The 57,671-nt window shown below is 57.1% G+C and carries 50 protein-coding genes, 1 pseudogene and 1 riboswitch (1 of these 52 running past the window's edge); of the genes and pseudogenes, 16 read left to right on the top strand and 35 right to left on the bottom strand.

The window, feature by feature from the left end:
- Positions 1-147, bottom strand: partial view of a GTP 3',8-cyclase MoaA gene (moaA, locus tag C8D90_RS00245; RefSeq protein ID WP_115456425.1) — the 5' end (the start) only. Its footprint begins 840 nt before the window's first position; only the first 147 of its 987 coding nucleotides appear in the window; its start codon is at positions 145-147; its stop codon lies beyond the left edge, outside the window.
- Positions 138-280: riboswitch (molybdenum cofactor riboswitch) on the bottom strand. Its footprint overlaps the gene before it by 10 nt.
- 288 nt (positions 281-568) lie before the next feature.
- Between moaA and C8D90_RS00240 the strand changes: the two genes are divergently transcribed.
- Both C8D90_RS00240 and C8D90_RS00235 read left to right on the top strand, forming a co-directional pair.
- Positions 569-1,504 carry a gluconeogenesis factor YvcK family protein gene (locus C8D90_RS00240; protein WP_115456424.1) on the top strand — a complete coding sequence of 312 codons (936 nt, stop codon included), beginning with the start codon at positions 569-571 and terminating at the stop codon, positions 1,502-1,504.
- A gap of 253 nt (positions 1,505-1,757) precedes the next feature.
- Positions 1,758-2,414 carry an acyl-homoserine-lactone synthase gene (locus tag C8D90_RS00235; protein ID WP_115456423.1) on the top strand — a complete coding sequence of 219 codons (657 nt, stop codon included), beginning with the start codon at positions 1,758-1,760 and terminating at the stop codon, positions 2,412-2,414.
- A gap of 4 nt (positions 2,415-2,418) precedes the next feature.
- Here the strand turns inward: C8D90_RS00235 and C8D90_RS00230 are convergent, their stop codons facing one another.
- Together C8D90_RS00230 and C8D90_RS00225 are read right to left on the bottom strand one after the other, a co-directional pair.
- Positions 2,419-3,141, bottom strand: coding sequence for a helix-turn-helix transcriptional regulator (locus C8D90_RS00230; protein WP_115456422.1), 723 nt, complete (start codon positions 3,139-3,141; stop codon positions 2,419-2,421).
- Between the two features lie 570 nt (positions 3,142-3,711).
- Entirely contained in the window at positions 3,712-4,905 is a 1,194-nt protein-coding gene (locus C8D90_RS00225) for a nicotinamide mononucleotide deamidase-related protein YfaY (protein ID WP_115456421.1), read from the bottom strand.
- 213 nt (positions 4,906-5,118) lie between these two features.
- On the opposite strand from C8D90_RS00225, the gene tyrP reads away from it, so the two are divergent.
- Positions 5,119-6,330 (top strand): tyrosine transporter TyrP, encoded by a 1,212-nt coding sequence (gene tyrP / locus C8D90_RS00220; protein WP_115456420.1) that lies wholly within the window; start codon positions 5,119-5,121, stop codon positions 6,328-6,330.
- Positions 6,331-6,372: 42 nt separating this feature from the next.
- On the opposite strand, the gene C8D90_RS00215 is transcribed toward tyrP, so the two are convergent.
- On the bottom strand, positions 6,373-6,915 hold the full coding sequence (locus C8D90_RS00215; RefSeq protein WP_115456419.1) for a YfaZ family outer membrane protein: 543 nt from the start codon (positions 6,913-6,915) through the stop codon (positions 6,373-6,375).
- Positions 6,916-7,297: 382 nt separating this feature from the next.
- On the opposite strand from C8D90_RS00215, the gene C8D90_RS00210 reads away from it, so the two are divergent.
- Positions 7,298-8,734, top strand: coding sequence for a catalase (locus tag C8D90_RS00210; RefSeq protein WP_115456418.1), 1,437 nt, complete (start codon positions 7,298-7,300; stop codon positions 8,732-8,734).
- Here the strand turns inward: C8D90_RS00210 and C8D90_RS22350 are convergent.
- On the bottom strand, positions 8,722-8,853 hold the full coding sequence (locus C8D90_RS22350; RefSeq protein ID WP_260503136.1) for a hypothetical protein: 132 nt from the start codon (positions 8,851-8,853) through the stop codon (positions 8,722-8,724). The genes C8D90_RS00210 and C8D90_RS22350 overlap by 13 nt on opposite strands.
- A gap of 37 nt (positions 8,854-8,890) precedes the next feature.
- On the opposite strand from C8D90_RS22350, the gene C8D90_RS00205 reads away from it, so the two are divergent.
- Complete coding sequence (locus C8D90_RS00205; protein ID WP_115456417.1) at positions 8,891-9,820, top strand: DUF7916 family protein; 930 nt, start codon at positions 8,891-8,893, stop codon at positions 9,818-9,820.
- Positions 9,821-10,142: 322 nt separating this feature from the next.
- Here the strand turns inward: C8D90_RS00205 and menE are convergent, their stop codons facing one another.
- The 15 genes from menE to hybO all read right to left on the bottom strand — a co-directional run bounded on the left by menE (position 10,143) and on the right by hybO (position 25,774).
- Positions 10,143-11,513 (bottom strand): o-succinylbenzoate--CoA ligase, encoded by a 1,371-nt coding sequence (gene menE, locus C8D90_RS00200; protein ID WP_115456416.1) that lies wholly within the window; start codon positions 11,511-11,513, stop codon positions 10,143-10,145.
- On the bottom strand, positions 11,501-12,472 hold the full coding sequence (menC, locus tag C8D90_RS00195; protein ID WP_115456414.1) for an o-succinylbenzoate synthase: 972 nt from the start codon (positions 12,470-12,472) through the stop codon (positions 11,501-11,503). The genes menE and menC overlap by 13 nt, the downstream gene beginning before the upstream one ends.
- Entirely contained in the window at positions 12,472-13,329 is an 858-nt protein-coding gene (gene menB, locus C8D90_RS00190) for a 1,4-dihydroxy-2-naphthoyl-CoA synthase (RefSeq protein WP_115456413.1), read from the bottom strand. The genes menC and menB overlap by 1 nt, the downstream gene beginning before the upstream one ends.
- 23 nt (positions 13,330-13,352) lie before the next feature.
- Positions 13,353-14,150, bottom strand: coding sequence for a 2-succinyl-6-hydroxy-2,4-cyclohexadiene-1-carboxylate synthase (menH, locus tag C8D90_RS00185; protein ID WP_115456411.1), 798 nt, complete (start codon positions 14,148-14,150; stop codon positions 13,353-13,355).
- Entirely contained in the window at positions 14,150-15,829 is a 1,680-nt protein-coding gene (gene menD / locus C8D90_RS00180; protein ID WP_115456409.1) for a 2-succinyl-5-enolpyruvyl-6-hydroxy-3-cyclohexene-1-carboxylic-acid synthase, read from the bottom strand. Before menD ends, menH begins: the two co-directional genes overlap by 1 nt.
- 296 nt (positions 15,830-16,125) lie before the next feature.
- Entirely contained in the window at positions 16,126-17,448 is a 1,323-nt protein-coding gene (gene menF, locus C8D90_RS00175; protein ID WP_230472925.1) for an isochorismate synthase MenF, read from the bottom strand.
- A 192-nt stretch (positions 17,449-17,640) separates the two neighbouring features.
- On the bottom strand, positions 17,641-18,126 hold the full coding sequence (locus tag C8D90_RS00170; RefSeq protein ID WP_115456406.1) for a DUF1097 domain-containing protein: 486 nt from the start codon (positions 18,124-18,126) through the stop codon (positions 17,641-17,643).
- Positions 18,127-18,347: 221 nt separating this feature from the next.
- Positions 18,348-18,626 (bottom strand): hypothetical protein, encoded by a 279-nt coding sequence (locus C8D90_RS00165; RefSeq protein WP_115456404.1) that lies wholly within the window; start codon positions 18,624-18,626, stop codon positions 18,348-18,350.
- 290 nt (positions 18,627-18,916) lie between these two features.
- Positions 18,917-19,672 carry a hypothetical protein gene (locus tag C8D90_RS00160; protein WP_115456402.1) on the bottom strand — a complete coding sequence of 252 codons (756 nt, stop codon included), beginning with the start codon at positions 19,670-19,672 and terminating at the stop codon, positions 18,917-18,919.
- 138 nt (positions 19,673-19,810) lie between these two features.
- Complete coding sequence (gene hybE / locus C8D90_RS00155) at positions 19,811-20,302, bottom strand: hydrogenase-2 assembly chaperone (protein WP_115456401.1); 492 nt, start codon at positions 20,300-20,302, stop codon at positions 19,811-19,813.
- Complete coding sequence (locus C8D90_RS00150) at positions 20,295-20,786, bottom strand: HyaD/HybD family hydrogenase maturation endopeptidase (RefSeq protein ID WP_115456400.1); 492 nt, start codon at positions 20,784-20,786, stop codon at positions 20,295-20,297. The genes hybE and C8D90_RS00150 overlap by 8 nt, the downstream gene beginning before the upstream one ends.
- A complete protein-coding gene (hybC, locus tag C8D90_RS00145; protein WP_115456398.1) occupies positions 20,786-22,489 on the bottom strand; it encodes a hydrogenase 2 large subunit in 1,704 nt (567 codons plus the stop codon). Before hybC ends, C8D90_RS00150 begins: the two co-directional genes overlap by 1 nt.
- The gene (gene hybB / locus C8D90_RS00140; RefSeq protein ID WP_115456397.1) at positions 22,486-23,676 is read right to left on the bottom strand and encodes a Ni/Fe-hydrogenase cytochrome b subunit; all 1,191 of its coding nucleotides are present in this window, start codon (positions 23,674-23,676) and stop codon (positions 22,486-22,488) included. The genes hybC and hybB overlap by 4 nt, the downstream gene beginning before the upstream one ends.
- The gene (gene hybA / locus C8D90_RS00135) at positions 23,669-24,646 is read right to left on the bottom strand and encodes a hydrogenase 2 operon protein HybA (RefSeq protein ID WP_115456395.1); all 978 of its coding nucleotides are present in this window, start codon (positions 24,644-24,646) and stop codon (positions 23,669-23,671) included. The genes hybB and hybA overlap by 8 nt, the downstream gene beginning before the upstream one ends.
- A 3-nt stretch (positions 24,647-24,649) precedes the next feature.
- On the bottom strand, positions 24,650-25,774 hold the full coding sequence (hybO, locus tag C8D90_RS00130) for a hydrogenase 2 small subunit (protein WP_115456393.1): 1,125 nt from the start codon (positions 25,772-25,774) through the stop codon (positions 24,650-24,652).
- A 444-nt stretch (positions 25,775-26,218) separates the two neighbouring features.
- Here hybO and C8D90_RS00125 point away from each other — a divergent pair, with 444 nt between their 5' ends.
- Positions 26,219-26,746: a cytochrome b gene (locus C8D90_RS00125; RefSeq protein WP_115456391.1), complete on the top strand. Its 528-nt coding sequence runs from the start codon at positions 26,219-26,221 to the stop codon at positions 26,744-26,746.
- Between the two features lie 71 nt (positions 26,747-26,817).
- Here C8D90_RS00125 and C8D90_RS00120 read toward each other — a convergent pair whose 3' ends face one another.
- Together C8D90_RS00120 and C8D90_RS00115 are read right to left on the bottom strand one after the other, a co-directional pair.
- The gene (locus C8D90_RS00120; protein ID WP_115456390.1) at positions 26,818-29,181 is read right to left on the bottom strand and encodes a glycoside hydrolase family 31 protein; all 2,364 of its coding nucleotides are present in this window, start codon (positions 29,179-29,181) and stop codon (positions 26,818-26,820) included.
- A gap of 69 nt (positions 29,182-29,250) precedes the next feature.
- Entirely contained in the window at positions 29,251-30,558 is a 1,308-nt protein-coding gene (locus C8D90_RS00115; RefSeq protein WP_115456388.1) for an MFS transporter, read from the bottom strand.
- A 344-nt stretch (positions 30,559-30,902) separates the two neighbouring features.
- On the opposite strand from C8D90_RS00115, the gene C8D90_RS00110 reads away from it, so the two are divergent.
- The 3 genes from C8D90_RS00110 (at position 30,903) to C8D90_RS00105 (ending at position 33,202) form a co-directional block, all read left to right on the top strand.
- Positions 30,903-31,973, top strand: coding sequence for a LacI family DNA-binding transcriptional regulator (locus C8D90_RS00110; RefSeq protein ID WP_115456386.1), 1,071 nt, complete (start codon positions 30,903-30,905; stop codon positions 31,971-31,973).
- Between the two features lie 97 nt (positions 31,974-32,070).
- Positions 32,071-32,226, top strand: a complete 156-nt coding sequence (locus tag C8D90_RS22065) for a hypothetical protein (RefSeq protein WP_162844332.1) — start codon at positions 32,071-32,073, stop codon at positions 32,224-32,226.
- 103 nt (positions 32,227-32,329) lie between these two features.
- Positions 32,330-33,202: an oxygenase MpaB family protein gene (locus C8D90_RS00105; protein WP_115456384.1), complete on the top strand. Its 873-nt coding sequence runs from the start codon at positions 32,330-32,332 to the stop codon at positions 33,200-33,202.
- Between the two features lie 589 nt (positions 33,203-33,791).
- On the opposite strand, the gene C8D90_RS00100 is transcribed toward C8D90_RS00105, so the two are convergent.
- The 10 genes from C8D90_RS00100 to caiT form a co-directional block, all read right to left on the bottom strand.
- Complete coding sequence (locus C8D90_RS00100; protein WP_115456383.1) at positions 33,792-34,340, bottom strand: tyrosine-type DNA invertase; 549 nt, start codon at positions 34,338-34,340, stop codon at positions 33,792-33,794.
- 559 nt (positions 34,341-34,899) lie between these two features.
- Positions 34,900-36,282: a DUF3999 family protein gene (locus C8D90_RS00095; protein ID WP_162844331.1), complete on the bottom strand. Its 1,383-nt coding sequence runs from the start codon at positions 36,280-36,282 to the stop codon at positions 34,900-34,902.
- A complete protein-coding gene (locus C8D90_RS00090; protein WP_115456379.1) occupies positions 36,263-39,043 on the bottom strand; it encodes a DUF2339 domain-containing protein in 2,781 nt (926 codons plus the stop codon). The genes C8D90_RS00095 and C8D90_RS00090 overlap by 20 nt, the downstream gene beginning before the upstream one ends.
- A 137-nt stretch (positions 39,044-39,180) precedes the next feature.
- Complete coding sequence (locus C8D90_RS00085) at positions 39,181-40,290, bottom strand: AAA family ATPase (RefSeq protein ID WP_115456377.1); 1,110 nt, start codon at positions 40,288-40,290, stop codon at positions 39,181-39,183.
- A complete protein-coding gene (locus C8D90_RS00080; RefSeq protein WP_115456375.1) occupies positions 40,287-40,997 on the bottom strand; it encodes an RNA ligase family protein in 711 nt (236 codons plus the stop codon). The genes C8D90_RS00085 and C8D90_RS00080 overlap by 4 nt, the downstream gene beginning before the upstream one ends.
- Before the next feature lie 350 nt (positions 40,998-41,347).
- The gene (locus C8D90_RS00075) at positions 41,348-42,199 is read right to left on the bottom strand and encodes a MaoC/PaaZ C-terminal domain-containing protein (RefSeq protein WP_115456373.1); all 852 of its coding nucleotides are present in this window, start codon (positions 42,197-42,199) and stop codon (positions 41,348-41,350) included.
- Positions 42,200-42,278: 79 nt separating this feature from the next.
- Positions 42,279-43,844 (bottom strand): crotonobetaine/carnitine-CoA ligase, encoded by a 1,566-nt coding sequence (caiC, locus tag C8D90_RS00070; RefSeq protein ID WP_115456371.1) that lies wholly within the window; start codon positions 43,842-43,844, stop codon positions 42,279-42,281.
- 16 nt (positions 43,845-43,860) lie between these two features.
- Entirely contained in the window at positions 43,861-45,078 is a 1,218-nt protein-coding gene (gene caiB, locus C8D90_RS00065) for an L-carnitine CoA-transferase (protein WP_115456370.1), read from the bottom strand.
- 52 nt (positions 45,079-45,130) lie between these two features.
- Entirely contained in the window at positions 45,131-46,270 is a 1,140-nt protein-coding gene (gene caiA / locus C8D90_RS00060; RefSeq protein WP_115456368.1) for a crotonobetainyl-CoA dehydrogenase, read from the bottom strand.
- Positions 46,271-46,297: 27 nt separating this feature from the next.
- Positions 46,298-47,824: an L-carnitine/gamma-butyrobetaine antiporter gene (gene caiT, locus C8D90_RS00055; RefSeq protein ID WP_115456366.1), complete on the bottom strand. Its 1,527-nt coding sequence runs from the start codon at positions 47,822-47,824 to the stop codon at positions 46,298-46,300.
- 719 nt (positions 47,825-48,543) lie between these two features.
- Here caiT and C8D90_RS00050 point away from each other — a divergent pair.
- The 5 genes from C8D90_RS00050 to C8D90_RS00030 all read left to right on the top strand — a co-directional run bounded on the left by C8D90_RS00050 (position 48,544) and on the right by C8D90_RS00030 (position 53,293).
- Positions 48,544-49,317 (top strand): electron transfer flavoprotein, encoded by a 774-nt coding sequence (locus C8D90_RS00050; protein ID WP_115456365.1) that lies wholly within the window; start codon positions 48,544-48,546, stop codon positions 49,315-49,317.
- A 13-nt stretch (positions 49,318-49,330) separates the two neighbouring features.
- On the top strand, positions 49,331-50,257 hold the full coding sequence (locus C8D90_RS00045; RefSeq protein WP_115456363.1) for an FAD-binding protein: 927 nt from the start codon (positions 49,331-49,333) through the stop codon (positions 50,255-50,257).
- A 76-nt stretch (positions 50,258-50,333) separates the two neighbouring features.
- Positions 50,334-51,620 carry an FAD-dependent oxidoreductase FixC gene (gene fixC / locus C8D90_RS00040; protein WP_115456361.1) on the top strand — a complete coding sequence of 429 codons (1,287 nt, stop codon included), beginning with the start codon at positions 50,334-50,336 and terminating at the stop codon, positions 51,618-51,620.
- Complete coding sequence (locus tag C8D90_RS00035; protein WP_115456359.1) at positions 51,617-51,904, top strand: 4Fe-4S dicluster domain-containing protein; 288 nt, start codon at positions 51,617-51,619, stop codon at positions 51,902-51,904. The genes fixC and C8D90_RS00035 overlap by 4 nt, the downstream gene beginning before the upstream one ends.
- Before the next feature lie 72 nt (positions 51,905-51,976).
- Positions 51,977-53,293, top strand: a complete 1,317-nt coding sequence (locus C8D90_RS00030) for an MFS transporter (protein WP_115456357.1) — start codon at positions 51,977-51,979, stop codon at positions 53,291-53,293.
- Here C8D90_RS00030 and C8D90_RS00025 read toward each other — a convergent pair.
- Both C8D90_RS00025 and aes read right to left on the bottom strand, forming a co-directional pair.
- Positions 53,290-54,255 (bottom strand): L-carnitine dehydrogenase, encoded by a 966-nt coding sequence (locus C8D90_RS00025; RefSeq protein ID WP_115456356.1) that lies wholly within the window; start codon positions 54,253-54,255, stop codon positions 53,290-53,292. The two genes, C8D90_RS00030 and C8D90_RS00025, sit on opposite strands and share 4 nt — an antisense overlap.
- A 32-nt stretch (positions 54,256-54,287) precedes the next feature.
- Complete coding sequence (aes, locus tag C8D90_RS00020; protein WP_115456354.1) at positions 54,288-55,250, bottom strand: acetyl esterase; 963 nt, start codon at positions 55,248-55,250, stop codon at positions 54,288-54,290.
- Positions 55,251-55,695: 445 nt separating this feature from the next.
- On the opposite strand from aes, the gene caiF reads away from it, so the two are divergent.
- Both caiF and C8D90_RS00010 read left to right on the top strand, forming a co-directional pair.
- The gene (gene caiF / locus C8D90_RS00015; protein ID WP_115456352.1) at positions 55,696-56,094 is read left to right on the top strand and encodes a carnitine metabolism transcriptional regulator CaiF; all 399 of its coding nucleotides are present in this window, start codon (positions 55,696-55,698) and stop codon (positions 56,092-56,094) included.
- A gap of 185 nt (positions 56,095-56,279) precedes the next feature.
- Complete coding sequence (locus tag C8D90_RS00010) at positions 56,280-57,242, top strand: sensor domain-containing diguanylate cyclase (RefSeq protein ID WP_115456351.1); 963 nt, start codon at positions 56,280-56,282, stop codon at positions 57,240-57,242.
- Between the two features lie 174 nt (positions 57,243-57,416).
- Here C8D90_RS00010 and C8D90_RS00005 read toward each other — a convergent pair.
- Positions 57,417-57,671: pseudogene (locus C8D90_RS00005) on the bottom strand (ShlB/FhaC/HecB family hemolysin secretion/activation protein); the annotation flags it as partial.

The following is a 57,671-nucleotide window of genomic DNA, read 5'->3' as shown; positions in this document are numbered from 1 at the left end:
ATCCAGGGAAAGGAAACTCTTATTGCCCAGCGCGCCCGGCTTGTAGCCGTCAGGCAGGCAATAGGTGCAACGAAAGTTGCATACGTCTGTGATCGAGAGGCGCAGGTAATAAAACTTGCGCGCAAATGCGTCTATAAGCTGGGGCACCGTAAACACCTTTCCAATATCGGGAGATGCGGGCATTTCTGCCATACACCCTGGTGGCTTTTGCCACGGCTCTGGCGCCATATTTCACCGTATCGGGAAACTTAGGCAGCAGAGCTAGGAGTTTGGGTTTTGCTCAGTCTGGCTGATAAAACCGGTTCTATTTTCACCGCTTCCGTTCGGCAACAACCCAAAAGGAATAAGGAAACGTACAGAGTGTAGCGTCATTTCCTGTACTGCGGCAAATTCAAAGCGCTATATATTATTCTATATAACCCTTTTATCTCAATAAGTTACGCGAACAAGATTAGCAGAATGGAACGCGTGGTACTTGATTTATATCACGCAATATTACGCTGATTTCGCTTTTTTCCGCCTAATCCGGTAATTTATCGGGCGAATGGATTATTTATGAAGGTTTTCTATGCGCAACCGCACGTTAGCCGATCTGGACTGTGTTGTCGCCCTTGGCGGCGGACACGGTCTGGGGCGTGTAATGTCATCCCTTGCCTCGTTAGGCTCCCGCCTCACCGGCATCGTCACCACCACCGACAACGGCGGCTCCACCGGACGGATCCGCCGCTCGGAAGGCGGCATTGCCTGGGGAGATATGCGCAACTGTCTGAATCAGTTGATTACCGAACCCAGCATCGCTTCCGCCATGTTTGAATACCGTTTCAACGGCAACGGCGAACTGGCGGGCCACAACCTGGGCAATCTGATGCTCAAGGCGCTGGACCACCTGAGCGTCAGGCCGCTGGAGGCGATCAACCTGATCCGCGGCCTGCTGAAGGTAAATGCGTTTCTTATCCCGATGTCAGAGCAGCCGGTCGATTTAAGCGCCGTGGACTGTGACGGCAACCTGGTCTACGGGGAAGTCAACGTTGACCAACTGACCCAAATGCCGCAGCAACTGGCGCTGGACCCGCCGGTGCGCGCCACGCGGGAAGCGCTGGAAGCGATAGAAAGAGCAGACCTGATCCTGATCGGCCCCGGCAGTTTCCTCACCAGCCTGATGCCGCTGCTGTTGCTTGACGATCTCACCCAGGCCCTGCGCCGCAGCCGGGCGTATAAGGTTTACATCGGCAATCTGGGCAAAGAACTCAGCCCGGCCGCCGCCGGGCTGCCGCTGCCCGCGAAACTGGAGATGATGGAGAATATCATCGGCGAACGTTGTATTGATGCCGTGATCGTCAGTCCGCAGGTCAATGTAGAGGATGTGGCAGACCGGATTATCATTCGTGAGCCGCTGGAAGCCAGCGACATCCCCTATCGCCACGATCGGGAATTGCTGCGTCAGGCCATCGCCCATGCATTGCAGGCGTTAGGAAACCACGCACCCGAACTCAGAACTGCATAAATACCGGGTAGATTGTTCCCGTTTTTCCAATCCGGCGGCGACAGTCGCCAGATAACTATTGTACAGCATGAGACTATCCCGAAGCTTCCTGGCCCTTAGTGCGGTAACTTACCGAAAGATAAGGTGACTTAAACTGTACAAAGTGCAGTAAAGAAGCCAAAATATACGGATAATTAAACGCACCTGCGGCACGCCAAAACCGGAGCCGTATAAGGGTGCGGAGCTAATATCGTTTATCTGTGTCGGAGTAGGTATGCTAAGGATATTTGACCTGAACTATCGCACCTTGTCGAAAAGTAGTTCAGAGGAATTTTTTACCTTACGGAAGGAAACCTTCAAAGATCGTCTGAATTGGGCGGTTAATTGTACAGACGGCATGGAATTCGACGAATACGATAATTCGCACGCAAACTATTTGTTCGGGGTTAAAGACGATACGATGATTTGTAGCGTCAGATTTATCGAAATGAAATACCCGAATATGATTGTTAATACTTTTCATCCTTATTTTAAAAAAATTGATCTTCCCCAAGGAAATTTCATCGAATCAAGCCGTTTTTTTGTTGACAAAACCAGAGCAAAAAGCTTGCTGGGCGCACGTTTTCCGATCAGCTATATCCTGTTTTTATCGATGATAAATTACGCGCGGGAACATAATTACGAAGGGATATTCACACTGGTCAGCCACCCGATGCTGATGATTCTCAAACGCTCCGGTTGGCGTATATCCGTTATCGAAACCGGGCTTTCAGAAAAGTCGGAAAAGATCTATATCCTTCTGCTCCCTATCGATCAGGAAAGTCAAAATGCGCTGATCGACAAAATCCTTTCCGGCCACAGTTTTGGCGCTGACGCCATGAAAACGTGGCCACTGGAGCTTAATGTGGGGTCCATCCTGCAGCCAAAGTGATTCGTTACATCACCGGTTTTATCAGCTGAAGTTCTACGCCAAGCCGTATCGCATGCTTGGCATTCAGCACACCGAGCTTCTTAACGACATTGCCGATATGGAATTTTATTGTCGTCGTTTTTACGCCCAGCATGACGGCAATTTCCTGGTATGTTTTCCCCATACTTGCCCAATACAGGATCTCATTTTCCCTTTTCGAGAAGATGAGTTTATCCACCAGATGCTTCGCATCTGATGTTTGCATAACCTCTTCCTGGTAGGCGACGTATTTCTCGTGGATGCTAACCAACAGCATCAATATTTTCTCTTTATTGGCTTCAATGATATCTTCAATCTCAGTGATTCTTTCCTGATCGATCATAAAAGACAGCATCGCCAGCTGACTGTTGTAGTCATGAAGAACGAAGGTATACCCGTTAATGATATTATACTTCTTGGAATAGCTGAAAATCTTCGAGAGATTAATACTTGAGTTGATGGTGATATTTTCATCCCAGGAAAAGGGCGAAAGTCGTTTCAGTGCAGTAATCACCACAGGATCGATATGTTGGTAGTTATTCTCTCTATAAATACTCACCCACTCATCCGGGTAATTAGAGATAATGGTCATTTGCGATGGATTCTTCTTATTCAGGACCATATAAGAATACGTAAACTCACCAAATCGCTTTAACTTCGATTCGATAAAGTTTTTTATCGCGCCGTTCGCAACATTATTATCACTCATAGATAAAACCCACTCTAAAGCAAACTATGTTTATCACAAAAGTACCCAGCTACAATACCATCTTTTCCTGAAGCCGTGTGGTTTTAAAAATAAAGAGAAAACATCACCAGCTTCAGGTAACGATAGTCAGTTCAGTCTAGCAAATACTGGCATGAATAGTGAAACACTTTAATCACCAGTATGAGGGGCAAATTTAACGTGAAAATTACACATTGATACATAAGTAGATACATTTTCCGCCGTTTGGCGCATATCAGTCCCCAATCAGCAGCATCTTACAAATCACCGGCAACGCTATTTTCCTGCCGGGATTGCCTGGCCCAATAATGCAATACGACATCATTATTATGAAACACTACAAATTATCAGGATAATACATCACTCATAAAGTAAAATAATTTTGAGGAATCATATTCGGGAAATAAATCCTTTATTTTTAACCGGATACAAGAAAGCATTCAGAATGTTAGCGTTATTGGTATCAACGCCGTGATCCCGGCGTTAATTGATATTAAGGAACAAACAGAGAAAGAAACATACATATAATTGATGTTTCCCTCTCTGGTTAACTTACAGAGTCACTTCCGCCTGCAACCATTCATAACTGCCATAGGGCGACCAACCATTGCCCCAGCGTCGTAGCATATCCAGCGCCAGCATCGCCGTCACTTCCTGACGCACCTTCTCGCTATGATGTGCGGCCCGGTAATGCATGGTTTGGCCGAATGTTCCTTCCGGGGTGTGCAGCGCCACGCTGATGAAACTGTCCTGCAACTCGCCGACCGCCAGCGCTAACGGCGCCTGGGCATGCGTCGCCAACGTGCGCGCACGCGCCGCCACGTCCTTCAGCGTACTGCGCCCTTTGTGCACCGGCAATTCCCCCGCCGCCAGAGGCGCCTGAACGGCCCGCAGTTGCCAATTGAGCAAGCCAGCGGTGAATTGTTCGCTCAGCGCCAGCGTCATCTCCCTCTGCATTAGGATTTTTCTGATTTTTGCCGGCAACCCAGCCGTTCCCTCGAAAATACAGTTTTCACCGGCAACCGCTTTGATGTGATCCCAAACCGGCAGCATCGCCGGACGCAAGGTTTCCGGCCCGGTCAGCTTCAGTTCAATGATCGGCATAGAGGAACGATAGCCCAGCGCAACGCCTTCCGGCAGCGGCAGGCTGTCCAATTGCTGCGCCAGCCCGCTTTCCGTTCTCCCGAAGGTTGTCAGCCGCAGGCACAACGGCGGTTCCGGCAGCGTGAAGCGCTGACGCAAACGCGGCAAAATTTGCTGCTCCACCATCACCTTAAATTCAGAAGGGACGCCGGGCGTAAAAAAGATCCAGCAACGGTTCAGCTTAATGGCGAAACCGCAGGCGGTGCCGACCGGATTATCCACCAGCTCCGCGCTGGCGGGGATCTGCGCCTGCTTGCGGTTACTTTCGGACATCTCACGTCCGCGCTGGGCGAAATAGGCCTGCATACGCGCAATCCACTCCGGATGCTCGACCAGCGGCTCGCCTAACGCGTCCGCCGCGGCCTGAGCGCTGAGATCGTCGCTGGTCGGCCCCAGGCCGCCGTTGACGATGAGCACGTCGGCATATTCACTGCGCTGCTGCAGCGTCGTCACCAGGTCTTCCAGCGCATCTCCTACCGTCGCACGGCTACGCATCGGAATTCCTTGCCGGAACAGAAAATCCGCCAGCCAGGCGGCGTTGGTGTCCACGATTTGGCCATGCAACACCTCATCGCCGGTACATAACATTTCAAGACGCAACATACGTCTTTCTCCTGAATCAGTATTTACAGAACATCGGTTCACTTTAGAAAGTCGGCATTCGCAACACAATCATTTATTACGCAATGCCGAACCCGCGCCAAGTCGTAAATTTATATTTACATCTGGTGTAACGCTGATTTGACGAATTTATCGATTTCTCATACGCTGCCGCACAACAGAGTATATTGCGATTGACGTCATTCAGAGGACAACGTGAAGAACAGGACACTGGGAAGTATTTTCATCGTCGCCGGCACCACCATCGGCGCGGGTATGTTGGCGATGCCGCTGGCCGCCGCCGGCGTAGGCTTCGGAATAACGCTGGGCATGTTAATCGCGATGTGGCTTCTGATGTGCTACACCGCGCTGTTACTGGTTGAAGTTTATCAGCACCACAGCGCCAATACCGGCCTGGGCACGCTGGCAAAACATTACCTGGGAAAACCGGGACAATGGCTGACCAGCCTGAGCATGCTGTTCCTGATGTATGCGCTGACCGCCGCTTATGTCAGCGGCGCGGGAGAATTATTGGCGGCCAGCCTCAGCCAGTGGCTGGACATCGTGGTCACACCGGCGACGGGCGTTCTGCTGTTCACCGTGATCGCCGGCGGCATCGTGTGCGTCGGCACCCATTCCGTCGATCTGTTTAACCGGGCGCTGTTCAGCGCCAAGATCGTTCTGCTGGTGGTGATGCTGGTGCTGATGATGCCGCACGTACATCAGGCTAACCTGATCAGCATGCCGCTGGAGAAAGGCCTGGCGTTGTCGGCCATTCCGGTGCTGTTCACCTCGTTCGGCTTTCATGGCAGCATTCCCAGCATCGTCAATTACATGGGCGGAGACCCGCGCAAGCTGCGCCGGATATTTATCATCGGCAGCGCCATACCGCTGATTGCCTATATTTTCTGGCAGTTAGCTACCCTCGGCGCAATCAATACCTCCACCTTCGTCGGGATACTGGCGGCAGAGTCCGGCCTGAACGGGCTGTTGCAGGCAGTACGCGAAGTGGTTGCCACGCCGCACGTTGAACTGGCGGTGCACCTGTTTGCCGATCTGGCGCTGGCGACTTCGTTCCTGGGCGTATCGCTGGGCTTATTCGATTATCTGGCCGACATGTTCAAACGCCGGGACAACGCTTCCGGACGCCTGCAAACCGGGCTGCTGACCTTTCTGCCGCCGCTGACGTTCGCTCTCTTTTACCCGCAGGGCTTTGTCATCGCGCTCGGGTACGCCGCCGTGGCGCTGGCCGTTCTGGCCTTGCTCATTCCCGCCCTGCTGGTAAGAAAGACCCGGGCCCTGCACAGCGCGCAAAACTGGCGGGTGCGCGGCGGCATGCCGGCGCTGACGCTGGTCATGCTGTGCGGCGTGGCGGTCATCGTCGTACAGTTCGCCATGACCTTCGGCTTACTGCCCAAAGCCGCATAATACCTGCCCCGTACGCCAGCGTACGGGGCCATTTCCCCGGTATCAGAAACCAACGCCGACGCCGAAGTACGGGCCGTCGGCCAGCACGTTATCACGGCTGCCGTCTTTACCTTCCATTTCCATATAGCGATAGCCCACGTCCACGCTCACCGGGCGCATAATAGTCCAGCGCAGCCCGCCGCTTGCTTCCCGGTAGCTGTTTACGCCACTGGAAAGTGAATCCGGCGCATAGTATCCGCTGCCGTAGAGCGAAAAACCATGCGACAGCGGCAACTGTAAACCGCCGCCCACGGCGGCGGCATAACCTTCATCGCCCTGATCCGGGTTCAGATACAGCGCCTTTCCGCCAACGGAAGCCATAAACGGCCCCAAAGGCACGTTAAGCCCCAATCCTAACCCGGCGACATCGCCGTCATTATCGCTGTGCGCCCAGCTCAGGGTGGAATACAACCCGCTGCTGCCGGTGCCGAATCCGGCTTCCACGTTGGTGTAGTGTTCGCCCGCCTGCCCGCTGATTTCTACCGCGCCCGCCTGTGCCGTCAAAAACAACGCGGCGCACGCACAACCGCACAACAATTTGTTCATTCATATTTCCTTTAGTTTAGATACGATTATCTTCAATTTTGGACAACAGAATTTTAGACCAGGAATGACGGCATAAAAGGCATAGTTTGCTAAAAATTTCACTGAAAATTCACTGAATTGTAAGTAATGATAAACCACTATATTGATAATAAGTTTTAACGATGGAGTTAATAACCCTGCTCTATTTGCGTGAAATCATAAACAGGTTTACTACTATTGATTAGATTAGTTCCTCAGCTATCGTTTCATAATGGTAACCAAAGGGACGTACGACGTAAGACAGGAGTAGTTCGTTGACTCATCATCCCTCATTTTGCGGGCTGCGGCGTTGCCGGCCGCACCCCGAAAAACGCAGGGATTCATCACTGTGAAGGAGCAAGCAATGAGCAAGAAAGGGTTAACTACGGGTGCCGGTGCACCGGTCGTTGATAATAACAACGTCATCACCGCCGGCCCGCGCGGACCTATGTTGCTGCAGGACGTTTGGTTTCTGGAAAAATTGGCGCACTTTGACCGCGAGGTCATCCCCGAGCGCCGTATGCACGCCAAAGGTTCCGGCGCTTACGGTACATTTACGGTCACCCACGACATTACCAAATACACCCGGGCTAAAATCTTCTCCGAAATCGGCAAGCAAACTCCGCTGTTCGTTCGTTTCTCCACCGTAGCGGGTGAGCGCGGCGCCGCCGACGCCGAACGTGACATCCGTGGCTTCGCCATCAAGTTTTATACCGAGGAAGGAAACTGGGACATGGTCGGCAACGACACCCCGGTTTTCTACCTGCGCGACCCGCTGAAATTCCCCGACCTGAACCACGTGGTAAAACGCTGCCCGCACACCAACCTGCGCAGCCCGACCTATAAGTGGGACTTTTTTTCGCAGTTGCCGGAATCCTTCCACCAGTTGACGATCGACTTCAGCGACCGCGGCCTGCCTAAGTCTTACCGCCACATGCATGGTTTCGGCAGCCACACCTTCAGCTTTATCAACGCCAACAACGAGCGCTACTGGGTGAAATTCCACTTCCGCTGCCAGCAGGGCATCCAAAACCTGATGGACGACGAAGCGGAACAGCTGATCGGTAAAGATCGCGAAAGTTCACAGCGCGACCTGTACGAAGCCATTGAGCGCAAAGATTACCCGCGCTGGCTGCTTCAGGTTCAGATCATGCCGGAAAAAGAGGCATCAACCGTGCCGTACAACCCGTTCGATCTGACCAAGGTCTGGCCTCACAAAGACTACCCGCTGATCGATGTCGGCTATTTTGAGCTGAACCGTAATCCGGACAACTACTTCTCCGAAGTTGAGCAGGTTGCGATGAACCCGGGCAACGTCGTCCCCGGCATCAGCTTCTCGCCGGACAAGATGTTGCAGGGGCGTTTGTTCTCCTACGGGGACGCGCACCGTTACCGTCTGGGCGTCAACCATCATCAGATCCCGGTTAACGCGCCGAAATGCCCGTTCCACAACTACCACCGCGACGGCGCCATGCGCGTTGACGGCAACAGCGGCAACGGCGCGACCTACGAGCCGAATAGCTTCGGGGTATTCCAGGAGCAGCCGGACTTCAGCGAACCGCCGTTAAGCATTGAGGGCGCGGCCGATCACTGGAATCACCGTGAAGACGACGATTACTACACGCAGCCGCGCGCGCTGTACAACCTGCTGAGCGACGCAGAGCATCAGCGCATGTACCAGCGTATCGCCGGTGAACTGAGCCAGGTTCCGGAAGAAATCCGCCAGCGCGCGCTGGGGCATTTCGAGAAGATCCACCCGGAATACGCGGCAGGGATCGTCAAAGCCCTTCAGGCAATGTAATCCTCCGCAACATCCGTTAATGAAGGGGCCGCAATGCGGCCTCTTTTTTCTTCTTTTGCGTAAAATGCTGAACATTCCCGGCCAAGCCATTCACTATTAATTCCTGTTTTATCTTGCATACTAATGACTCCGCTATTTCCCGGATAAGGACTCATCATGCATAAACGCTACCTCGACTGTAATGCTTCCGAACTCGCCGCCATCGGCAAAGCCGACCTGCTCGACGCCATCCGCGCCAGCGAAGGCAGGCTTATCGTCAGTGAAACCATCGGCACCGTACAACCTATGCTGATGACGATTACCAACGCAGAACTGGCTGCCAGCCAGGGCGCGGACCTGATACTGCTGAACGTATTTGATGCGAACAACCCGGTGGTCAACGGCCTCCCTGCCGGCACGCCGCCGGATCAGGCGATCGCTGAGTTAAAAAGACTGACCGGACGGGTTATCGGTGTGAATCTGGAACCGGTGGAGCCTGGCTACCGGGGCGATCATGAAGAAGAAGTATGGCGCATGGTGCCGGGCCGCCTGGCGACGCCGGAGAATGCCGCTCGCCTGGCGGAAATGGGCGCGGGCTTCATCCTGCTGACCGGCAACCCGGGCAACGGCATCAGCAACCGGGAAATCACCCACAGCCTGCGCGCCATTCATCAGGCAGTGGGCGACCGCCTGGTCCTGATTGCCGGTAAAATGCACGCGGCGGGCATCCTGAGCGAAGCGGCGGAAAACATCATCACCCGCGACGACATCAACGAATTCGCCGCCAATGGCGCAGACATCATTTTATTACCGGCGCCGGGAACCGTACCGGGCATCAGCACGGAATACGTCCGGGAACTGGTAACGCACGCCCACTCACTGGGCGTAATGACGCTGACCGCCATAGGAACATCGCAGGAAGGCGCCGACACGGAAACCATCCGCCAAATCGCCCTGATGAGCAAAATGACCGGCACCGACCTCCACCACCTGGGAGACGCAGGATACATCGGCGTCGCACTACCGGAAAATATCTTTACCTACGGACTGGCGATTCGGGGAAGAAGACACACCTATGCAAGAATGGCGAGATCGGTAAGAAGATAAAACTAAGGCCCAGAGCAACGAAAGAAGCCATCCCCAAAGCCTATGGCCTCATCTCCCGCCGACGAGCACGCCAGGCCAGCACGAGCCGCAGGGATGCGGCGAGAGGACGGTAACGAGGCAGGGACTGCCGATTACCGTCCGGTGCGTCGGGCCTGGCGCGCGCAGGAGGGCACCGGCGAAGCCGGCGGGGGATGCCGGCCCGCACCCGGGGCGCGGGAGTGCAGAGGGTGGCCGCCCAGCCACCCTTTGCCCGGCCGCCCGCAGCAGAACCCCATGCAGCTCAAAAGCCACCGGCGGCCGGAACCTACTCCCCTCTCAGAGATCAATCTTCACACTCCCCCTTAACCCACTCCCTCACCAACCGTCTGGAAACCTTAATCCCCCCGCCCTTCAACACCTCCGGCAACACAAACCACCTCACCGGCATCTGAAACCGCGCCACGCGCCCACTCAGCCACCCGGCCAGTTCCCCAACCTCAACATCCCCTTCCACAACCGCCACCGGCCGCTGCCCGAATTCCTCATCCGCCACCGGTACCACAAAAACCTGCGTCACCTGCGGATGCTGCATCAGCACGCGCTCAATATCTTCCGGCTGAATCCCTTCTCCTCCGCTGAAGAACAGATTATCCATCCGGCCAACGATACGAAGTTCTCCGGCCTCCATCACGCCGCGGTCCCGGGTCGCAAACCACCCGTCAGAGTCAGAAATCGGAATCAAATGCCCGTCACGCCAGTAACCCGACGCCATATTCTCGCCGCGCAGAAAAATTTCACCGTTAACCAGCTTCATCTCCCTGCCCGGCAGCGGCAACCCCACCCCCGGCAGCGCATCGGCGCGCTTCGCACACACGGTTGATGCCATCTCCGTCAGCCCGTAGCCGCACCAGCAGCGGATGCCCCGCGCTTCGGCCTGCTCAACCAGATCAACCGGAATCATCGCGCCGCCCAGCAATACCGCTTTCAGCGACAGCGCATCGCCACTGTGCCCCAGCAAACGCCAAAGCTGCGTCGGCACCAGCGAAGCATGGGTGCATCCCCGTAATGCCTCATCCAGCGGATGCATATCCCGCAGCGCCAAAACGCCGCCCGCCAGCAACCAACGCCAGATAATACCCTGGCCGGAAACGTGAAACAGCGGCAGGGAAAGCAGCCAGGTATCTTCTGCGGTGAAGGTCATCATCGCCAGCACGCCGCGCGCGCTGCTCAGGTGAGCATGGAAGCTGTGGGCCGCGGCCTTCGGCATGCCGCTGGAGCCGGAAGTCAGCGTCAGCGTCGCCAGTCGCTCGGCGCGCCATTCCGGTAATTCCGCCGCCCCGTCAGCCTGCGCAGAAAGCAACGTCAGAGGCACCGGCCAGGCATACCCCACTTCGGTGCAATAACCGTGTGTTACATTCAGGTCCGGCAACAATTCAGTGAGCAGGGAAGCGGGCAACTGCGGATTCAGCGGCAATACCCTGGCGCCGCATTGCAGCACCGCCAGATAGGTCAACAGCACATCGGTGCTGTTTTTACCACGCACGGCCACGGTATCGCTGGGCCGTACTCCCTGAAAAGCGAACCCCGCCGCCCGGCGGGTAATTTCATCACTCAGCGCGCGCCAGCTCACGGCACGCGCGCCGTCCAGCAAGGCCGTGCGCTCAGGGGCCTGTTCCGCCCATGCGCGCCACGGCCAGTTCATCAACTGCGCCATATCACGTCCAGAGAATCAACGTCCGCAACGGGCAGCGTGCTGTCCGGCCAACGGCGCAGCAACTGAGACTGCATCAAAGACAACGTATCCAACCCCGGCACCGTCTGCGGCGTAAGCCAGGCGGCGATGCGGGCTAATTGGGTCAGCGCCAGGCTGGACTCAATGGAGGAACTGATCACCGCGTCCAATCCGGCCCGGTGAGCCTGTTCGATCAGGTCACGACAGCGTTGCAGGCTGCCGGTCAGCGTCGGCTTAATAACGATCGCCGCCACACCCTCCTCCGCTTCAACGCGGAAATCCGTCTCCCGCACGCTTTCGTCCCAGGCGATGGCAATGCCGGTAGCCCTGGCGAAATCCCGTGATTCGTCGCGGGTTTTGCATGGCTCCTCCAGAAACGCAATGCGATCGCGCCAAGCCGCGTTTACGTATTTGGCGAAGCCGTCCGCTTTAACCCGCGTCCAGCTGCGGTTGGCGTCAAGGCGCAGCTTCAGATCCGGCATGGCCTCCAGCAACAAATTCACCACCATGCCGTCACGCACCGCTTCATACAGGCCGACCTTCATCTTGGCGACTTTTTCACCGGGCAGCGCCTGCAAAACCGCAAACAGTTCGTCCGGATCGCCGGTACACAGCGGCGCCTTGCGGTAATCCGCCGTTTCCGGCAGCGTCCCCGCCAGTTCCGCCAACGCACAGCTCACGCCGAACGCCACCGACGGCAGCGCATTGTCCTGCAGCGTCTCACCGGCGGCCCAGCGCCGGGCGTCGTCCAGCAATGCCTGCTGCGCCTCGTCCAGCGTTTCAGGGCTGAACTCCGGCAACGGGGCGATTTCGCCCCATCCTTCACGCCCGTCGTCATTCAGCCGGAGCAGCAACCCATCGCGGGTTTTCAGCCGCTGGTTGCGCAGAATGACGCCCGCCTCCATCGGCAGGCTGTAACGATAGATACTTACCTGACGCATTACGGGTTACGCTTGAATTTAGAGAAGTCCGGCTGACGTTTTTCATTAAAGGCGTTGCGGCCTTCCTGACCTTCGTCAGTCATGTAGAACAGCATGGTGGCGTTGCCGGCCAGTTCCTGCAAGCCAGCCTGTCCGTCACAGTCGGCGTTCAGCGCCGCCTTCAGGCAACGCAGCGCCATCGGGCTGTTGCGCAGCATTTCGCGACACCAGCGTACGGTTTCTTTTTCCAGATCCGCCAACGGCACCACGGTATTCACCAGGCCCATGTCCAGCGCCTGCTGCGCATCGTACTGACGGCACAGGAACCAGATTTCACGCGCTTTCTTCTGGCCGACGATACGAGCCATATAAGACGCGCCCCAGCCGCCGTCAAAAGAACCGACTTTCGGCCCCGTCTGGCCGAAAATGGCGTTGTCCGCGGCGATGGTCAGATCGCACATCATATGCAGTACGTGGCCGCCGCCGATGGAGTACCCGGCTACCGCCGCCACAACCGGCTTCGGACAAGTACGGATCTGACGCTGAAAATCCAGCACATTCAGGTGATGCACACCGCTGTCGTCCTGATAGCCGCCGTAATCGCCGCGCACCTTCTGGTCGCCGCCGGAGCAGAACGCCTTGTCGCCGGCGCCGGTCAGCACGATCACGCCGATACCGTCGTCATAGCGTGCATCCGCCAGCGCCTGAATCATCTCTTTCACCGTCAGGGGACGAAATGCATTACGCACCTGCGGACGGTTAATGGTGATCCGGGCAATGCCGTCGGTCGATTTATGATAAAGGATATCCTCAAAATCGCCGCTGCAGTCATGCCATTCAACCGGGGCATACAGCTCTTGTTCACTCGGATAAAGCATAGTCAGATTCCTGTGGTGTTTAATCAGAGAGGAACGCGCCCGTCGAACGCGCTCAGAGTAGATAAAAAAGTGTGTAATTGTGCCGCAAACGCCGCCGGATTGGTACGATGGGCGTTATGGCCGGCGCCGGGGATCTCACGCAGCGGGAAGCGATAATCGCCGGCCAACTGGCGGAATTTCGCGTCCTGTTCACCGCAGAAATAGACAAACGGCAGCGCGCTGTCCTGCAACGCCGGCACCAGAAAAGGCTGATTCCCCAGCGACGTCACCATCAGCATTCTCGCCAGCGCCACGCCGTCATTCTCCGCACGCAGCGCCATCAGCGACTGCCGTTCATGATCGCTCAAATCGGCAAACAGCGACTGCTGATACCAGTCCTGCAACACCGTCGTCAGCGGTCCGCGGCTGAAACGTTTAGCCCAGGCCGCATCCTGCTCAAGCCGTGCGTGGCGATCGGCCTCTTCGCTCAGCCCCGGATTGCCGCCTTCAATCACCAGCCCCGCCAGCCCTGCCGGCTGCGGGGAGGAACAGGCGTGAAACATCGCAATACGCCCGCCCAGCGAATAGCCGATCAGGCAATAGCATTCAATTTCGTAATGCGCCAGCGTCGCCCGCAGCAACGCATCAACGTGGGAAAAACTCTCCGCGTTAATCGCCGCGGAGCGCCCGTGCCCCGGCAAATCCGCCAGCAGGTGCGCGCAACCGGGAAAGCGCCCGGCCAGGCCACGCCACTCTTCGCGGCTGCCAAGAAAACCGTGCAGCCACACCAGACAAGGCGCAGGCAGGCCATCCTGCGCAGGAATAAACTCCGCATGCAGCATCACAGGGTATTTACCTTTTTCAGCAACGTTTGCAGCGTTTCGGCGCCCTCGGCGGGCGGCACCTGCAGCTCGATCAGGGTCGTGCCGGTACGCCCCCAGGCCTGTGCCACGCTCTGTTCCAGCTCGTCCCAGCTTTGCGGGCAGGCATAACCGAGGCTGAACATCGCCGCCGCATGGCGGAACTCCACGTTTTGCGGCATCAGGTAGAAACGTTCACGCTCCGCCGCCGGTGTGGGCAGCATAGAGAAAATCGCCCCGCCGTTGTTGTTCACCACGATCAGCACCGTCGGCGCTGAAACGTGGCGCAGCAGCGCCAGGGCATTCAAATCATAGAGTGCGGAGAGATCGCCGACGATCGCCAGCGTCGGTTTCGCCGTGGCGCGCTGAACGCCCGCCAGGGTGGAAATCAATCCATCGATACCGCTGGCCCCGCGATTACTATAGACCGGATACCCGGCCGGCAGTTGCGCGAAAGCGTCGATCAAGCGCACGATCAGGCTGTTGCCGACGAACAGTTGGCCGTTATCCGGCAGCAATACCGGAAGACGCTGCGCCGCCTGCGCTTCGCCAAAACGTGACGCGAGATAGGTCTGCGTACACTGACGCGTACGCGCCGCCAGCTCCGTCAGCTCTGGCGCCCAACCGGCGCGCGGCTGGGCGGGATGCGTCTCCAGCCAGTCCGCAACGCGGGCAACCAGCCGGCGCCCGGCGTGATGCGCCGGATCGCGCCGCCCGTCAAGCGGATCGATCAGCCAGTATTCCTGCGGCGCACAGGCGGCCTGCCACTGTAACAGGCGTTTCCCCGTCAGGCTGTTGCCGAATTGCACCACAATCTGCGCCTGAGCCAGCGTGTCGCGCGCGTCGTCGCGCGCCAGCCAGAGATCAGCGCAGGACAGCGGCTGACCGGTCTGGGAGAGTACGTCGCCGAGCAGCGGCCAGCCAAGTTCCTGCGCCCAGCGCGCCACCCGTACGCCCTCTTCCGCCGTCATACGCCCGGCAACTACCACGCCGCGCTTCTGACGCCAGAGAAACCAATCGGGTTGCTTCATCACCGGCACGGTATTGCGCGGCGTTTCGCGCAGCCACGGCGCGCCTGACTGCCACCAGTCGCCCAGCGCCTGCGACCAGGGGTCGTCCCCGCCCTCATCGTCGCCGTACAACGGTTCGGCAAACGGGCAGTTAACGTGCAGCGCACCGTAATCAAGCCCGGCCATCGCGCTGTCGATGGCGGAAACCAGCCAACGGGCGGGAATGTCGGGGGTCGGGCGCGGCAGGTCCAGCGTCTGACGCGCGTGGGAAGCGAAAATGCCCTGTTGGCGGATTGCCTGATTCGCCCCGCAATCGATAAGCTCCGGCGGACGATCGGCCGTCAGCAACACCAGACGTTCTCCGGTCAGCCCGGCCTCGATCATCGCGGGATACAGGTTGGCGACCGCGGTGCCGGACGTCACGATCACGGCCACCGGCTCGCCTGACGCTTTCGCCAGCCCCAGCGCCAGATGCCCCAGCCCACGCTCGTCGAAATGGGTATGACAAATAAACTGCGCGTTAGCGGCCGCCGCCAGCGTCAGCGGCGTAGAACGGGAACCCGGTGCAATGCAAACATGGCGTACCCCGTGCCGGGTCAATGCTTCCAGCAAAACAGCCGCCCAGCGGCGATTAAAAACACTCGTTGCCATGACACGCTCAATGAATGAAGGTTATTTATCACTTGGTTAAACGGGCGCAATGGCCCGACTTTGAGCTTAGACCATTTACGGAAATGCATTCCGCTCATGAGAAATAAGCCGGCGTCCTGCGTGGGATAATTCCCCCGCAAAATCATAACGTCACCTAATGGATTGTTTTTGAAAAGAAATTATCTTACGCAGACGGGTAATATGTTACACCACCCACCGGATGACTACAATGCAGGGGGTGCGGCCATTCACCCTGGCGTTATCCGCAATCATATTTGGCCGTGCGGACGGAAAAACTACCCGGCGTCGTTATCCAGCAGCGTCCGCAGCCCGGCGGCTTTGCTCTCAATCTCCAGCCACTCTTCCTGCGGATCGGACCCCGCCACGATGCCCGCGCCGGCATACAGATGAATCTGACGCTCCTGAATCAGCGCCGATCGCAGGGCAACGCAAAACTCGGCCCGGTGCAGCGACAGATACCCCGCCGTTCCCGCATACCAACCACGTTCAAACGGTTCTTCATCACGGATAAAGCGCCGCGCCGGTTCGCGCGGCAAACCAGCCACCGCCGCCGTGGGTTGCAGGCGCAACAGGCAGTCGGCGTCATCTTCCTGCAACAGCGTCGCGTGAATAGGCCGGCGCAGATGCTGAACCTTGCGCAAGCGAACGATTTCCGCCGGCATAACGTCCAGCGTCTCCGCGCCGCCCTGCAAACGCTGGCAAATATCGTCCACCACCAGCAGGTTTTCATGCTGGTTTTTGCCGTCGTTCATCAACCAGCGGGCATTCTCCTGCGCCTGTGCGTCGTTCTCGCCGCTCCCCACGGTGCCGGCAAGCGCTTCGGTTTCCAGCGTCAGATGATGGCGGCGATACAGCCGCTCCGGCGATGACCCCAGGAAAGCCTGCTCCGGCGCCAGCGCCAGCATGAAATGGTAGCAACGGTGGTTGACCTGGCGGCTGGCGGCCAGAAACTGCGCCGCATTCAGCGGAGCATCCAGCGTCAGGGTCGTACGGCGCGCCAGCACCACCTTTTCAAAGGCTTTACGGGCGATAGCGTCCAGCGCCTGCCGCAGCAGATCGCACCACGCCTCTTTTTCCGGCTGATGATGCACGTCAGTGACGTTGGCGCGTAACACCGGCAGCGGCTGCGCTGCGCACAGAGATTCCAGCGCGGCCAGCGCCAGCGGAAGATCGTCGCGCAGCGAGGTATCGCTGCAAAGATAAACCACCAGTTCTGCGTTCCCGGCATGGCGAATCAGCGCAATGCGCGGCACGAACAGCAGGCTGTCGAGCGTGCCGAACGCTTCCAGCGTCATCTGATCAAACGCATTCAGCCCCCAGATACGCAGCTCAGGCTCATTGTGCTCACGGATAAAATCCCGCGCCTGGCGGCTGTCGCGAAATGTGCGCACGCTGCCGCACACCGCGGCCTCTTCCGAACCGTCACGCTGACGCCAGTAAAACTGCGGGTACAGCGGCTGTGCGGCCAGCCAGTCGAGCAATAACGCACCGTCCCGCAATGAACAGGGAACGGACACCCGCACCAGCCCCGGCTTGTCCGCCGCAGCCTGGTGTAGTAGCGGGATCGCACGCGCTATCAGGACGGGAATTTGCACCACAACAGCCACCTCTGAAAACACCCGTTCTGTCTGACGCCTTCGCGCTACACGCAGCGGCAACCGACAAAGGAACGGGTTCATGAATAATGAAGTGGGAAATTATACGGTGTAATAGGCAGAAGGAAAGTCACCGCCGGTGTAATTGCGAAGGAAGAACTACCGGCGGATTAAAAAAGAAGCGGTTGCCTGTAATTACCGACTATCGGTCTGCGTCTGAGCGGCGGGCGTTCCTTTACGCGCGGCCAGCCACAGGCCGCCGTTTTTCATCGCGTAGCCGAATACCAGCCCCGTCAGCAGCGATGCCAGCACCAGTACCCACTGTCCGTCGCCGGCAAACGTGGCGCAGGCGCCGATAAAGGTGCCGGGAACGAAGGAAAGCCAGCGCTGCCGGGCCTGAATGCACATCAGGAAAGCCACCACGCCGGTCAGAAAATAACCGGCAAAGGTCCAGTGCGGCTGCAACGCGCCGCCATGGATGATGACCTCGGCCCAAAATACCCCACTGCACAAGGTGCACAGCGATATCACGAAGCCACGGATGCCGCCTTCCGGACAGGCGAAATAAGCGGTGCATCCCATAAAACCAGCCCAGCTCAACAGGCCGAGCGTTATTGCCACCCATCCCCAGATTCCGGAGAGGATGCCGGTTGTCAGCGCAATAGCGACTAATACGTTCATAACGCAGGTTTCTCCGCATTCAAAACGCGCAGTTTAACGACATCCACAACAATAATAGTGATAAAAATCACATAACAGCGCAATAATGATGCAAAAATCACATTTAGCTGGGATTTTTTTCACAAAAAAAGCCTGCCACGGTAATCCGCTGACAGAATCCGGAAACAGAAAAGAAAATGCCGCAGGAGAGTGGCCACCCTGCGGCACGGGCAAAATCAGACTTAACGGCGGTGTGCGCCGCGTTGCCTGAAAGCAAAATAAAGGAATCCCACCACCGCGACGACCGGCACGCCGTACAGCAGGCTGGTTGCGCCGAAATAGATTCTTTCGACGGTATAGGTGTGAGATGAGATAACGGTGATGATAATGCTGAGGAAAATAAAACCGGCAACGCTCATTGCGGCACCGAGCAGACCGGCCATCCAGAATGCCCTTACGGACCGCTGTTCACCGGTATGTGCATGAAAAGAAAACCCTTCATCCTGTCTGGTAGAAGCCATCGCAGAAAATCCTTTTTCTTCGCCTGAAAAAAACCATTACGGTAATACCGTAAACGCCAAAGGCATTATACGCCAATCGCGATTAATCCTAAACAGGGTGAAATTCTTTTTTTTCCGTTTCTGACACGAATAATAGAAATTTAACGCATGACATATTCATGGTAATTATTGCCACATAGGAATGTATCTATCATCAATCAAAACAGGCCAGATTTATCCGGGTTATAATAACTAAAAAACCCGCCGTCGGCATATTACCAAACGGCGGGTTATAAGAAAGGCGGAATGAATTACGGTTTACGGCACGGCGGCGGCGCGTAGCGCCCGCTGTTGCTGGCCGGGAACGCCTGAGGCTGGCAGTCCGGTAACTCTTCCGGTGCGATGGTAAACACCGCCGCGCCAATCACGCCGACGTTATTTACATCGCCGGCCGCGGAATTCGCCGCATAAGCCTCATCCGGCTTCGCAAAACGGAAGGCCGCAACGGCGGAATCGCTCTTGCGGAAGCCTTCAATCAACAACGTCGTGCGCGGGCGCACCAGATAACCGCGCCGCTCCAGCGAGCCGGGCTGCCCGGTCAGTACGTCCAGGCCATCGACCGTAGCAACGATTTCATAGGTTACGCTGTTGCTGCGGTTGTAGAACGCCAACTGATAACGTTCCCCTTCACGCGCATACATTTTATAACCGCCGTCACTGTTGGTCATGATTTTCATATTATTGCCGCGCTCGTCCTGCACACGCATCTCAATATCCGCCAACGGCACGACGGCAAACGTGCTGGCGCCGGAAGGCAGTTTGCCGCCGCTGTAGTAAATCGCGGCGATACGGGTGGGTGAGCTGCTCAGCCGGCTGGCTTCAACGTCCACGACACGGGAATCAATGCTCTCCCCCCACTCCGTGCCCAAACGCTGCTCGGACGTCGGCGCAGACATCTCTGCCGCATCGGCGGCGGCACTGTTTTGGTGGCGCATCGTACTGCACCCCGCCAGCAACAGAATAAGGCTGCTGACCAGAAGTACGCGGCGTTTGAAGGAAGAAATCATAAAGCCTCCTGCCATAAGAAGATCCGTAAACAACAAAGAACACGATATAACCGCGTTTGAGGAATTTTATCAATAACAGTTATCTGAAATTGCCCTTCTCCCGGCGGAAGAAGGGCGATTTCAGGAAAAAGGAAGGGGTTATTGTCCGCGCAAACGGCTGAAAAGCTCGCGGCGGGAAACCGGCGGCCTGCTGCCCGCCTGATCCACCGGCAGAGAAAACAGCATCGTCAGACAGTCGTCCACCAACGCCATCCCCTGCTCCGCACTCAGGGCGGTATCCAGCGGAGACATCAGCGAACAGGAAAGCAGTTGCCCGACCTCCGGCAATTCGCCGATGATAAACGTCATGTCGCCGCGCGGCATCTTCAGCGCCAAACGCTCGCCGACCTCCCGCACCGGCCAGCACTGATCCGGCCCCGGTAACACCACCACGCTCAGCATCCACGGTGTCAGCACGCAGCCGACCCACTGCCCTTCAAACAGCTTCAGCGCCGCATGTACCGGCATTGAAGGATGAAAAAAGGGCAACTCCCGCATCTTTTCGTCGGCAATCGACTGATAAACCGCAATCAGCTGCGTGGAAGGGTCGGTACTGAACCCGGTAATTTCCTCCGGCGCACACTCAGCCATGGCTCACCTCTTTATGCCCGACCTGGCAACCCAGCTGGCGCATCAGGTTGATGATATGCCCCATTGCAACCGGCACCGCGGCCGACACAACCGGCGTCAGCCCGACGTGCGGTTCCAGCGACAGCGGCTCCACGCCGATCAGCGTCAGCCGCGCCGGCGATTCACCGGTCAGGCGTAACGCCGACAGCACGTCGCTCAGCCCGAGCTGGTGCGGCGAAATTTTACGGCTGAACAAGGCCGGAACTTCATCGTCTTCCAGCGTAATGACCGTGCCGGGCGAGTTACCGCTCAACACGGCGTCGGCGACGATGATATGGTCACGGTTGGCCATGTCATCCATCAGTTCCATGCCGGCAGTGCCGCCGTCCAGCAGGGTTACCCCTGCCGGAAAGCGGTAATCCTGTTGCAGGCGCTCGACAATGCGCACGCCCACCGCCTCGTCACTCAACAGCAGATTGCCGATGCCCAGGATCAATATATTCATCACAATACCTTAACCCGGGTGACTTCACCGCCCTTCGTGTCCACCACGTGCACGGCGCACGACATGCAGGGGTCGAAGGAGTGAACGGTACGCACCACTTCCAGCGGCTTATGGACGTCCGCCACCGGCGTACCCACCAACGACAGCTCATACGGGCCAGGCTCGTCGTTGAAGTTACGCGGACCGGAGTTCCAGGTGGTCGGCACCACAGCCTGATAGTTGCCGATTTTGCCGTCCCTGATGACGATCCAGTGCGACAGCATGCCGCGCGGCGCCTCCAGGAAACCAACACCGCGGACTTCTTTATCCTGCGGGATATTCGGCTTGATATAGGCAACCTGGTCGCCCTTGCCGATGTTGTCGATCAGCGCCTGCCACTGCTGCGCCAGCGTATCCTGCATCACGCAGGAGCGTACAGTGCGGCCAACAATGCGTCCCAGGGTGGAATGCAGTTGCTCTACCTGAATTTCCTGCCCGGTCAGCGCCTTGAATACGCCGTTCAGCTCGCTCAGGTGCTTCAGGGTGCCGGGATGCTTCTCTGCGATCTTACACATCAGGTCAGCCAACGGCCCGACTTCCACCACCTTGCCGTAGAACGTCGGTGATTTCACCCAGGAATATTTACCGTCGTCCTGCCAGCCGGTGTAGTTGGGATCGGTCTTACCTTCCCAGGGTTTGAGCGGTGCGTCGTCATGATACCAGGCATGCTTGTTACTCTCAGCGATGCCGTCGATCAGCCACTTGTCGTCATGACTCTTAATCGGGCGATAGGTGGAGAGATCGCCATTCTCAATGTAGCCGCCATTCAGCAGGAAGCTGCCGTTCTTGCCGTCGGTCGGCAGTTCTGGCACGCACAGGTAGTTTTTCGATGTCTGCCCCAGCGAGAGCCACTCAGGGTAGAAAGCGGCAATAACTGCCGTATCGACTTTGTAGACCTGCTCCACGAAGTCGCCCAGACGATCGATGAACATCTTGATATACATCAGACGTTCCAGGTTCAGCACGCTCGGCGCATCCAGGTTGATCGGGTTGGCGACGCCGCCCACGGCCAGGTTCTGGATATGCGGCGACTTACCGCCCAGCACGGCTTCAATACGCGTGGCGTCGCGCTGGCACTCCAGCGCCTGCAAATAGTGCGCCACAGCGATCAGGTTAACTTCCGGCGGCAGCTTCATTGCCGAGTGTCCCCAGTAGCCGTTGGCAAAAATGCCCAACTGCCCGCTGGCAACCAGATCGCGGATCTTCTGCTGCACCTTGGCAAATTCCGCTTCGCTGTTAAGCGACCAGGTGGAAACGCCTTTCAGCATCGCCTCGCACTTCGCCGGATCGGCGTTCAGCGCGGAGGTGATGTCCACCCAGTCCAGCGCCGAGAGCTGATAGAAATGAACGATGTGGTCGTGAAGGGTATGCGCCGCCACGATCAGGTTACGGATATATTGCGCGTTCACCGGCACTTCCGCGCCGATCGCACTTTCCACCGCACGTACCGAAGCGATAGCGTGCGTCGTGGTACATACGCCGCAGATACGCTGGAGAATCATCCATGCGTCACGCGGATCGTACCCCTTAACAATCTCCTCCATCCCGCGCCACATGGTGCCGGAAGCCCACGCTTTGGTGACTTTACCGTCTTCGATTTCACAGTCGATACGCAGGTGGCCCTCAATACGGGTGATGGGGTCAATAGTGATTCTTTGGCTCATACTTTAGCTTTCCCTTGGGCCTGGTGATCTTGATGAACACGTTGCAATGAAGGTAATACCGGCAGCAGTTTAATCAGCAAAATGTACGCTGCCACTTCGATAGCGACGAAGCCAATCGTAATTAATAGTTCTTCCGCTGTCGGGAAATAGTGGTAACCGTTGCCCGGATCGAAGGCAATCAGTGAATAGTTAAGACGCCACAGCGCCGAACCCAGCATCATGCATATCGCCGCCAGGTACAGGCCGCGCGAGTCATTACGCAGGCGGTTGATGAAGATAATCAGCAACGGCAGCGCCAGCAGCGCCGTCTCGCACCAGAACGACAGCGCGTAACGATCGCCGGCGAACAGATATCCTGTCTTACCGCGCCAGATCAGCTCGCCGAAGCGCAACACCAGGAAAATCACCAGGAAAACGCCGGTAAGGCGGATTAACTTGGTAAACAGCGAGCGCTCGTCCGGCCCTTTGCCCCTCAGTCCGGTCTGAACCAACGATCCCTCAAACACGACGACCGAGAAGCCCATGATGAAGGCGGTCAGCACCGACTGCAGCGGCAACAGCTCATAGCTTTGCCACAGCGGATGCACCTTGTAACCGGCCGCGATCATCAGCGAGCCCATAGAGGACTGGTGCATGGTCGGCAGCAGCGCCCCCAGGGCGATGATGAAGAACATCACCTTGTTCAGGCGCTTGAGCGAAACCTTCCAGCCGAAACGCTCCATCAGCGCCGGCGCAAACTCCAGCGCCATCACGCCGATGTAGATCGTCATACACACCGCCGTTTCGAACAGCACCGAGTTGGTGTTGAAGAAGCCGGGAATGTAGAAGTACGGCAGGTTCCAGTAACGGCCGACGTCGATGGTGATGGACAGGCCGCCCAGCGAATAGCCGAACAGGCTGGCCAGCAACGCCGGGCGCACCAGCGGATGATATTCGCCGCGGTTAAAGACGTACACCGCCCAGGCCAGCGCCCAGCCGCCGCAGGCGAAACCGGTGCCGACCAGCAGGTCGAAGGCGATCCAGATACCCCACGGATAGCCGCCGTTCAGGTCGGAAACGGAGCCGAGTCCGAAAATAAGACGTTTGACGATGAAAAAGACGCACAGGAAAATGAACGGCGCCAGGATCATCACCGGCAATGTGGCCAAACGGCCGCCCAGCGGACTGGTCTTGTGATGATCACTCATGGTCGTCACCTCCGTCGTGGTGATCTTTGGTATTGCGGCGTACGGCAACAGACAGCCCGGCCAGCACCACCAGCGGCAGGATCATGCCCTTGTAGAGGGTATGCTGCACGTATTCGGAACGCGCGCCGGTCGACAGTTCAGCCAGCTCCGGCATGCCCAGCTTCTCCATCGGAACGCCGGCCAGCACCATCACCTGCGTTCCGCCGCCCTCTTTCTCGCCGTAAATGTGCGGCTGATAGTTCGGCACTTTGTGCAGGTAAGGATCGTTCTTGTGCAGCGTCTGGCGCGGATAGGCGTACTCACTGCCCGCCTTCGCCGCCAGGCGTTTCTTCGCTTCCGCCAGCAGTTCTTCACGCGTACCGTAAATTACCGCGCCGGTCGGGCACACTTCCACGCAGCCCGGCAACAGGCCTTTGTCCAGGCGCTCCAGTCCTTCCTGGTTGCACAACTGGCACTTATGGATGGCGCCGAACGGGTTGTCGTAGTCGTATTTGGGGATGTCGTACGGACAACCCACCATGCAATAACGACAGCCGGTGCAGACGCTCGGGTCGTAATGCACGATGCCGGTTTTGGGGTTTTTGGTCAGCGCCTGCACCGGGCAAACGGAGACGCAGTTGGGATCAACGCAATGCATACACTGCTTTTTAATGTAGGCATAACCGTTTTCCACCTGATCTTTGTTAACGCCGCTGCCGTCGCTCCACACCTGAATAATGTTATTGGTGAACGGCGTCAGCTTGTCGTTATTCGACCAGGTTTGCTCCCCTTTCGGGTTAATTTCGTTTTTATTCAGCCGCTGGCACTCCGCCACGCAGGCCTGACAGCCGACGCACAGCGTAGAGTCATACAACATACCCAGCGAGCCGGGGATTGGCGGCCGGTTCTCCGCCGCGGCGCGGGCTGTGCCCGTGCTGCCAGCCGTCAGCGCGCCGACGGAGGCAAACTTAAGGAAATTTCGTCTGTTCACGGTTTACTCCTCCCGTGAATCGTGCTGCCCGGGATTCTGCTGCTTTTGCTGACGCCCCAGTTCCCGCACTGCCATCAGGCTCACACCCACCAACGCCCCCAGGGCGCCGCCGATCAGGCCGGTTGCCGTCGGCGAAATGGCGCCGCCTTCCTTGTTTTCCACCGCAGGTTTGTCAACGCGGGGCGTCGGGTTTTCCACGTTAGCCAGCTGGAAAATGCCTTTGGTAAAGCCGATGCCTTTCTCGTTGCAGCCATAGCAGGGATGACCGATGCCTACCGGCCAGATACCGCCGCCGACGTCGCAGAACTCCAGGGTGGAACAGTTACCGTAGGTTTCCGGCCCCTTACAGCCCAGATGGTACAAACACCATCCCTGACGGTGTCCCTCGTCGCCGAACTCTTTGGCGAAACGGCCGGCGTCGAAGTGCGGACGGCGCTCGCAGTTTTCGTGAATCAGGCGTTCGTAGGCGAACAGCGGACGATTCAGCTTATCCATCGCCGGCGCTTTGCCGTAGGTGATGAAGTAAGCGACCGTCGCCAGGAAGTTATGCGGGTTGGGCGGACAGCCCGGGATATTGATGACCGGCTTGCCGAGGGCTTCTTCCAGGCTGACGGCCCCGGTGGGGTTAACGCCGGCCGCGGCTACGCCGCCCCATGCGGCACAGGAACCGATAGCGATCACCGCCGCGGCATCAGCCGCCGCTTTACGGATGTGATCGACGATAGGCTCGCCCGCCACCATGCAATAAATACCGTTGTCTTTCAGCGGGATGGACCCGTCGACAACCAGAACATATTTGCCCTTGTATTTCTCAATGGCGTTGTGTTTATTTTCCTCCGCCTGCTCGCCGAACGCAGCAGACAATACCTCATGATATTCCAGGGAAATGGTATTCAGGATCAGGTTGTCAATGGTCGGGTGAGTTGCACGTAATAATGACTCCGTACAACCGGTGCATTCCTGCGCCCCGATCCAAATAACAGGCGGCCGCTGCTTGCTGGTGATGGCTTGCGCCATCTCCGCTGCGGCCGATTGACTTAATCCCAGTGTTGCAGCCAAACCTGCACAAAGCTTCATAAAATCACGGCGGTTAATTCCGTGACTGGATAAGAAACGGTCCTCTTCCATTCTGTCTCTTCCTGTTGGTTAACACTTATTTTTCTAATTCGGAATATCGCCGGGCCGTACTCCCCTTTCAGAGTTATAAGAGAAAACTGGCAGGGAGTAGCCTGAATGGCTCGGATCTTAAAGAGGCGTGCCAGGTATTGGTTGATCTTTATCAACTTGATAAGACTTATAAGGCGGGGAAAGCCAAATCTGTGAATAAAACCGATTCAGCCTGCTTTTAATCGCACAAAAAGCATACTTATTTAGGGTTAAATTTTGCGCGATATAAATAGTTTCTGGAATTATCTGCGTAAGTAAAAACTTTTACTTACTTTATTAATTGCGAGTTATTCTTATTTGGAAAATAATATATCCGACAAAACAGGTTAATTCCCTTAAGAAATATTTAAGAAATAGAATATATTAATAATCACAACGATGTTATTTTTATAAAGGAAATTCATCATGCAACGCTTCGCGCGCTCCCAGATTTATTTGCACTGGCTCACCCTGCTCCTGATCGCCATTGCCTATGCCGCCATTGAGCTGCGGGATGCATTCTCTGAAGACGGCCCGGTACACGATTTCAGTAAAACCCTGCATTTCAATGCCGGTATTCTGGTGTGGATCCTCATGGCCGTAAGGCTGTACCTGAAGCACCGCTATGCCGATCCGGCTATCGTTCCCCCGCCTCCGCCCTGGCAGATGGCGTTAGCAAAACTGATGCACATGGCGCTTTATGCCACATTCATTGCCCTGCCGGTACTGGGCGTATTGACCCAGCTCTACGGCGGGAAGAATTGGGTGTTTATGGGCATCGACGTGAGCGGGTTTACCCCTGCCGACCGCGGGCTGGCAAGGACGATAAAATCGGTGCATGAAACCTGGGCTAACGTGGGCTACTTTTTGATTGCCGGGCATGCAAGCGCGGCGATTTGGCACCATTACGTACAGCGCGATAATACGCTGAAAAGAATGATGCCGGGGGATTAAAAGCACCGATGTCTTATCCCGGAATACACGGAGGCCGCCAGTCAGGCGGCCTCTTGTGCGATCGGGTTGAATTACAGGACGTAACGGTCCGTTTTCTCTCCGTTGATGAATAACGTACGCGTTTCCTGCTGCGGCAGCACCACGCTGAGTGCTTTCCAGGCAGGCTGATAGTCGCCTTCACGGGTGAAACGGATATCAATGCGCTCGTTAGTGCAACTGATTTCCCAATGCAGCCACAACGCGTGGCCCTGCTTCCAGGCATGGCTTTCGCCGTCATCGTCAAACAGCATGCCTTTGTCCGCGCCGGTCCCCTGATGCGGGTAAAGGAGCAACTCGCGGTTGTCGTCCTGCGCCGCATCGACATGACGCAGACGGTTTGATACCGGCAGCGCAGCGCCGGCGCGCACCAGCAGCGGCAAGCGCTCCAGCGGGGCATCCAGCGTGATGGTCTGACCGCCGCAGAACCATTGGCCGCTGTGGAAATCGTACCAGCCGCCCGCGTTATCCGGCAGATAAACCTGGCGCTCACGGGCACCCGGCTCCACCACGCTGGCAACCAGCACATCACGCCCCAGCAGGAAGTCATCGGTTTCCGCCAGTGTACGGGCATCGTGTTCATGATCGAGGAAGGTCGGGCGCAGCATCGGCTCATCGTCGGCGCACGCCTGCCACAGCAGCGTGTAGAAATAAGGCAGCAGCCGGTAACGCAGCTTAATGGCTTCACGAATGGCCGGCGTGACCGCCGGATACATCCAGGGCTCGTTGACGGTGTGATCGTCATTCCAGGAATGGATGGTAAAACGCGGATGCATCACCCCGTTTTGTACCCAACGCACGAACAGTTCGGCATCCGGCTTATCGCCGGAGAAGCCGCCGACGTCATGGCCGACGTTATACAGCCCTGACAGACTCATCCCCAGCCCCATGCGGGTGTTGTAACGCAGCGTCTGCCAGTTGGTGCGGTTGTCGCCGCTCCAGGTTTGTACGTAGCGCTGCATGCCGGCGCAGCCGGAGCGCGAAATCAGGTACGGTCGCTGTTGCGGCGCAAAGCGCTGCTGCGCCTCCATCGACGCGCGCATCATCAGCAGCGGCATCACCGGGCGGATATGCTTGATCGCGATTTCCTGCCCAAAGCCCTGACAGCGCGCCTCGCCGTCCCACACTTCGAATTCATTGTTGTCGTTCCAGGTTGAACCGATCCCCATCTCCAGCAACTGGCTGGTTACGTTATCCTGCCACCACTTCACCGTCGCCGGGTTGGTGAAATCGAGGTGAGACCCTTCGTCATCCCAGAAACTGGAGCGTTCCGGCGCGTCATGCTCGGAATCGCGAATAAACAGCCCCTGCGCAGCAACCTCCTGATATTTAGGATGATCCTGCAACAGGCATGGTTTGATATTGGCCGCCAGCTTCATACCCGCATCGAGGAAAGCCTGCGACATCACCTTAGGCTGTGGCACTTTGTCGTAGTTCCAGTTGAATACGTAGCGCTTATTGTTGATAGAGGTATACCCGGATGAAAGCTGAAACGAATCACACGGGATATCATGCTGCCGGCACAGCTCGATAAACTTCATCAGTTGATTCTGGGCATCCGGCGCATCGGTATAGTGCATGGTGGAGCCGCTGTACCCCAGGCTCCATTTCGGGCCGAAGAAGGTTTTGCCGGTCAGGCGCACGAAGGCTTTGGTGACATCCAGTACCGACGGCCCGAGGAACAGGTAGTAATCCAGATCGCCCGCCTGCGCTTCATAACGGCGGTAGGCCAGATGGTAGTTATCGATTTCATTGCCCAGATCCAGCCAGCAACTGCTCAGGTTATCGTAAAACAGCCCGAAGCTGGCCCGCTCCCCGCGCGTAATGGTGAACGGAATGTGCTTGTACAGCGGATCGGTCGAGGCCGCGTTATACCCCATCGCATCCAGGTTGCGCATCTCAAAGCGACGCCCGGTGCGGTTCAGATCGCCCGCCTTCTCACCCAGCCCGTAATAGTTTTCTTCTTTATGACGACGCTGATAATGCGCGACTCCGTCGCCGTGCGTGTTCAGCAGATAGGCGCTGGTCGGGCGGTCAGAGGCCAGCGCCTGCCACTCGCCTGCCTCGTCACGGAATTCCCACGCCAGCCACAGCGGGCGGTGAACCGTTACCCGCAGCCGGTCGGTGGAGATCGTCAACCCATGCTCATGCTGATCCAGTTTGAACGCAGGCAGGCTGAACCCTTCGCTGCTTTCACGCGCCCGCCCTTCCCACGGAACATCCTGCTCTGGCGCAATGCTCCATGTCCGCCCCAAAGCCAGCTCGCCGTTACGCTTAATCAAAACGCGGAATAGCGCCGGTTCCAGCACGTAGATGCGAAACAGATGACGGTCATCAACTTTAAGTTCAACGTGATCGCTACCCTGATGATGCAACACCCAATTCTTTAACGTTTTCATAAAAAGCTCTATATGCAGGTCGTCAATGCCCGCGGCGGAGAAAAACGCGCCGCCGCGGAACCGGAAGATTTACGCCGTTTTCGCGGCAGAACGGCGATCCGCCAGGAACATCACCAGGAATATCGCCCCGATAAGGTCGAAGAAGCCCATAGCGACAAACAGCGGGTTAAAGCCGATGCGGTCGGCCATCACGCCGATGATCAAGGAGAAGATGAAGCTGGCGATCCAGGCGCTGGAGCCGCGCATGCCGTTTACCGTCGCCATCTGGTTTTTCTCGAAAGACTCCACCACCAGCGCGCTGAGCATGCAGGAGATCACCTGATGCCCGAAGCCGCCGATCGAGATCAAGATGATGACCATGTACGGGTTTTTCGTCAGCGCGACCAGCGCCAGGGAAAGCATCAGGAAAGCCCCGGTGACCGAACTGGCGATCACTGAGTTCACGCGGGTGCAGCCGAACAGGCGGACGTAGACGCGGGTCAGATAGCCGCTGGCGACGCTGCCCAGGTCGGCGGCGAGGAACGGCAGCCAGGCAAACATGGCGATTTGCTTCAGATCCATGCCCAGCTCTTTGGCGAGATAGAGCGGCACCCAGAAGTTCAGCACCGCCCAGGCCGGCTCCGCCATAAAGGCCGGAATCGCGATACCGTAGAAGCGTTTGTTCTTGCATACGATGCGCAGCGATTTGAAGAACGGAAGCTTCGGCGGCTCCGGCTCATTATCCTGCTTGATCAGCGCCAGTTCTTCGCGGGTCAGGTTGGGGTGTTTCTCCGGAGAATGGTACAACGCCCACCACAGTACAACCCAGATCATCGCCAGGGCGCCGGCGAACAGGAACGCGCCCTGCCAGCCAAAATTGACGTGGGCGATAACGATGATCGGCGGCGCCAGCATCGCGCCGATGGAGAACCCGACGCCAGCCCAACCGGCGGCAATGGGACGCTCTTTTTTAGGGAACCATTCACCCAGGGTTTTGGCGTTAGCCGGCGTGGCTGCTGCTTCGGCGGCCCCCATGAAAAAGCGCAGAATAGCCAGTTGCAGCCAGGTGCCGACCCCCGCGTGCATCAGGCATACCACCGCCCAAATGCTGGCGCAAATCAGGAAGCCGAGCTTCAGGCCAATCACGTCGATCAGCCAACCGCACAACGGCTGAAAAATGGTGTATGCGAGCTGAAACGCGCCCACGATCCAGGAATATTGTTCCGTCGTCATGCCCAGCGAATCTTTCAGCTCCGGCGCCAGAATACCCAGTGAGTTACGGGTGATGTAGTTAACCGTAACGCCCAGCAGGAATAACCCCAGCATCCACCAGCGTAAATTCTTTATCTTCCATTTGCCTTTGACGGTATCGGAGGATTGGTTCATATCGAGACTCATTATTCTCTCCACAGAGTAAGGCGCTCACGGCAAGGTGGTCCGACAGCTTGCGCAGCAACTCCCTGTATTCCGGTTTACCAGAGAAATACGCGACTATCCGTATTCATTCCAATGATTTTAAACCAATTACCTACCACAACCATTTACTACCAAAAAACATAACGGCCTATAATTGGTTTACCAATTCAGCCTAATCGAGTTAAAAACGTGGCGGAATGCAATTTTTTGCAAATAATTTCATGAGATGATGAAGAAATAGACACCTCATACTGATACCCTGCATAAAACAAGGTTATTTTTGGCGTGAAAAAATTTTCATTTTCAACTTTGAAAGAGATCACAAAATGGGCGGAAAGTTAAAAATAGGCGAGATCGCCCGTCAGACAGGGCTTTCAATCAGCACGGTATCGCGCGTTCTGGCCGGGAAGTCGAATACCAGTGATCGGGCCAAACGGCAGGTGATGGCCTGCGCCCGCAGCCAGGGAATACTGAGCGATATGTCGGCCGGTCGCCTGTTGCTGAACAGCATTACGGTGTTCGCGCCGTCGCGGGCCTTTGACGTACGTACCGACGTCTTTTATTACAAGGTTCTTCAGGGCATCAGCCAGGCGCTGGAGCCTCACGAAGTCCGCCTGCGCTACTGCGGGCTGGAAGAGTTCGACAACGACGTCACCCTGTTTCTGGAGAAAATGACCGATCCGTCAACGGAAGCCGCCATGATCGTCGGCATTGACGATCCCCACATTCACGCGCTGGCGGCCGACATCGACAAACCCTGCATTCTGATTAACTGCCGCGATCGCAGCATGAAACTGCCCGGCGTCTCCCCCGACCATCAGCTCATCGGTGAGTTTTCCGCGCATTATTTGTTCGGGCAGGGCCATAAGGACATCCTTTCACTGCTGTGCCTGCGCCGTTACACCATGGAACTGCGGCTGGACGGCATACGCAGTGCTTTTCAGCAACATAACCAACGTTTTGACGAAGAGCATCACCTGCTGACCACGCAGGGGTTCGGTGCGGCCGAGAGCGAAGAAGCGCTCACCCATTGGCTGGAACAGCACCCGACCCCGGAGCGGCCCAGCGTTATCCTTGCCGGTGGGGACTACATGGCCGTCGGCGCCGTCAATGCGCTGCAAAAAGCCGGTTTACGCGTGCCTCATGATATTTCCGTCATGAGCATGGACGGCTTTAACCTGGCCGCCATCCACGACATTCCCCTGACGTCGGTACACGTTCCGCGCGATGAACTGGGCGAGGAAGCGGTTCGCCTGCTGCAACAGCGGCTGATGCGGCCTGACATGCTCCCCGGCAACCTGTTACTGCACGGTAAGCTGGTGGTCAGAGACTCCGTACGCCGCCTCGGCGCCCGTAAAACGTCATTGCCGGAGAAAAGCTTTGGGCTGTATGACTGACAACTCAGCACAATTGGCCTGACAACTTATCGGGCCTGGCATTTTTCGCTCTCTTGCACATACTCAGAGTGACGGTAAAAAATACGGAGATGACGCCATGTCCGGGTTGCTGCCCGTTTCAATGATGCTGATGCTGAGCGCGACGGTGTCATCACTGAGCTGGTGGGCCGGCATCCATAACCCCTGGGTGACGCTGTGCGAATTTATCGTGTGCTATTTCATCAGCGACGTCACCTACCGCATATTTTCATAACGCCCGGCGCTGAAAAGCCCGGCGCATCTCGCAAAAACCACCGGCCAATCGCGTTATCCTGAATAATTCACTTTTTAAACGAAAACAATCACGACATAACACAATGGAATGGTTCAGAAAGGCAGTTGAGCAAGGGGTTTTCAGCATCAGCGGCATCGCGCTGGGAGAATTCGATTTAGAGCAACCACCCGGCGATCCCGGCCTGTATGGCCCGGAGAGCCTGGTCTGGCAGGTTCACGGGGATTTCACCACCATGCTGTGCGGCGGTATCAGTTCCCTGCTGTTGCAGATGCTCCATCCTCTGGCGCTGGCCGGCGTGTGGGATCACTCACGCTTTCGCGAAGATATGCTGGGCCGCCTGCGCCGCACCAGCCAGTTTATTGCGGTCACGACGTTCGGCAACACCGCCGATGCAAACTACCTGATAGAAAAGGTCAAACGCATTCATAGCGCCGTCACCGGCCATGATGCCCGCGGTGCGCCCTATGCCGCCAGCGATCCTACCCTGCTGACCTGGGTACATGTTTCCGAGGTCAGCCAGTTTCTGGCCGCCTACCTGCGTTACCGTAATCCGGACTTCAGCGAAACGGAACAGGACGAATATTATCGCCAGGCCGCACGCGTAGCCACGGCGCTGGGAGCGACGGATGTCCCCTGCTCCGTACGCGAGGTGAAGGAGTATCTGGCGCAAATCCAACCGGAGCTGCGTTTCGACGAAAGAACGCGCGAAGTCGCCGGCATATTACTGCACGCCAGTCCACCACGCCGCGCCGCCTGGCCGGTTGCCCGGACGCTGATGTACGCCGGCGTCGATCTGTTGCCGCCGTGGGCGCAAAAAATGGGGAATTTGACCCTCTCTCCCTGGCAGCGGGTATCTGCACAGACCGGGGTACGTCTTACCGGCACGCTGTTACGTTGGGCGGTGCGCAATAATGCTTATCACCGCGCCTGCCGGCGGGTAGGGAAAACGGTATAACGGGCATAGCATAGCAATCTCAGCAATAATTACGTTTATTGCTGAGATTATTCCTCTTATCCATTATATTTATTTATGTTGCCTGTTCTCTGTCCCGATAATTATCCGCGTATTAATACCCGTATGAAAATCGGGATCATTCCCGGTTTTTTTTCTGAATTGTTGCTTTACTTGCACTGCAAAGCTTGAAGTGTATTGGTGATATCTTTAATATCAAACGCAGCCGGGTGGGTATCTATCCTTGTATATCTATTCTGGTTAGTCCCTTTAGGGAAGGACCGCTCTCTGAAGGGACGTTTTCGTAACAATCTGCGTTAACTCACTATTTTCTATCATGATACTCATCCCTCTTCCAACAACGCCCTGAGATAAAAAATAGTGTCTGCCTGACGATAAATACGTTGACTTTGTCGTCAGGCAGTAAAATTCTGTAAATCAGATAATGTCACATACGTTTACCTGCACAAAGAAAAATCCTATAAATAATCGCCGTGTTCTATTGCAGAACGGGATTTTGCTGATCTTTCATAAATAACGGTATTTCCACACCGGTTAAAAATTCTTAACCGGTGTAAGAGTACCAGGACGTCTACCAGATTTCCCGGAAACGCCGGGCATTACTGGCGGTATACAACACCGTATGCTGAATATTTCTGTGTCCGAGATAGTCCTGAATCAGGCGGGTATCCATTCCTTTATCCGCCAGGGCAAACCCGCAGGCATGGCGCAGCATATGCGGATGCGCTTCCACTTCCAGCCCCGCACGGATGCTGCAATCACGGATCAGTGCATAAATGCGCTGCCGGGACAGACGATTGCCTTTGCGCGAAAGAAACAGCCAGTCGCTGTCGGCCCCGCGATAGCTCTTGCGCGTCTCCAGCCAGGTGCTGAGCGCCGAGCGTTCGTTAGCATAAAGAGGGTGAATGGTGGAGAAGCCGTTTTTAAGACGATGGATGTAGATATTGCCGCCATTCAAATCAATGTCAGCCAGTTTCCAGCTATTGATTTCACTTACCCGACATCCATGTATGAAACACATCCAAATCAGACAACAATCTCTTTCAGGGTCAGTGCCATAGCGTGCGGCCAACAACAAACGTTTCACTTCCGACAAGGTGAGATGTTTACGGCTGCTCATGCTGTCCTCATATCCGGATAAAAATTTACATGAATCGATCCTTAATATCGTTCGTAATGCCGGATGATAAATCACTGAGGGCATTAACCTCCGCCATCCCTGGAGTATAGAAACCAAGAAAACAATAAGACCATAATATAACCAAGGATTACATATACGGTCATTCCATCAATAATCAGACTATTCCTGTTGATGGTAGCATAATGCCATAACAAATCCAGATGAAGACAAAAATATCTTTAATTAATCAATAAATTACATATTTCACAAACTATCAGCCGCTTTCCCAAAATGCCTCAATACATGCTTAAAAAAAGGATAACACATAAACCGTAGCATATTAGGACGATCTTTATCTTATACTTCTGCGAGAAAGCACTTTACGCCAAAGGTTCTTTATTTTCTTATTTCCATTTCTTTTTAATAAGTAACCGTCGCATTAAGACGCGCGGCCGGAAGACGAAGTATAAATAACAGTGATGAGCCTGGGGCAGAAAAAGAAAAACCGCTTATCCCCAGAAGAGGATAAGCGGCAGTTCTCAGGAAAGCAGAGGGTGTTTTACTCTTCCCGTTTTTGCACTTCCCGCCACACTTTCAGCGCCAGCAGCACCAGCCCACCCGCGCCCAGAATCAGTACGGCCCACAGGATGCCCTTTTGCCACATCCCGGCCTGCTCCACAGCGCTGGTTGCATGCAAACGCGCTTCGCCGCCCAACTCCTGCACAGACTGAAGCCCGGCATCGGGCAATGAATCAACGGACAGCGATTGGTGTAATTCCTCCGGAATCAATGCCTGTATATCAATGGCCTGCTCCCCGGCAGCTTTATTGCCCCATGCCAGCAGAAACGGCGCACTGCCCTGCGCGTTGAAAACCAGCGAACGGACGTCGCGCTCGCCGCTGACCTGCGGCAGGTTCTCATTCCACTGCTGATTCACGCCTTTCAGGCGCACGCCCTGCACCAGCTGCCCGTGCAACGCGATCGGGGCGGAATGGCGTCCGTTCAGGCGATACACCACCTGTTTGCTGAGCGGACGCCAACTCTCCGTGGCGCTGCTGCGGTATTCAATTTCCAGCGGCAGTACCGTATTGTTCTGCGCGGGCACCACGACCAACTGATTCAGCGGCTGGGGAGAAGACCAGACATATTCGGCCTCGCCGGCAGAAACCGATTTAGACTGCGAAGCCAGCGTAATACGGCGCGGCTCGGCATCCTTCAACTCAACAACGCCCTGCGCGGCACGAATATCCAGCGCGGCAGGCGCAGAGTCGTCCCTGAATGTCAGCATGAAATAGCGGGCATTCGGCCGGTATCCGCGATCGCGCAGATCGATCTTATCCAGCAGCAGGCGATCCGCGCCGGACGTCAAATCCATCAGCGGCGCATCGCTGACCAGGGTGTTCCAGCGCTTAAGATCGCTGCTGTAAAGCACGCTGACCCGCGCCTGCCAGTTTTCCGGCAGACGCGTCCACTCCAGTTTCAACGCATTCAGGGCCGGATACCCGCCTTCCACCTCCTCCACTTCCAGCAGGAAGTTGCGCCCGACGCTTTGCTCCTCCTCCACCGGCAGCGTAACCTCAATACCGCTCGCAGATTTAAGCGAAACGACCGGACGGTTACGTTCCTCGCTTTTGTGTCCGCGCATCGGGAAGAGGCGCAAAGGGTAAGACGTGTTGCTTTCTACGGTCGCCACGGCAGAAAACAGGGCAAAAGGCACCGTCATGCCCTGACTGTTGAAGACCCGGACGTCACGCATATCCGGCCAGGCCGTTTGGGTATAAACCTCACGGGGCAGATCCACACGGAAAAAAGGCGAGGTGCTGTCCGTGGTTAACGGTATGCCATAGGCAAAATCACTCGGCGCATCGACCGTTTCCGCCCAGGCCGCGGCGCTCAGGCACAGCACGCCCGACAACAGCCAGTTATTCAGCTTTATTCTCATTTTTTCCCTCATCTGCCACGACAACATCCTCTTCCCGCCCCGCTTTGGGTGGCAAGGGGGAGAAGTAACCGATAATCAAGACCAGAACCGCAACGCCGATAAACGCGACCGCACGCGCCAGGCCGCCGCCGCGCGCGCTGTCGACCAGCATCAGTTTAACAATCACGATACCCAACAACGCCGCGCCGCTAAACCATCCCTGACGGCTGCGGTGACGGGTCGACCACAGCATAACCACCAACGCCGCCAGCATCCACAGCAGGGCAAACGTCGTCTGCACCAGCCGCGACGGCCACAGCGCGTATACGCGCCAGCTGATGTCGGCATAATAAGACAAGGCGCGCAATATCATGCCATTACCCCACCAGAACAGCATCGCCGCGACAAACAGCGGCAGTGCGCGCGTCAGCCAGGGTTCAGCCTCCGCATAGGTCCGGCGCAGGAAACGGCCCCAGAAAATCAGCGCCAGCAGAACGAACATCGCGCCCTCTTCCAGCGGGTTGATCAACGGCAGATAGCGCCAGTCGATCATCACGCCGTCGTGCAGGTTTCCCATCACCAAAAACAGCAGGGCGAACGGCGCCAGCGGCGCAAGCCCCAGCGCGCCGTACAGCCGCGGATGCGCGGCAAACGGCCAGATCCCGCGTTTCAGCGCCCAGAGGGTCAGCAGCATCGTCAGCGCGATGAACATCATCAGCGCGGCGATACGCCATTCGTCCATTCCCCACGGCAGCCAGCGAACCTGCCACCACACTTCCGAGCCAATGCCGAGCAACAGCATCCAGAACAGGGACAAATGCAGCCCCCTCTCCAGCGCGGGCGGTTTCGGCGTTTCTTCTTCCCGCTTAAGCAGCCAGTACGCCACGGCCAGCACCGGCAACCAAATCAGGTTAAACCAACCCGCGGCATGCAGCGAATCATTTACCCCAAGCTGATACATCAGAACGGCCAGCATAGCCGGCCACAACAGCCACTGCGCCAGCCCCAGTTCGGGCCAGCTCAGGCGACGGCTGACCAGGTGCCAGGCCAGTGCGGAAAGCGCAACCAGCCCCAGCAGCGGGAACAGGAAGCTTTCGATATCAATAATGTCTAAATCCAGCGCGCCGGCCAGCGCCAGCAGCCAGAACACAATGCCGCCGCCCAGCAGCCCCCGGCTGACGGCATCATTGGTACCGCGCCATAGCCAGGATGCGGCCAGCCACGTCAGGGACAAGATGCCGAAGATCAGGGCGAAGGTGAGTGACGACATGCCGCTGTTGGCACAGGCTGTCAATGCAGAGCCTAACGCCAGCACCAGCAGTCCGGTGCCGCTGTAACTTACGCGCATTTGCCGCTGCGTGTGCCCCAGCCACAGAATACCCAGCCCTTCCAGCGCCCAGGCCATGGAGGTCCACTCTGCGGAAAGCGCCAGCGGAATCGCCAGCGTGGTAAACGCGCCGCCTAACGCCAACCCGGAGATGGCAAGCTGACGCCCCAGCGCCGGATAACGCCGCAGCCCCGCCCAGGCCAGCAACAGATAAGCCAGCCCGAAGCCCAGGGCGGAAAATGCCGGGCCGAACGTCCAGTGGCGGGTAATGGCATACTGCATGCCAAAACCAACCAGCGGCGGCCCGAACAGCAGCACGCCGTCAATCACCTTTTCACCGGCAACGTGATAGCGCAGCGACAGCGCCAGGCACAGCACGCCGAAAATCACGACGTTGGCGATCAGGAATAACTGACAGGAGAGATAGTCTTCCGGCTGGTAGCCGTTCATGCCCCACAGCCCGGCAACGCCGAAGGTGAAAGCAAAACCCAGTAAATTCAGCGGGCGCCAGGGCTGCCACACCGTGATAGCCAGAATCCCGAGCGATAACAGAAGATAGTAAGAAAACAGCGCGACATGGTTACCGCTTCCGGTAGACAGCAGCAGCGGAGAGAGGTAGCCGCCGATGCTCGCCAGCATCGCCAAGCTCAGCGCCCGTTGCAATACGGCCAGCCCCACGCTGGCCGCGCAGATAACCAGCATCAGGCCGAACGCCAGCAAGTGCGGCAGCAGTTCATACAGCTTGAACGCGCCGAACACCGTGATATACAACGCGCCGACCGCGCCGCCCTGCAATATCAGGGCGTATACCGGTTGTTTGAGACGCAGCCGCCAGCCCAATACGAGCAAGACCATGCTCGCCAATGCCGCGCCGGTCAGGCGCAGCTCTATCGGCAGCATATCGCGCTCGACCGTATATTTGAGCAGGTAAGCCAATCCGAAGAACAGCAGCAGTACGCCCAGCTTCGCCAGCGGGTTTCCCTTCATAAACCAGGCCAGCAAGCCGGAAAGCAGGCCGGAGAACATATCCGGCTGGTCGTCGGGCGGCGGCGGAACCGGTTTTGACTTCGGCTGCGGTTCAGAATCCCACGGCGAGGCGGAGGCCGGCGGCGCTGTCCCGGCAGCAGCCGGAGAGGGTTCACCCGTCTTCGGCGTTTTATCAAGCGCTACGCCGGCCGGCGGCGCAGCGGCGGCAGGCACCAACACCGGCGCTGGCGGCGTTTCCGCCTTCACAAGCCGGGGCGCAGCGGCGGGCTGAGGCGCAACTGCCGGCTGCGGAACCGGAACCTGTTGCCGTTCGTCAAACTGCCGCTGAAGCGTCTCTACCTTTTGGCGCAAGCGCTCCAGCTCTTCCTGGTTACGCCTGCCCCGCCCCAGCGAGATCAGCACCATAATCGGCATTATCAGCAGGCTGAACACGATAACCAGCCCGGCGAGAAACAGAAGTCCCTCCATGACACCTTCCTGTATCCAAAGTGATTATCACAGTCTTACACGAAACGGCGCCTCCCGGTAAAGGTTTGATGAGCGTTTTCGTAATACCTCACAAACCAAACATCAAAACGGGTTATGGATCGCCATTCCTGCCTGTTTTAACTGACAAAATACTCGACGCAGTGCGCCTCATCCCGCTGCGGCACCTCCAGCTTCCTTAACATCCGGTCCATCACCGCGTCCGGCACCGCATATTCCCGCTGCTGATTCTGCGCACGCCACTGAGCATAGGGGACCTCCAGATAGACAATCCTCACCGTCGCATGATAATCCGTGAACAGCTGAATCAGCTGCGCGCGCAGTTGCCGGGTGAGATTCGTCGCGTTCCAGACAAACGGTTCGCCCCGGCGCAGCAGCACGCGCGCCTGCTCCTTCGCCTGTTGCACCACCCAACCATTGGCATTGCTGTCTTTCGGATCGATGCGGTGCCGGCGGCGGATGTCGTCCAGGCTGACTACCGCCATCCCCTGGCAATGCTGCGCCACGTAGCGATCTTTCCCCATGCCGGGCAACGCCGAGAGCAGCGTCACCCCGCTGCCGGGAACGGGCCATGGCTCGTACTCCGGCGGGCTTTCCGGGTGCGTCAGGTAGTGATAGCGGGCGGCGGCGCTGGTAAACGCGCGGGCCTGCCCCCAGCACATCTGTTCCTGACAAAACAGTCCGAACAGCTCAAGCCGCTCCAGCAGCCCGGCCTGGTCTTCGCACTGCCGTCCGCGCAGGTCAGCCTCCGCTAAAATTGCCAGCAGGCGCAGATCAACGCGCAGCGCGGCGGCCAAAACCTGGCGCTCCGGCGACGGGCGCTCCAGCAGCCACATCGGCAGACCGTGTAACCGCACCAGCGCAGCCACCTGCTCGCGGATATGAAACGGCGTGGGAATATCACGGTAAAGCAGCCGGCGGGCCGTGAGCTCGCCCATACGCGCATGCCCCGGCGAGGTGATATTCCCCGCGTCGTCGGTCTGCGTCGTACTGCGTTTTTCCACGTCGTGCAACAACGCCGCTGCCCAGACAATCTCCCGTTGCTCTTCCGTCAACGCCTGAACGCCAGGCAGTTTCGCCAGTTCCTCCAGCACCATACGGGTATGCGTCGCCACGTCGCCCTCCGCGTGGTGCCGCCGATCCTGGGGGACGTGGCGCATATCGGCCACCCACGGGAAGCGGGTTTCGAGGGCGTTCCACGCTTTATCCGTCGTCAGTTGCCAGCTCATCGCCCGTCCTCCCCGTAAGGAAACTCCCAGGCCATACGCGCCCGGCGCCAGTTGCGTTTCCAGTGCTGTGTTGTTTTAACGTGATTCTTGCGCACGTATTTGAAAACATGACGGGCAAAATCCGATACCGGAAACTCGCCGGCCGCACGCGAAACGATACCCTCCATGGTGCAGGGCTGGCCGGTGTGCACGTCCCAGGGATCAAACGCACCGCGGCTTTCCACCCGGGCCAGAAAATCCCGCCGCCATTGCGCTTCATCAACCGGCGCCGGCAACGCGGGCAGTTCCGGGACGCAGGGAAAATCATACAGCGCCGCGCAAACCTTCACTTCTTCCCAGCTCAGCCACATATCTTTGCAGCGTACCGCGAAAATAAAAAAATCCTGCTCCAATGCGCGGTATTCAATGGAATGAACGGCATACAGGTTCTCGCCGAATAATTCCAGGTCGCCGAGATCGTTTTTAATTAACGCCCAACGTTGCCGTATTTTTGCCGTCCAGGCGGACTGCGTCGGCGCGGCATGAGAGCGGGCAAATACGCCGTAGCGGTTCAGGCAGTTATTTTCACCGTCCAGCTTTTCAGTATGAATTAACCGTTCAACAGACTGAATATCCCGCCAGTAATCCGCATTGATCCGATCATCGCTGGTGGTGCCGGGGGAGAACGGATAATGGTAGGTTCTTCCATATTTTTGTGACGCGTTCATTTTAATATCCGTTTAAAAACAAATAATTATATTTTTATCGCTTTGTTGCGGAATAATGGGGTCACACAGGCAACGCCAACGTATCTGCAAATCAAAGCCAATGTTAGGGGTTAAGGATGAATAACGATCTTCCGCACAGCGAAAGCATGAGGGTTTGAGGTGGATAATACGCCGCACGTCAATGTGCGCAGCAACCCGGTGAAAGTGAGAAATAGCGTGGAATAAATAGCGGTAATGACCGCTACGGGGCGGCTGAATAATAATTCAGGCAGGGAAGAATGACAAGCGTGACGATAAATCAGCCGGACGGCGGAGTAATAACGCAGCTCCGCCGCCGGAACAGGGCGTAATTACGCCCACTCAACCAATCCGAAGTTCAGGTAAAATACCTCCGGATTATCCGCATCCATCACCCGGAAATGAATACAGTTCTCGCTCCACTTCCACATTTGCGTGATGATCGTCGCACCGGGGTAAAGTGGCTTGGTGATACGGGTTTTAAAGCGTGTCAGGCGCTCCGGCTGGCCGGGGAACAGCGTGGCGATGATATGGCGGCAGGCGACGCCGGCGGTGCTGACGGCATGCAGGATCGGCTTCTGATAGCCGTACTTCTGCGCATACTCCCAGTCGATGTGCTGCGGGTGATAATCGCCGGAAAGGCGATAAATCAGCGCCTGATTCAGCGGCACCCGCTCCGTAACGCTGAAGTCCGGTTCCCGCTCCGGGATTTCAACAACGTCCTTCGGCGCTTTGGGGCCGCCGAAGCCGCCGTCGAACAATGCGCAGTCCCAGCTTTCGTTGGTAAACAGCTTAGTCCCGGTTTCATCGAAGGTTTCACCGATATGCTGGGCCAGACATCCCCGCCCTTCCCCCCGATCGTACAGCGCATTCAGCAGTACGTGCGTGCTCAGTTTGCCGGAAAGCCGGGTCATCGGCTGGTGGAATTTCAGGTCGAACCCCCAGTGCAGGGAACCACCCCAGTCAAAGCCATAGTCAATGGTTTTGGTCACCTCGCTGTCGACAATCGGCATCGCCGCAAACATCGGCAGAATTTTGAGGTCTTTTTCATACACGTATTCCAGATCGGTGATACCGTCCTGCCCCGCGCCGCATCCCAGAGCGAACAGAATCAGGTCGCGGAAAGTGTATTCCCGCACAAACGGTCCGTAAGTCTTTCCCTGCATATCCAGTTTTAACGCCATGATGGTCACCTTGAATCGAGAAAATAGCTTTCCGGTCAATGCCGGACCCTACGATGAATGTTGCTCCATATCGCGCGCCTTACTCTTCGCACAGCACAGGCCGCGCCTTCAGTTGTTTTTTGCACACCTTGCCGGTACAGGTTCGCGGCAGTTCCCTGACGAATTCGATGTAAGAAGGCACCTTGAATTTCGCCAGGCCGGCAGCGCAGTAATCCAGAATCTCCGCTTCGCTCAGCGTTACGCCGTCGCGCACGATGATGTAGGCTTTTACCGCTTCATCGCGGATCGGGTCCGGCACGCCGATCACCGCCGCTTCCGCCACGCCGGGATGGCTTTCCAGCAGGGTTTCCACTTCGCTGCTGGCGATATTTTCGCCGGAGCGTTTAATGACGTTCACCGCCCGATCGACGAAGTAAAACAGCCCGCGCTCGTCCACGTAGCCCTTGTCGCCGGTACGCATCCAGCCGTCCGGGGTGAGCGTGGCCTGCGTGGCCTGCGGGTCGTTGTAGTATTCGCGGAACAGCGTCCGCCCCGGAACGCCGCGGACGTAAATTTCCCCGACCTGATGCGGCCCCAGCGCGTTGCCTTCCCGGTCGGCGATTTTGGCTTCATAGCCCAGACCCGGCCGGCCGATAGACGGGTAATGCCGTTCGTCGCCGGGGCAATCCCCGATCAGGCCGACCAGCGTTTCCGACAGCCCGTAAGAATTGAACAACGTGACGTTGAAACGTTGCTCGAAGCGCGCCTTCTCCGCCAGGCTGATATTGAGATAGAACCCCATGTCGCGCAGACAATGGTTTTTCTCCCACGCCGCCACCGGCTGCAACAGCAGGGTACGCAGGATCAGCGGCATGCTGTGCGTCAGGGTGGCGCGGTGCAGGCATACCTGCCGCCAGAAGTTACGCGCGCTGTATTTCTCCAGCAGAATCAGCGTCGCGCCCATCATGAACACCGGCATGGCGGCGCTGCACTGAAAGTCCACGTGGAAGGCGGGCATTGAGGACAAATAGCGTTCATTCCGGGTGATGCCGACCTGCCAGGCGGTGAAACGCCCGGCATGCAGCAGATTGCAGTGCGTAATCACCACGCCTTTGGGCCGCGACGTCGTGCCCGAGGTAAACAGGATTTCGGCAACGTCGTCGCTGCCCAACGGCTCGCACCGTACCAGGCGATCCGGCTGGTGCTGATGCAGCGTCTCGAAGGCCAGGACATCCGGCGGTAACGTTTCCCCGCCCCTGACCAGCAGGATATGACGCAACGTATGGCGCACCGTCCGGTATAACGGCAGAAACGCCGCTTCGGCCACCACGGCCGTCACGCCGCATTTTTCCGTCAGATACTCGCACTCGCCGGCGGTGTATTGCGTATTGACGGGAACGGCAATCGCGCCGATACAGGCCAACCCGTACCAGCACATGACGAACTCCGGACTGTTGGCGATCTGCACCGCCACCCGATCGCCTTTACCGATGCCGAGGCTGAGAAACAGGTTTGCCGCCCGGTTGATGTCCGCTCCGAGCCGAGCATAGCTGTATTCACGGGTATTCCCCGCACAGTCTTCATAAACCAGCGCGGTTTTGTCCCCATAGCGCGCGGCGCGTTCATCCCACATGTCACGCAGCGTCGTGTCGCCGATAGTATCCATAACGTCTCACCCGTGGTTATTCACTGATCCTGATGATACCTTTTTCACGCATCATATTGATTTCCTGTGGTGAATAGCCGAGATCGCTCAGGATATCGGCGGTATCCTTGCCGCGGGCGGGCATCGCGCGCCAGACTTTGCCGGGGTGACGGCTGAATTTCGGCATCACGTTCGGTCCTTTGAGCGTTTTCCCGCTTTCCGCCTGCCATTCAATGAAGTTTTCCCGCGCCAGATACTGCGGATGATTTTCCAGCTCCGGAATGGTCATCACCTTGCCGGCGGCAATAGTGAATTTCGCCAGTACGCTTTCCGCTTCGGCAATGGTTTTTGCGGCGAAGAAAGCATCAAGCTTCGCCTCCAGCTCTTCCGCCGCCGGGCTGTCAGCGCGGATGCCGGGAATGCCTTCCGGGTAATCCGGCGTGCCAAGCAGATGCCCCATCCCCAGTTCCTCAAGCATGCTTTTCACCTGCTTGCCGCCCACCAGCTCAATGCCGATAAAGCCATCGCTGCAGCGGTATACGCCGCACCCGACCTGCGTGGGGTCTTTGCCCTTGGTGGAGCGCGGGTAAAGCGTGCCGCCGTTGAAGTAGTCCATCATGTAGTACTGGCCGATGCGCAGCATGACCTCATACATCGCCACGTCGATGCTTTCTCCCTCGCCGGTTTTCTGCACCCGGTATAACGCGGCCAGCGAGGCGCTGAGTACGGTAAACGCCGCCAGATAGTCGGCGGTATAGGGAAAGGCGGGGATCGGCTGATCGCGATCGCCGTTCTGAATCAGGTAACCGCTGAACGCCTGGGCGATCAGGTCGTAGGACGGCAGGTTGATGTACTCGTCCACCCCGTACTGGCCGTAGCCGGAGACATGCACGATCACCAATGACTTATTGCGCTGCCACAGCAGTTCGTCGGTAATACCGCGCCGGGCGAAGGCCGGCCCTTTGCTGGATTCAATCAGGATATCGGTGGTTTCCATCAGCTTCAGAAACGCTTCCCGGCCTTCATCGGCGAAGATATTCATCGACAGGCTGTGCTGGTTGCGACGGTCCAGCTCGCAATAGTTCTTCTGCACCCGCAGCGTGTCGTCGTAGGCGACGTTTTCAATCCAGATCACCTCTGCGCCCCACTCCGCCATCATCTGCGGGCCGAACGGCCCGGCGACCTCAATGCCGGAAAACACCACCCGCACGCCTTCCAGAATACCGAACGACGGGGTATGTAATTTTTTGGACATAACACTGTTCCCCAGGGTTAAAGCCGCCGTTGATCGGCGGCGCTCATACATATCAGCGGTACTGTTTCAGCACCGAACGTCCCAGCGTCAGGATCTGCATCTCATCGGTGCCGCCGGAGACGCGATCGACGCGCAGGTCGCGCCAGAAGCGGGTAACACGGTGTTCACCGGCGATACCGATGCCGCCCAGCACCTGCATGGCGTCGTCCACCACTTCAAAGGCGGCGTGGGCGCAGTAGTATTTACACATCGCCGAATCGCCGGAGGTCATGCCGCCGTTGTCGCCCTTCCAGGCCGCTTCGTACAGCATGTTGCGCATGTTGGTCAGCTTGATCTGCATATGGGCGAATTTTTCCTGGATCAGCTGATAACGCCCGATAGCCTCGCCGAACTGCACGCGCTGATTGGCATATTTAGCCGCGTCTTCAAACGCGCAGTAGGCCGTGCCGTAGTTGGTCAGCGCCACCAGGAAGCGTTCGTGATCGAACTCTTCTTTCACCCGGTTGAAACCGTTGCCTTCCCGGCCGAACATGTCCTTCTCTTCCAGCTCAACGTTGTCGAACAGGATTTCGCAGCAGCTGTCCATGCGCAGGCCCAGCTTCTCCAGCTTGTTGACCCGGATGCCAGGCTTGCTCATATCCACGAACCACTCGGAAAAGACGGGTTTCTCCGACGATGCATCCCGCGCCATCACCACCAGATAAGGCGTGCGCGCGCTGCTGGTGATGAAGCATTTGCTGCCGTTGAGATAAACCTTGCCGTTACGCCGCGTGTAGTTGGTTTGCAGGCTGCCGACGTCCGACCCGGCGCCCGGTTCGGTAATGGCGGAGTTCCACATTTGCTCGCCGGTGCCGCGGAAGGCCATGATCTTGTCGATCTGTTCCGGCGACCCTTCACGCAGCACGGTGTTGAAGCCGCCCGGCAACTGATACAGCACGTAGGTCGGCGCGCCCAGGCGTCCCAGTATTTCCCATACCGCGGTGACCGTTACCAGCCCGGCCTCAAAGCCGCCGTGTTCTTCGGGAATCAGCAGGCTGTCGATGCCCATATCCGCCAGTTCCTTCACGAAGCGCAGCGGGTATTCGCTGTCGCGGTCACAGTCGGCAAAATAGCTTTCCCAGTTTTCCCGCTCCATCAAATCGCGGATGCCAGCAACAAACAGTTCCTGTTCATCGGTCAGCTTAAAATCCATAGTCAGAACCCCTTGTCAGTGTAAAAGTCAGTATTTCCAGTGCGTGGATTTGGCATCCTTGAGGAAGGAGACCGTTATCATGATGTTGACGAAAAACAGCGGGCATCCGCCGGCGATAATCGCGGTCTGAATCGGCTTCAGGCCGCCCAGCGCCAGCAGGATGATGCCAATCACCCCCACCAGCACCGACCACCCGACCCGCACCCATACCGGCGGTTCCTCATAGCCGCTGGCTTCCTTGCAGGTCGACATCGCCAGCGTGTAGGAACAGGCGTTAATCAGCGTTACCGTGGCGATAAAGCACAGGATGAAAAATGCCCACATGGTCACGGTGCTCAGCGGCAGCGCCGCCCAGGTTTCGATAATGGCGCGGGGAACGCCGTGCTCCTTGATGAGCTGCGGAATATCAATGATGTTTTTATTGATCAGGGTGATGGTGTTACTGCCCAGAATGGTCCACAGCAGCCAGGTTGACGCAGTAAGCCCGCCGACCATGCCGAGGCACAGCTGACGCACGGTTCTGCCCTTGGAGATTCGCGCCAGGAAGATACACATCTGGATGCCGTAGACGATCCACCACGCCCAGTAAAAGACCGTCCAGTCCTGCGGGAAGCCGCTCTTACCGATGGCGTCGGTGTAAAACAGCATGCGGCCGACGTTCATCAGCAACATCCCCACCGAGTCGGTGAAATAGTTCACCGTAAAGCTGGCGCCGCCGATGATCAGCACCCATGCCAACACCATCAGGCTGAGGTAGTTCCGCACGTCGCTGGCGATCTTGACGCCTTTCTGCAAACCAAACGCCACGCATATCGCGTTAACGACGATCCAGCAGGAAATGATGATGGCATCCAGCTCCAGGGTATGGGGCACGCCGAACAGATACTGAATACATTCCGTCACCAGCGGCGTGGCCAGCCCGAGGCTGGTGCCCATCGCCAGGATCAGCGCGACCAGGTAAAGGTTGTCGATGATGATGCCGATGATGCCTTTACTGCGCTTTTCTCCCAGCAGCGGCACCAGCGTCCCGCTCGGCCGGATAACGTTGATTTTGCGTACGAACAGGAAATAACCGAACGCCACCGCGAGGAAGCTGTACGTCGCCCAGGGCAGCGGCCCCCAGTGGAACAGGCTGTATGCCAGCCCCAGCTCCTTCGCGCCGGTAGAGAACGGCTCCAGGCCGAAAGGCGGCGTGGAAATGTAGTAATAAATCTCGATGGAGCCCCAGAACAGCACCGCCGCAGAGGTGCAGGAGGCAAACATCATGAAAATCCAGCTCAGCGTACTGAATTCCGGATCTTCATCGCCCAGCTTTCTGTTGGCGAACGGCCCGAGGATCAGCCAGAACCATCCGCCCAGCATCACGACCATGTACCACTCAAACGCCCAGCCCCAGTCGTGGGTGATATAGCTGAACACCGCATTAATGACCTTATTCGACGCATCGAGATCCCTTATGGTCAAATAAGAGAGTAAAGCGACGATAATCAATGACGGAAAAAAGACCTTGGGTTCAATGCCAATCTTCCGTGCTTTGCCTGTATCATTATTCATCTGCTGGCTTCCCGTTTCTTATCGGAACGCATTACTGTTTCTGATTGCCGCAGCACGTCCGGCAACGGAAAACAGAAATACCTGTCCGGACACGCCGGACCGAAATATTGAAAACCCGGTGAGCTGATATTATTCGGCGCAATAACCGGTGATGAGGACATGCCATCATTAGCACGCCTGATTTTACCCGCGTATCCTTGACGCTATATAAAGCGAATCCTTTTCCAGTTCCTCCCGTCAGCAATGTCGGCGTGTGAATTATAATGAGTTTGCCACAGGCAATAATCCGTGATCCCGGTCAATTTATATATTCCGGCAAAAATACCCCGGCAGCAGAACGGTGATTACCTCTTTCTGGTTATCATAAAAAATTAAAATAAAAACAATAAATTAAAACAAATAAGCAGAATAAAAAATCCACGGCGCGGCATTCTCACTACCGGTTTTATCATTCAATATTGGTGATCCAAGTATTACTTTCTATTCCTCTTTCCATGGTACTTGTATTGTCATTCTTCACCGGCCTTGCGACAAAAATGAAGAATAGCGCCGCGTTCATAATATTCAGAACGCGGTTACCGATGAACCGGAAATATTATTTTTATGTTACACATCGGTATTTTTTTGTCACATCAGATTTTCTGAGCGGACTGACGTTAATCCAGACTCGCATTTGATATTTACCCTTCTCGCCGATTGGGATAAAAATTGGAGATATGATGAAGATTCTCGCATGTTATAAATTAATTCCTGAGGAACAGGATATCATCGTCAATAATGATGGCAGCCTGAATTTCACCAAGGCTGAACCTAAAATCAGTCAGTTTGATCTTAATGCCATCGAGGCGGCGGTCGGCATTCAATCGGTATGCAATGACGCACAAATTATTGCCCTGAGCGCGGGCGGCAAAACGCTGGAAAACCCCAAGGCCCGTAAAGACGTCCTGTCACGCGGCCCGGGCAGCCTGACGCAGGTCATCGACGAAACGCTGCATGACGCGCTTCCCCACCGCACCGCGCGCGTGCTGGCCGCCGCCGCCGGTAAGCTGGGTTTCGATGTGATCGTCTGCGGCGACGGCTCCGGCGATCTTTATGCCCAGCAGGTCGGCCTGCTGCTGGGAGAATACCTGGGCATCCCGGCCATCAACGGCGTCAGCAAAATCCTTTCCGTCACGCCGGACACGCTGACCGTGGAACGCACGCTGGAGGATGAAGTCGAGGTTCTGGCGATCCCGCTGCCTGCGGCAATCTGCGTGTCCACCGACATTAACGACCCGCCGATCCCCTCGATGAAGGCGATTTTATCCGCGGCCAAGAAACCGGTCACCGTATGGAACTGCGCCGACCTCGGCCTTGACGGCATCGAAACGCTGAGCGAACCCGTTTCCGTCGCCGCGCCGAAGCAGAAAGAACGTCTGAACATCATCATCGAAGGTGACGGTGATGAGCAAATCGCCGCATTTGCCGACCATTTACGCAAAATTCTCAACTAATCCGGGGGAAGTCATGAATAAGTTTGCCAACGTATGGGTTTTCAGCGACAACGCCGCCCGCTTTGCGGAGCTGATCGGCGGCGCCCGGGAATTAGGTGAAAAGGTTCAGGTATTCGTAACGCAGGAACAGAAGGAAACCGTGCTTGCTCTGGGCGCTGACGCGATATACACGCTGAGCGGCGGCAGCGGGCTGACCGAAGACTACGCCGACACGCTGGCGCACTGCATCGCACAGGGCGGTGGACATTCGCTGGTGTTGCTGCCCGCCACCCGCCGCGGCAAAGCGATGGCGGCTCGCCTGGGCGCACGCCTCAATGCCGGGGTATGTAATGACGTTTCCGTACTGCGGGCGGATCAGTCCGGCGCGCTTGCGACCCATATGGTTTACGGCGGGCTGGCGCTGGGCGAAGAGCGGCTGGTTTCTCCCGTCGCCATCGTCACGCTGGGCAGCGGCACGTTTGCGCCGGCGGCACCGGTCGGCGGCGGTGAAGAGATTTCCCCGGAATTTATCGCCCCGCGTAACCCCATTACCTGCCTTGAGCGGCGGGCAAAACAGGGCAGCAACGTTGACCTCGGTAAAGCGAAGCGGGTAGTCAGCGTCGGGCGCGGTATCGGTAATCAGGAAAATATCGCCCTGGCCGGGCAATTGAGCGCCGCCATCGGCGCAGAGCTCGGCTGTTCGCGCCCGGTGGCGGAAAATGAGAAATGGATGGAGCGGGAACGCTACGTCGGTATCTCCGGCATCATGATCAAGCCGGAGCTGTATCTGGCGTTGGGGATCTCCGGTCAGATTCAGCATATGGTCGGCGCCAATGGCGCGCAAATCATCGCCGCGGTCAACCGGGACAAGAACGCCCCGATTTTCCAGCATGCGGACTACGGCATCGTCGGCGATCTGTTCAAAATCGTCCCGGTATTGGTCCGTGAACTGAATAAGTAGCGCTCATAAGTAGCGATCCCTGTCTACGCCGGCGGCGGAGTCCGCCGGCAGCCACCTCAACGCGGAGCGGCAGATTATGTCAGAAGAAGTGTTTGACGCCATTATCGTCGGCGGCGGGCTCGCCGGCGCGACGGCGGCGCTGGTGCTGGCCCGTGCGGGAGCCGATGTGCTGGTCATTGAACGCGGCAACGCCGCCGGGGCGAAGAACGTCACCGGCGGCCGGATGTACGCACACAGTCTGGAAAGAATTATCCCCGGCTTCGCCGGTGAAGCCCCGGTAGAACGGCTGATTACCCGCGAGAAGGTCTCTTTTCTCACCGAAACCAGCGCAGTCACCCTGGACTACCAGGCACCGGCCGGCGCGCCGGCGCAGGTTTCCTATTCAGTGCTGCGCGCGAAGTTCGACGCCTGGCTGATGGCGCAGGCAGAATCGGCCGGCGCACAGTGCATTGCGGGTATCCGCGTAGATAAGTTAGTCACCCGCGACGGCAAGGTCACCGGCGTGGAGGCGGACGGCGACGTGCTGGAAGCCAACGTAGTGATCCTGGCTGACGGCGTTAATTCCCTGCTGGGCGAATCGCTGGGCATGGTGAAACGGATAAAACCGGAATCAGTGGCGGTCGGCGTTAAAGAGGTCATCAGCCTGCCAAAGGGCGTGCTGGAGGACCGTTTCAATCTGGAAAACAGGCAGGGCGTCGCCTGGCTGCTCGCCGGTTCGCCTTCTGACGGGCTGATGGGCGGCGGCTTTCTTTACACCAACGAAGACAGCCTGTCCCTCGGCCTGGTCTGCGGGTTGCACCACATCGGCGAGGCGGGTAAATCCGTACCGCAGATGCTGGAGGACTTTAAACGTCATCCGGCGGTACGTCCGTTAATCGCCGGCGGCAAAATGGAAGAATATGCCGCGCACGTGGTGCCGGAAGTCGGTATCAATATGCTGCCGGAAATCATCGGCGACGGCGTGCTGATTGCCGGTGATGCCGCCGGGATGTGCATGAACCTGGGGTTCACCATCCGCGGCATGGATATGGCGATCGCCTCCGGCGAGGCGGCGGCCCGGGCGGTGCTCGACGCCAAAGAAAAAAGCGACTTCAGCCGCAGCGCGCTGGCGGGCTACCGTACCCGCCTGGAAGAAAATGCATTGCTGCACGATCTGAAAACGTACCGTAAGCTGCCGGCGTTTCTGGAGAATCCGCGCCTGTTCCGCCAATATCCGCAAATGGCGGCCGACCTCATGGCAGACATGTTTACCATCGACGGCCAACCGGCGCAGCCGATGCGCAAGAAGATCCTCCGGCACGCCAAAGCCATTGGTTATCTCAATCTGATTAAAGATGGCATCAAGGGAGTGGGAGCGATATGAGTGAATCCGTTAACGTAGACGTCAAACTTGGCGTGAACAAATACCATGTGGATGAAGGCCATCCGCACATCATTATCCGGGAGCATCCCGACATGCAGGCCTACCGGACGCTGACTCTCGCCTGCCCTGCCGGCCTGTACAAGCTACAGGATGACGGCTCGGTGCGCTTCGACTACGCCGGCTGCCTGGAGTGCGGCACCTGCCGTATCCTGTGCGGCGAAACCCTGTTGGACAAATGGGAATATCCGCGCGGTACCTTCGGCGTGGAATATCGTTACGGTTAAATGATATCCCGGCGGGCAAGACGCCCGCCTGCATTTCCCGCCCATTCACCGATCGGCAGCGGTATAAAAACTATGGAACAGCCCAAAAATTTTGACGACATTAATTTTACGTCCATACACCGGAAAATCCTGTTATGGGGCAGCGGCGGCCCTTTTCTCGACGGATACGTGCTGGTTATCATCGGCATTGCCCTGGAGCAGCTGACGCCCGCCCTGAAGCTTGACGCGCAGTGGGCCGGGCTGGTAGGCGCCGCCACCCTGGCGGGGCTATTCATCGGCACGGCCCTGTTCGGTTACATCGCGGACCTGTTCGGCCGCCGGCTGATGTTTCTCATCGACATCATCGCCATCGCGGTGATTTCCGCCGCCACCATGTTTATCTCTTCGCCGCTGGAGCTGGTGCTGATGCGGTTTCTTATCGGCATCGTGATCGGCGCCGACTACCCTATCGCCACGTCGATGATCGCGGAATTCTCACCGACCCGTCACCGGGCTTTCTCAATGGGATTCATCGCCGCCATGTGGTACGTCGGCGCGACCGCGGCGGATATCGTCGGTTACCTGCTGTATGACGTGGAGAACGGCTGGCGCTGGATGCTGGGCAGCGCGATCGTTCCCTGCATCATGATCCTGCTGGGGCGTTTTCACCTGCCGGAATCACCGCGCTGGCTGGTGCGTAAAGGGCGGCTTGAAGAGTGCAAAAAAATGATGCGCGAACTGTTCGGCACTGAACTCACCTTCGGTTTTGAGGAGCCGGAACCGACGCGCTACCGTAAAATCTTTGAAAAACGTCACCTGAAGATGATCGTTTTCATCGGCATCATCTGGTCGTGTCAGGTGATCCCGATGTTCGCCATTTACACCTTCGGGCCGCAGATTATCGGGCTGCTCGGGCTGGAGGGCGGGCGCGAGTCCGTGCTGGGGAATATCGTCATCAGCCTGTTTTTCCTCATTGGCTGCATTCCCGCCATGTACTGGCTGAACTCCATCGGACGCCGCCCGTTGTTGATCGGGAGTTTCGCGGTAATGACCGCGGCGCTGGCCCTGCTGGGGCTTGTTCCGGAGCCGGGCATCTGGATGGTGGTTGTGGCGTTCGCGGTCTATGCCTTCTTTTCCGGCGGGCCGGGGATTCTGCAATGGCTGTACCCCAATGAACTGTTTCCCACCGACATCCGCGCCTCCGCCGTCGGCGCCGCCATGTCCCTCAGCCGTATCGGGACCGTTCTCTCTACCTATGCCCTGCCGATTTTCATCGTGAATTACGGCATTGCGCCCACCATGCTGGCCGGCGCGGGGATCTCGCTGCTTGGCCTGCTGGTTTCTGTCGCGATGGCGCCGGAAACCCGCGGCATGTCGCTCGAAGAAACCAGCAAGCTGGAAAGTTGTTAATCACCGGCCCGCATTCCGTGGCGGGCCTTAACCTCTTCAATAGCCTTCATCACCGCCAGCAGGCAGTCATCGCGGTAACGTTCGGTTTGCGCGATGCTGCGGGCGCCCAGTTGTTGCTCAGTCCCTTTTGCTACCGCATCGATCAGGCGCTCCGTCAGTTCAGGCGCAGGCAGGTAGGTCCAGGGCAGTTTCAGCGCCGGGCCGAACTGGTGCATGAAATGGCGCATCCCCGCCTCGCCGCCGGCCAGCGTATAGGTGAGAAAAGTTCCCATGAACGACCAGCGCAACCCGGCGCCGAAGCGGATGGCGTCATCAATCTCGCCGGTAGTCGCGACGCCGTCGTTAACCAGGTGCAGCGCCTCACGCCACAGCGCTTCCAGCAGGCGATCGGCGATAAACCCCGGCACTTCCCGGCGCACGTGCAGCGGGCGCATTCCCAGCGCGGTGTATATTTCCGTCGCCGCGCTAATCGCCTCCGGCGCGGTGTTACGCCCGCCGACGATCTCAACCAGCGGCAGCAGATAAACCGGGTTGAACGGATGGCCGACCACGCAGCGCTGCGGATTCAGGCTCTGATCGTAAAATTCGGACGGCAGCAGTCCGGAAGTACTGGAGGCAATAATGACGTCCGGACGCGCGGCATAGCTGATATCCCGGTGCAGCTCGCGTTTGAGATCCAGCCGCTCCAGCGTGCTTTCCTGAATAAAGTCCGCCTCAGCCACGCACGCCGCCACCGTGCCGGTGAAATGCAGGTTTGACAGCGCACTGCGCGCCGCCAGACCGTGACTCTCCAGCGTTTCCCAGGCCAGATCCAGACGCCGGCGCAGGTTACTTTCCGTTTCAGCCGTACGCGCCCACGCCACCACGTTCTTTCCCCCGGCCAGCGCCCGGGCCACCCATCCGCTGCCGATCACGCCGTTTCCCAGCGAGGCGACGGTCTCTACGTGAGTTATCCAACCCATGTCATATCTCTCCAATGTCAAAGTGATTCATATCAAACGAAGGTCCGAAAAAAGGCGGCGCCGTCGGCAATCGCCTGCCCGGCGGCTTTCATCATGCGTGAATAATGCAGAAAAGCATGTAATGTGCCGGGATATACCCGGTATTCACAGTGAATGTTTTTTTCCTGCAGTACCGTGGCAAGCGTTTCGCTGTCGTCGCGCAAAGGATCGAATTCGCAGGCGGCGATAAAACAGGCCGGCATGGCGTGGGCCAGGTCGTTGTTAAAAATGCAGTAATGGGGGGAGTGCATATCCGATTCCCGCGCCAGATACATCTGCTGGTAATAGCGCAGATCGACCTGCGTCAGGCCGTCCCATTCACCGCCGTACCAGCGGCGGGTACGTGAATCCTGCAAACCGTAGAGGCCGTAATACAACAGCAGCGCACGTATACCGGAAATGTCTTCCCCGTGATCCCGCATCCACAGACAGGCGCTCAACGCCAGCAAGGCGCCGGCGGAGTCGCCTGCATAACCGCAGCAGGTCAGATCCAGTTGATATTGCGTGCTGTGCTGGCGGAAAAAACGGGAAACGGCAGCGATCTCCTTAATGGCGCGCGGAAAACGCGCCTCCGGCGCCAGCGTGTAGTCCACGCCGATCACAACACAGCCGCTCTCCTGCGCCAGCAGACGCATAATGCGGTCATGGGTATCCAGATTACCGACGACAAACCCGCCGCCGTGCAGATAGAACAGGCATCCGTTGCTGATGCGCTGCTGCGGGCAGAAAAGCCGGGTGCGTACAACGCCCTCCTCGTACGGGACGTCAACGTCGGTGATGCGTTCCATCTGCGGCCCGCCTTCATTCCAGAAGCGACGCTCCTGCTGATAATGGAGACGCGCTTCCGGCAGGGACATCTCACCGGAGGACGCCGCGTGTTCCCTTTGGTAGCGCAGAACGTCGATCATCTCCGGTGAAAGCTGACCAAGAAAATCAAGCTTGTTGTTTTCATTCATAAAAATCCCCTTTCCTACGATCTTCGGGGATTCTATAGCGCAGACCAACGCAAACCGTGACGCTTTCTATGATATTGAAAGTTCTTAATCCCATTCCTGTTTACGGAATTGTTTGAATAAAGATCCACAGCGCTTCTTTTGTCATTAAAAAAATAACGAAGAGCCATCTTTATCTGCGCAAAAATATCTCAATGCGCTTATTTCATGACACGAAAACAACATTAAATTTACTAAAAAGTCACATTAATTATCGACTTAACCCATATAAAAAGTGCGTGATTTTGTCGGGTTCTGCGTATATGTTGGAGGGCAGTAATATTTCAAAAACTATTCCATCGCATACGGTTAGCGCCGGAAAATGATTTTCCGCCGCCGGGATAACCCTGAAAAGTTTCACATCAATTCCCAATCGTCCCCGGTTTTAATAAGTTTAATAGGTGTGGATATGAGTAGAAATTTTGATCGTGAGCCACTTTATCTTTGCGTCGCCCGCTGGGTCATGCAACAGAAAACATGGGTATGCGCCCAGTCTATTGCCGAGCAGTTCGGCCTGCCGCTCAGTAAGGCCGTTAACACCGTGTCTTATATTCTCGCTGAGGTGAACGAGATAACCTGCTCCACCAAAACCGTTCCCAACCAGCTGGCAGGTCGCGGCTGCCAATGTCAGCGCCTGCTGCGCGTTGAACACATTGATGATTCTATCGAAGCCCGGCTTCTGAACGCCGTGAATATAGAGAGTATTCCGACTTCCCTGAGCGACAGAATAACGACCGCCATTCCCCCCGGTAAGCTCAACCGCGAAGAAAAATGGCAGTGGCTGCTGTCTAAATCCGTCAGAAAATAACCCCGTACGCGGCGGACGCCGTTCGCCGCCTCCGCACAATCTGTGATATTCCTTGCGAAGAAGACAGGCAGAACATGGTTTTCGCTTCAGCCAGTGCTAATACTTAAGGTACGCCAACGGTACGCGCATTGATGATAGCCGGGGCATTTGTTATCGTGCTGTTAATCTTTATGTGAGGTTAAGCGATGAAAACCCCTGACATCCCTGCCGATGAAGAGTATCGACTCAAGGAACTTCGTGCGCTGAATATTTTGAATACCCCGGCTGAAGAGCGTTTCGACCGCCTGACCCGGCTGGCGAAGCGCCTGTTTGGCGTACCGATTTCCATCGTCAGTCTGATTGAAACCGACTGGCAATGGTTCAAGGCCTGTGATGGTTTTTCCTCACATACCGCGCCGCGCGACACCTCATTTTGTGGTCATGCCATCCTGGAAGATGACATGCTGATCGTAGAAAACGCGCTGCACGACGAGCGCTTCTTCGATAACCCGTTGGTTACCGGCGAGCCAAACATCCGCTTCTATGCCGGTTGCCCGCTGCGTTCTCCGGGCGGCGCCAAGGTGGGGACGCTGTGCATCGTTGACGATAAACCACGCGCCTTCGTCGCCGATGATGCCGCCACCCTGCGCGATCTGGCGTCGATGGCAGAGTCTGAACTGGCGGCGTTCCAGGCAGCAACGTCTGATGAACTGACGCAGATATCCAACCGGCGCGGCTTTACTTTTCTTGCCCAGTTGGTGCTCAACGACTGCGCGCTCCACGGTTATGACGCCAGCCTGGTGTTTATCGACCTGGACAAGTTTAAATGCATCAATGATACGCTGGGCCACCGGGAAGGCGATCGCGCGTTGCAGGATGTGGCGGACGGAATGAAAGTCATCTTTCGCGGCTCCGACCTGTTTGGCCGCCTGGGGGGCGATGAGTTTGTGGCGTTGTTCAGCAAAATGCGCCCGCAGGGAGCCGAGGAGAAACTGCGGCAGCTCACTGCCCACCTGACGCAGCAAACGAACGATTTACAGCGGCGCTATACGCTGAATCTCTCTTATGGCATTACGGCGTTTGATCCTGCGGCGCCGCTTTCCCTGGAGCAATTATTAGCCAAGGGAGATGAAACGATGTATCAGATGAAACAAGAGAAAAAACGGTAAGGATAAGTGGTCCGCCCGGCGGGCGGACTTAATGTTTCATTCTGTCCTGTTGACTGAACGTACCGCGGCAGACATGCTTGTATAATTCGTTAAAAATTAGCGCCAATTCAGGAAGGTATTTTACGGGGCCGACACGGAATAGCCCCGGCATTGAATTAACCACAACGAATCAGCTTACAACACGAAGCCAATCCGGTAATAGACTGACACCCGGTCCGGCTCCAGCCGGTCCGGATAAGCCAGCGGCCAACCGACCGTCAGCTGACTCGAGAAATGCTTCCCGTTGCTCGTCAGCCCCACGGCGCCTCCCCACAGCGTTCCTGACGCATACGGCTCCTGTTTGTCATGACGCAGATAGCCACCGTCAATGGCTGCCACTACGCCCACCGCGCCTATTACCGGCATCCTGAATAATGTCCAGTCTACTTC

The sequence above is a fragment of the Enterobacillus tribolii genome, assembly GCF_003363015.1.
GTDB classification, from domain to species: Bacteria; Pseudomonadota; Gammaproteobacteria; order Enterobacterales; family Enterobacteriaceae; genus Enterobacillus; species Enterobacillus tribolii.
This window is presented reverse-complemented; position numbering and strand designations above follow the sequence as displayed.

Bases quoted from the DNA above. Each gene is read 5' to 3' on its own strand.
- C8D90_RS00240 (WP_115456424.1), top strand. From the start codon at position 569: ATGCGCAACCGCACGTTAGCCGATCTGGACTGTGTTGTCGCCCTTGGC.
- C8D90_RS00235 (WP_115456423.1), top strand. From the start codon at position 1,758: ATGCTAAGGATATTTGACCTGAACTATCGCACCTTGTCGAAAAGTAGT.
- C8D90_RS00230 (WP_115456422.1), bottom strand. From the start codon at position 3,141: ATGAGTGATAATAATGTTGCGAACGGCGCGATAAAAAACTTTATCGAA.
- C8D90_RS00225 (WP_115456421.1), bottom strand. From the start codon at position 4,905: ATGTTGCGTCTTGAAATGTTATGTACCGGCGATGAGGTGTTGCATGGC.
- C8D90_RS00215 (WP_115456419.1), bottom strand. From the start codon at position 6,915: ATGAACAAATTGTTGTGCGGTTGTGCGTGCGCCGCGTTGTTTTTGACG.
- C8D90_RS00210 (WP_115456418.1), top strand. From the start codon at position 7,298: ATGAGCAAGAAAGGGTTAACTACGGGTGCCGGTGCACCGGTCGTTGAT.
- C8D90_RS22350 (WP_260503136.1), bottom strand. From the start codon at position 8,853: ATGCAAGATAAAACAGGAATTAATAGTGAATGGCTTGGCCGGGAATGT.
- C8D90_RS00205 (WP_115456417.1), top strand. From the start codon at position 8,891: ATGCATAAACGCTACCTCGACTGTAATGCTTCCGAACTCGCCGCCATC.
- menE (WP_115456416.1), bottom strand. From the start codon at position 11,513: ATGGCGCAGTTGATGAACTGGCCGTGGCGCGCATGGGCGGAACAGGCC.
- menC (WP_115456414.1), bottom strand. From the start codon at position 12,472: ATGCGTCAGGTAAGTATCTATCGTTACAGCCTGCCGATGGAGGCGGGC.
- menB (WP_115456413.1), bottom strand. From the start codon at position 13,329: ATGCTTTATCCGAGTGAACAAGAGCTGTATGCCCCGGTTGAATGGCAT.
- menH (WP_115456411.1), bottom strand. From the start codon at position 14,150: ATGCTGCATGCGGAGTTTATTCCTGCGCAGGATGGCCTGCCTGCGCCT.
- menD (WP_115456409.1), bottom strand. From the start codon at position 15,829: ATGGCAACGAGTGTTTTTAATCGCCGCTGGGCGGCTGTTTTGCTGGAA.
- C8D90_RS00170 (WP_115456406.1), bottom strand. From the start codon at position 18,126: ATGAACGTATTAGTCGCTATTGCGCTGACAACCGGCATCCTCTCCGGA.
- C8D90_RS00165 (WP_115456404.1), bottom strand. From the start codon at position 18,626: ATGGCTTCTACCAGACAGGATGAAGGGTTTTCTTTTCATGCACATACC.
- C8D90_RS00160 (WP_115456402.1), bottom strand. From the start codon at position 19,672: ATGATTTCTTCCTTCAAACGCCGCGTACTTCTGGTCAGCAGCCTTATT.
- hybE (WP_115456401.1), bottom strand. From the start codon at position 20,302: ATGGCTGAGTGTGCGCCGGAGGAAATTACCGGGTTCAGTACCGACCCT.
- C8D90_RS00150 (WP_115456400.1), bottom strand. From the start codon at position 20,786: ATGAATATATTGATCCTGGGCATCGGCAATCTGCTGTTGAGTGACGAG.
- hybC (WP_115456398.1), bottom strand. From the start codon at position 22,489: ATGAGCCAAAGAATCACTATTGACCCCATCACCCGTATTGAGGGCCAC.
- hybB (WP_115456397.1), bottom strand. From the start codon at position 23,676: ATGAGTGATCATCACAAGACCAGTCCGCTGGGCGGCCGTTTGGCCACA.
- hybO (WP_115456393.1), bottom strand. From the start codon at position 25,774: ATGGAAGAGGACCGTTTCTTATCCAGTCACGGAATTAACCGCCGTGAT.
- C8D90_RS00125 (WP_115456391.1), top strand. From the start codon at position 26,219: ATGCAACGCTTCGCGCGCTCCCAGATTTATTTGCACTGGCTCACCCTG.
- C8D90_RS00120 (WP_115456390.1), bottom strand. From the start codon at position 29,181: ATGAAAACGTTAAAGAATTGGGTGTTGCATCATCAGGGTAGCGATCAC.
- C8D90_RS00115 (WP_115456388.1), bottom strand. From the start codon at position 30,558: ATGAGTCTCGATATGAACCAATCCTCCGATACCGTCAAAGGCAAATGG.
- C8D90_RS00110 (WP_115456386.1), top strand. From the start codon at position 30,903: ATGGGCGGAAAGTTAAAAATAGGCGAGATCGCCCGTCAGACAGGGCTT.
- C8D90_RS22065 (WP_162844332.1), top strand. From the start codon at position 32,071: ATGTCCGGGTTGCTGCCCGTTTCAATGATGCTGATGCTGAGCGCGACG.
- C8D90_RS00105 (WP_115456384.1), top strand. From the start codon at position 32,330: ATGGAATGGTTCAGAAAGGCAGTTGAGCAAGGGGTTTTCAGCATCAGC.
- C8D90_RS00100 (WP_115456383.1), bottom strand. From the start codon at position 34,340: ATGAGCAGCCGTAAACATCTCACCTTGTCGGAAGTGAAACGTTTGTTG.
- C8D90_RS00095 (WP_162844331.1), bottom strand. From the start codon at position 36,282: ATGAGAATAAAGCTGAATAACTGGCTGTTGTCGGGCGTGCTGTGCCTG.
- C8D90_RS00090 (WP_115456379.1), bottom strand. From the start codon at position 39,043: ATGGAGGGACTTCTGTTTCTCGCCGGGCTGGTTATCGTGTTCAGCCTG.
- C8D90_RS00085 (WP_115456377.1), bottom strand. From the start codon at position 40,290: ATGAGCTGGCAACTGACGACGGATAAAGCGTGGAACGCCCTCGAAACC.
- C8D90_RS00080 (WP_115456375.1), bottom strand. From the start codon at position 40,997: ATGAACGCGTCACAAAAATATGGAAGAACCTACCATTATCCGTTCTCC.
- C8D90_RS00075 (WP_115456373.1), bottom strand. From the start codon at position 42,199: ATGGCGTTAAAACTGGATATGCAGGGAAAGACTTACGGACCGTTTGTG.
- caiC (WP_115456371.1), bottom strand. From the start codon at position 43,844: ATGGATACTATCGGCGACACGACGCTGCGTGACATGTGGGATGAACGC.
- caiB (WP_115456370.1), bottom strand. From the start codon at position 45,078: ATGTCCAAAAAATTACATACCCCGTCGTTCGGTATTCTGGAAGGCGTG.
- caiA (WP_115456368.1), bottom strand. From the start codon at position 46,270: ATGGATTTTAAGCTGACCGATGAACAGGAACTGTTTGTTGCTGGCATC.
- caiT (WP_115456366.1), bottom strand. From the start codon at position 47,824: ATGAATAATGATACAGGCAAAGCACGGAAGATTGGCATTGAACCCAAG.
- C8D90_RS00050 (WP_115456365.1), top strand. From the start codon at position 48,544: ATGAAGATTCTCGCATGTTATAAATTAATTCCTGAGGAACAGGATATC.
- C8D90_RS00045 (WP_115456363.1), top strand. From the start codon at position 49,331: ATGAATAAGTTTGCCAACGTATGGGTTTTCAGCGACAACGCCGCCCGC.
- fixC (WP_115456361.1), top strand. From the start codon at position 50,334: ATGTCAGAAGAAGTGTTTGACGCCATTATCGTCGGCGGCGGGCTCGCC.
- C8D90_RS00035 (WP_115456359.1), top strand. From the start codon at position 51,617: ATGAGTGAATCCGTTAACGTAGACGTCAAACTTGGCGTGAACAAATAC.
- C8D90_RS00030 (WP_115456357.1), top strand. From the start codon at position 51,977: ATGGAACAGCCCAAAAATTTTGACGACATTAATTTTACGTCCATACAC.
- C8D90_RS00025 (WP_115456356.1), bottom strand. From the start codon at position 54,255: ATGGGTTGGATAACTCACGTAGAGACCGTCGCCTCGCTGGGAAACGGC.
- aes (WP_115456354.1), bottom strand. From the start codon at position 55,250: ATGAATGAAAACAACAAGCTTGATTTTCTTGGTCAGCTTTCACCGGAG.
- caiF (WP_115456352.1), top strand. From the start codon at position 55,696: ATGAGTAGAAATTTTGATCGTGAGCCACTTTATCTTTGCGTCGCCCGC.
- C8D90_RS00010 (WP_115456351.1), top strand. From the start codon at position 56,280: ATGAAAACCCCTGACATCCCTGCCGATGAAGAGTATCGACTCAAGGAA.